This window comes from Verticiella sediminum (genome assembly GCF_007558815.1).
Classification (GTDB): Bacteria; Pseudomonadota; Gammaproteobacteria; order Burkholderiales; family Burkholderiaceae_B; genus Verticiella; species Verticiella sediminum.
Window position 1 is genome coordinate 1 of the sequence record NZ_VLTJ01000031.1, and the last position, 45,343, is coordinate 45,343.

Sequence of the window (45,343 nt, forward strand, 5' to 3'; positions counted from 1 at the left end):
CACGGCGCGCCGGAACCAGGCGGCCTACGCCTATCGCGCCGCCGCACTGAGCGCCTTCAAGGAAGTCGAAGCGGCGCTGCTGGGCATCCAGCGCTACGACGCCGAGATCGCGCGGGCAAGCGAACGCCGCGAGGTGCTGGCGCGTTCGCTGGAGATCGCACGCGACCGCTATCGCGCAGGGTACTCTTCCTATCTCGCCGAACTGGACGCCCAGCGCACGCTCTTCGATGTCGAACTCGCGCTGGTGCGGCTGCGGGCGGCCCGCCACCAGGCCCTGATCGATCTCTACCAGGCGCTGGGCGGCGGCTGGTCCGCGACCGCGGCGTCCGCGCACGACCACGGGCAAAGCGCAAGCCTCGCCGTTTACGGCGAGAAAGCTCCCGACGTCAGGCGGGAGTGACTCATTCTGGAGGTAGTGTTTGCGCCGCATCGTCCACCGCATGCTGATCGCCCTGGTCCTGCTCGTCCTGGCGGCCTTCCTCGCGCTCGTCGCCTATGGCCGCTTTGCCGAGCGCGCCGTCGGGCCGCCCTCGAGCGCGCTGCCGGCGCAGCCCGCACAGACCCGGCTCGACCGTACGATCGAGCCGCTGCAGGCGGCCCATCCCGGGCAGAGCGGCTTGTTTCTGGTCAGCGACAACGCCGACGCCTTCGCCGTGCGCGCGCTCAGCGCCCGCGCCGCCGAGCGCAGCCTGGACGTGCAGTACTACATCTGGCACGCCGATCTCACCGGGCGGCTGCTCGCCCGGGAACTGCTGGAGGCGGCCGAGCGCGGCGTGCGCGTGCGCATCCTGATCGACGACATCAACGCGCATGGGGCCGACCTGGGCTTGCGCTCGCTCGCGCAGCACCCGAACATCGAGGTGCGGCTCTTCAATCCCTCGCGCAACCGCGGCGGCACGCTGGGCCGCGGCGTGGAGATGCTGCTGCGCGCGGTCAGCCTGAACCGGCGCATGCACAACAAGGCCTGGATCGCGGATGGGCGGCTGGCGGTGGTGGGCGGGCGCAACGTCGGCAACGAATACTTCGACGCCGATCAGCAGACCAACTTCCTCGATGCCGACGTGGCCGTCGTCGGCCCGCCCGTCGAGCAGACGGCCGCGATCTTCGACGCGTTCTGGAACAGTCGCGGTGCCTTGCCGGTCGAGGCGCTGGCCAAGGACGACGCGGTGCCGCTGCCGGAGCTTTCGCGCTGGCTGGCAGCCGACCTCGAAGGGCAGTCCGCACGGCCCTACCTGGAGCACGTGGCGCAGTCGGCCACCGTGCGCCGCCTGATCGATGGCCAGGCGCGGCTGCACTGGACCGAGGAGGCAGAGGTGATCTCGGATCCGCCCGAAAAAGCCTTCGGCGACGGCGAGGACGGATGGCTGGTCGCGCACATCGCCGAGCAGGCCGGCCAGGCGACCCGCGCCTTCACCATGATCTCGCCGTATTTCGTGCCAGGCTCGCAGGGCGAACGTGCCCTGGTCCAGGCCGTGCAGCGCGGCATCCGGGTGGAGATCCTCACCAATTCCCTGGCGTCGAACGATGTGATGGCCGTGCACAGCGGCTACGCGCGCTATCGCAAGCCGCTGCTCGAGGCCGGGGTGGCGCTGCGCGAACTGATGCCGTTCGGGCCGTCCGAATCCAGCCTGTTCGGCTCGAGCGGCGCCAGCCTGCACACCAAGGCCTACGTGGTGGACGACGATTCCGCCTTCGTAGGCTCGTTCAACTTCGACCCGCGCTCGGTGCGCCTGAACACCGAGATGGGGGTGCGCTTTCGCCATCCCGAGCTGGCGCGCGAGGTGATGGCGCTCTACGCCGCCTACGCCAGTGCGCAGAAGAGCTACGGCCTGGCGGTGGAGGACGGCCGCGTCGTCTGGCTGGACGAACGCACCGACCCGCCGCGCCGGCTTCGGCACGAACCCGAGACGCGCTGGTGGCAGCGCGCCATCGTTGCCGTCTTGCGCTGGCTGCCGATCGAAAGCCAGTTGTAGAGCGCGCTCTGCCCGCGCTGCGGCTTGCGGCTTACAGCAGGCCGTCGATCAGCTTGACGGTCACGACATAGTCTGCGGCTTCGTCCGAACCGATGATGTTGGCCGCCACCGCGCCGCGGGTGTGCCCCGCCGCCAGGTCGCCCGCCCAGTAGTCGATGTCGGATTCGATGGCCTCGCGACCCAGCGCATGGGTGTAGAGGTTGGCCACGAAGTCGCGCTCGTCCATGTCCAGCCAGTACTGGCCTTCGGCCGTGCCGAGGAAGGCGTCGGCCACGTCCGCCACGCGATCCGGCAGGCCGATCGTGCCGGCGTCATCGCGCAGCCAGTAGACCGCGCCCGTCGGGTCGGCCGGGCGGCCGAAGAGGCCTTCGTACAGGCGCAGGATGGCGGTTTCCTGCTCGGTTGCTCCCAAGGCGAGCGCCGTGCCGTCGGAGAATTCGAAGAAGTTCACGTCGGTGGCGGTGATCGAATCCACGGCTTCGCCCTCGGCCATGCGGCGCACCAGCACGATGACGCCTTCCTCGACCGTGAGTTCGAAGTCGTCGAAGCCGCCCTGGACCTGCACGACGTCGAAGCCCGTGCCGCCGTCCAGGGTGTCGTGGCCCACCCCCGACACGATGGTGTCGTCGCCCGCGCCGGTGCTGATGACATCGTTGCCCTGGCCGCCGGTGACGGAATCGAACCCGCCCGACGTGACGATGGTGTCGTTGCCGAACGCCGCCTCGATGGTGGTGTTGCCGTTGTCCAGGATGCGGATGTCGTCGTCGCCCTGGCCGGAGACGATGATGCGGTCGATGCCGTGCGCGGGCACCGTGTCGTCGCCGTCCGCGCGCAGCAGCACGGCGTCGCGGCCGTAGCCGGCGCTGACCGTGTCGTCGCCGGGAACGAGGAAGGTGACGGGATTGCCGGTATCGAACACCACCACCGGGATCTGGGCCAGGAGGGGGAGTTCGGCGCTGTTCAGGAAGAGGGGGGCGGGCCCGCTGCCATTGACGACGAGCATCGCCGGTGCCGATTCGCTCGGCAGCGTGAACTGGGGCGCGCCTTCGCCGACGAGCGCGCTGCCGACTTCGACTCTGGGCGACGGCTCCCCGGGAAGCGCCGACAACTGCAGCAGTTGTTCGATGGCGCTCAGCGTGGTGGCGGAAAGACGCTGGCTGTCGTCCAGCGCGCCCAGGACGTCGTCGATGGCGACGGGCGTATCGTATTGCATGGCGGGGTCTCGGTGAGGCGCGCGCTGCCCGGCCTGTCGGGAGCAGCATGCTCAGAAGGCACGCCCCGGAAAGCAGACGTAACCATATCCGCCAAATTATGTTTCAAGTTACAAATCTTGTATAGGACGAAGGCTTGCGCGCGGCGCCGTCGATTCGCGCGCGACTTGCGCGCAACGCCGTGCGGTTCAGTGCTTGCCCAGGCCCGAGAGCAAGGAAAGCAGCTTGCCGGCGTCCAGCCCGCCGGCCTGGCCGGCATCTCCGTTCGGCGTGGCTCGATCGACGATCTGCGGCAGGAATTGCGCCAGCGCGTCCAGCACCGTGTTGCGCGGCTGTCCGCTCTCGGTGGCGATGGCGTCCACTGTCTGCGCGGGCAGGGCGGCGTCGAGCTGCGAGGGCGTCACGCTGCGGTTGGCGTCGCCGCTCACCCACGATTGCACGACCTCGGCCAGGCCGCCTTTCTGCAGCGTGTCGATGAGGCCGGCGATGCCGCCCGGATAGTTGGCAAGCTGTTTGACGATGATGGGCAGCAGGCCCGATGCGGCGTTGCCGCCGGCCAGACCGGTGAGGGTGTCGAGCAGACCCATGATGACCTCCGTGCGTGAGAGCAATGATGCGGGTCATGTTGACGAGCGGTGGCTTGCGCGTCAATCGCCGCTGCGCTTTGTTCACGAAGTGCTTTGCCAGCCATGGCGGCATCTGCAAAGTCAATAGGGTTTTACCCGCTGGGGCGTACAATACGGGCCCGGGCGCGGTCGCGCCCGTGTTCTTTTCGACGTCCTCCCATGAACCCCGTGCATTCCTCCGATTCCCATTCAGTGCCGCGGCCGCTGGGCCGCGAGGACTACAAGACCCTCGGCCTGTCCGCGCTCGGCGGCACGCTGGAGTTCTATGACTTCGTGATCTTCGTCTTCTTCGCGGTCACGATCAGCCATCTCTTCTTCCCGCCCGACATGCCCGACTGGCTGTCCCAGTTGCAGACGCTGGGCATCTTCGCCGCCGGCTACCTGGCCAGGCCGATCGGCGGCATCGTCATCGCCCACTTCGGCGACCGGTTCGGCCGCAAGCGCATGTTCACGCTGTCGATCTTCCTGATGTCGCTGCCCACGTTCGTGATCGGCCTCATGCCCACTTACGAGGCGATCGGCGTGGCCGCGCCCCTGCTGTTGCTGTTGATGCGCGTGCTGCAGGGCGCGGCCATCGGCGGCGAGATGCCGGGCGCCTGGGTGTTCGTGGCCGAGCACGTGCCGCGCAACCGCTACGGCTTCGGCATCGGCGTGCTCACGGCCGGCATCACCGGCGGCATCCTGCTCGGCTCGATCATGGCCATCGTGATCAACCGCGCGTACACCCCGTCCGAGGTCCAGGGCTTCGCCTGGCGCATCCCCTTCATCGTCGGCGGCGTGTTCGGCTTCGTCTCCGTCTACCTGCGCCGCTACCTGGGCGAAACGCCGATCTTCAAGGAGCTTGCCGCCAAGCGCGAACTCGCGCGCGAGCTGCCGGTGAAGACGGTGATCCGCGAGCACCGCGGGGCCTGCATGATCACCGCGGGCCTGACCTGGTCGCTGTCGACCGCCGTCGTGGTGCTGATCCTGATGACGCCCACCTTGCTGCAGAAGATGCACCACATCGACGCGCCCGCGGCGCTGGAGGCGAATTGCGTGGCCACGCTCACGCTGACGCTGGGCTGCGTGCTGTGGGGCTGGCTGACCGATCGCATCGGCACGCGCACCACCATGATGATTGCCTGGGGCGGCCTGGCGATCAGCGCCTACTGGTTCTATCTCGGCCTGCCGGGCATCACGCCGCAGGCGCTCATGCTGCGCTACGGCGTGCTCGGATTGTTCTGCGGCGCGATCGCCACCATGCCCATCGTCGCCACGCGCGCCTTTCCGCCGGCCATCCGCTTCTCCGGCCTGAGCTTCGCCTACAACGTGGCCTACGCGATCTTCGGCGGCCTTACGCCGGTGCTCACGCAGCTCTGGCTGCAGCAGGATGCGCTCGCGCCCGCCCACTACGTGGCGGCGACGGCGATCCTGGCCATGGTGCTGGCGATGCTGCCGCTGTCGGCGCGCGGCTGGCTGCCGCAGCGCACGTTCGCGGCCCAGGCGGGCCACTGAGCCCGCGGTGCCTGGCGTAGGCCTTTCGCCTTCAGGCGGGCCACTGGCCCCGATAGCCCAGAATGCGTGAGATGTCGATTGCGCTTGCGCGCACGGCGTCCTCGACCGCTTCGAGCGACTTGTTGACTCGGCTGGTGGGCCCGCCCACGGTAACGGCCGCCATGACGGCCCCGTCGGCACTGAAAATGGGGGCGGCGACCGACGTCACTCCGGCCACCGTACCGCTGTCCACCGTGCTCACGTGACGTTTGCGCACTTGTTGGAGGCGTAGCGTCAGGTCGGCGGTGCAAGCGACCGTCTTGGGCGTGAGCGCAGCGAACTCGAGATCGGCCAATAGCTTCTGCAGCCTGGCGTCCGGAATGTATGCCAGCATGGCCTGGCCGCTGCCGGTCGCGTAGGACGGCTTCTGCGAGCCGACCTTGACGCTGAAGCGCAGCCAGTTATCCGTCTCTACTGCAGCCACGTAGGTGCAGTAACGGTCGTCCGGTGTCAGGATGGCGAGGAATCCCGTTTCGCCGGTGCTTTCCGACAAGGCCTGCAGCGCATCTTTGGCACAGTGAGGAAAGCTCCGCTGCGGGCTCTCGGCCATGATCTTGCCGAGAGCCACGGCCTGCGGCCCCAGCCGGTACACGCCGTCCGTGTTCGTGAGATAGTCGGCATGCTCCAGAACCTTGAGCATCGTGAACAGCGTCGTCTTGGGCAGGGCCAGACTCTGGCAGAGCTGGGCCAGGGTCTGGCCTTCCGAGTGCGTCCCGAGCCGGGCAAAGACCTGTACCAACCGCAGAATCGAGCGTGGACCGGACAGCGAAGGGGACGATGGGCTCGAAACGTCGGACATGGCTAGGATTGCGGTCGCGCTCAGATAGGGGTGAAGGTATCGCCTGTCATCGTGATACTCACGCCGCAATGTTCCATCGTGCGCATTCGATCGATCGTTGCCGCGTCGGCGTTCCAGGCCAAAACCCTGTCACCACCGGGTGTGTCGGCGAGTACCAGGGCACGCGGCGGTGCATGCGACTCATGGATGATCGTGTACCCGGCGATGCGTCCCGTGCCTTCGTACGTCGAGAGCACCGTCTTGTCGGGGCCCGCTTTCGCCGTTTGCGCCGACACGTCGTGCCGGCTGAACCCTTGCAGCGCAGGCCGGCTTGCCCACAGTCCGAATGCGTGTTTGGTGAGTATGCCGGATACGGATGATACCAGCCCGGTCCGGCCGGCTCCCTGGCGCAGCAATTCGGCCATGCGGCAGGTGGCCTGCAACACGTAGTTGTTGAACGGCCCACCGGCGAACGGCATGCCGCCGGTCACGGTGAGGTCCCGCCCATGGGTGATGCCCAACGCCTCGGCGTGTGCCTGGACGGCAATGGGAAAGCAGCTATACAGATCCAGCAGGTCCACCTCGCTGGCGGCAAGGCCCGCCGACCTCAGCAAGACCTGCGCTGCCGAGCGGGCGCCCGGATTCGCGCTCAGGTCGCTTCGAGCGCTCACGGGCACCATATGGTTGCATTCCGCCGCCGCCCACGGATGGATCCAGCGGTGGGCCGGGATGCCGAGCGCGCGCGCTTTGGCCGCGGAGCAAAGCAGAAGCGCGCCGGCCTGGTCCACATTCCAGGAAGAGCAGTGCCGGCGGGTGTATGGAAACGCCTGCATCGGATTGGCATCCGAAGCGTCGCGGATGGCGGCGGCCTCGACGCGTGCCCGCCGCCAGGCAGCGGGGTTGGCGGCGGCAATTTCGCTGAAGCGTGCGTAGCGGTCGGCAAGCCGTTGCCGGTGTTCGCGCAGGCCGACATGGTCGCGCGCGCGGCAAGCCGACTCGATGAGGGCATACAAGGCGACCGGAAGCCGGATGCCCGCGCGCAGCTCGGCGGGATGCAACAAGGGCTCTTCCGGCCGCAGGTGTTCGTGCGGGTCGTCCTCCTGCTGACGCTCGGGCGCGCGCAGGCCTTGGCGCTTCGCCGTCAGGATCCGATGCCCCGCATCGGCCCCGGCGATGAGCGCGGCATCGATCTCGCCTGCCGCGATGCGTTGGCACGCATCGCTGATGAGGGACTGCTGCAGTACCCCGACACCCGCCAGGATCGACGTGGCATCGACGCATCCCAGGTTGCGCGCGATCTCTCCGGCGGGATTGCGGTACCGCCAGCGTCCTTGGGGCACGGCGATACGCTGCACCTGCGCCAGCAAGGCCGGCGCGCCGCTGTCCGAGCCGGCCCGCCGCACGGCTTGCAGCATGAGATCGAGCGGTTCGGCCGACTGTTCCAGCACGGCCGCACGTTGTGTGGCGGTCCCGACACCGACCAGCACGGGCTGCTGGTCGGTGTGCTCCGCCGCCGTGCGCTGTGTGGTCGCCGTCTTCATTGCGGTTCGATGCCTGCGGCGTGGACTTTGTCGCCCCAGATCTTGAGTTGCCGTTCGACGAGCACGGCAAAGTCCTGCCGGCCGGATGGGGTCGGCTCGGCCCCTGCCGTCAATAGCTGATCGCGCAGCTCGGGCTTCGCCAGGATGCGCAGCAGTGCGTCGGACAGCCGCTGCGCGATGTCCTCGGGCAGGTTGGCCGGACCGAAGAGGCCGGTCCAGGCAGCGAGGTCGAAATCGGATATCCCGAGTGTCTCCTCGATCGTCGGCAGTTCGGGGGCGAGGCTGCTCCGCTGGGCCGTGGTCGCCGCCAGTGCCCGCAGGCGGCCGGACTGCAGATGGGGCCGCGCTGAGGCCAGATCGACGACGAGAAAATCGGCGCGCCCACCCACCACGTCGTTCATGGCTTCGGGACTGCTTTTGTAGGGAATGCCAGTAGCCTGCAGATCGAGCAGCCGATTCAACGCTTCGGCGGGGATCTGAACGGCAGGCGTGCCATACGCGTAGTTGAGCTTGCCCTTGTGGGCATGGGCGTACTGCACGAGTTCCTCGGCAGTATTCACGGGCAGACTGGCATTGACGGCAAGAATGAAGGGAAAGTATGCAATGCCTCCCAGCGGTGTGAAGTCGCCGATCGGGTCGTAGGGCAGGCTCTTGAATATGTACGGGTTGACCGAATGCGAAGAGTTGGAGGTCAGCAGCAAGGTATATCCATCGGGCGCTGCCTTCGACACGGCACTGGCGGCTATCTGTGCCGACGCTCCGGGCTTGTTCTCGACGACGAAAGGCTGGCCCAGCTCGATACGCAGTTGTTCGGCAAGCAGGCGGGCGAGAATGTCTGTCCCGCTGCCGGGGCCGAAGCCGATCACGATGCTCACGGGTCTGTCGGGATAGGACGCCGGCGCACTCGCTGCGCTGAGATGGGCGGCGAGGCCAAGAACGGCCGTCAGGGATACGACCAACCGGATAAGCCTGTTTTTCATGTCTTCCTCTCGTTCGGTGGATGAGACTTGGTATGGCCTCCGGCGTGGGGCCGTCCTAGTCCGGATTCGTGGTGTTCGCCGCTACGTCCGCGACGATGGCGCCGCTCTCCAGCAGGCTGCCGATGTCGGCCGGTCCGTAGCCGAGTTCGCGCAATATCTCGACGCTGTGTTCGCCGAGGCGGGGCGCCCGACTGCGCCAAGGCAGCGTTGCGCCGTCGACTCGCCACGGCAGGCGTACCAGCGGAACCCCGGCCGCCTCGGCGAAGGTGCCCCTCTCGGCGACGATGTCGCTGGTCACGGCCTGCTCGAGGCCTTGGACTCGTGCGACGGGCACCCCCTCCGCCTGGAATCGCGAGATCCAGTCGTCGACGTCGCGCGCGGCAAGCAATGCATTGATCTGCGATTCCAGCGCCTTGCGGTTGTCGCTGCGAGCAGCGACCGTGCAGAAGCGAGGGTCGGTGGCCAATGCGGGTGCTGCGATGGCGCGCACGACGGCCAGCCATAGTCGCTGGCTCGGAGCGGCCACGAGCAGATCGGCATCGCGTGCCCGGTAGCATTGATAGGGCGCTGCGATCGGATTGCCCGAGCCTGCGCGCGGAGGGCGTTGGCCGGAGACCCGCGCGGCGGTGGCCTGATAGGCGACGATGCTGAAGGCCGTATCGACCAGCGCCGTATCGAGATGGCCGACGGATTGCCCCCGCCCACGCGCCAGCATGGCGGCTAGAACGCCCATGGCGATCCATTGGCCCGTGCCGAGGTCGATGAGCGAAGGCGCGCACCGTGTCGGAGGCGATCCTTCATGGCCGGTCATTTCCATGATCCCGGTGAATGCCTGGACCAGCGGATCGTAGCCCGGCATCGACTGGCCCAGCGGCCCGGAGCCGAAGGCGCTCAAGTCGTAATACAGAATGTCCGGGTTTGCCGCGCGGGCCTGCGCAACGCCGATGCCGAGCCGGTCGGCGACGCCCGGGCGCATGCTTTGCAGCACCACATCGCTGCGGGCGACGAGGGCTTGTGCCACGGCGATGCCGTCCTGTGTCTTCAGGTCGAGCGCGATGGCTCGCTTGCCCGAGCCGAAGTGGTGATGAGCGACGCTCATGCCGTCGATGAAAGGCGGCCAGGAGCGCGCATCGTCGCCCTTGGGTGGCTCGACCTTGATGACGTCGGCACCCAGATGCGCCAGGATCATGGTGGCATAGGGCCCTGCCATGTTGGACGAGAAGTCCGCGATCCTGATGCCGTCCAGGGGCTGCATGGGCGCTGGTGCGGCGTTGTGTTCGAGGCGGGCTACCATGGCGGCTACTCGTCGAGAGAGGGCAGAACGCCCGCATCGCGCAGGCGGGCGATGTCGGCGGCGTTCAGTCCGAGTCGCGACAGAACGTCGTCGGTATGCGCGCCGACCGCCGGCGGCGGCCCGGCGGGGCCGGTCTGCGCGGCGCCGAAGTCGACCGGCGTCGCGACACCGTTGAGATCTTCATCGTTGAAGCCGCCGGCGACGCCCGGCACCCTCACGAACGCGCCGCAGGCCAAGGCCTGCGGGTCTTCGAGCAACTCGTCCACGGAGTTGATCGGTGCCCACCAGACATCATGCCGCGCAAAGATGGCGGCCCATTCGGCACGCGGACGATGCGCCGTGATGGCGTCGATCGCCGCGACCAGCTCGGTGGCGTGACGCCGACGCTCCCGCGGCGAGGCGTAGCGTTCGTCATGCCGCAGCTCCGGGGCGCCCAGGGCTTCGACCACCCGCGGCCAGTGCCGCTCGGATTCGGCGCCGACGAGCCAGAACCATTTGCCGTCGCCGGCGCAATACAGGTTCATCAACGGGTTGACCGGCTTCGTACGGGCCGGTGGGGCGGCGATGCGTCCCAGCCCGATGCGCGTGGCGACGTCCATGCCGATGCTGTAGACGCCCGCACGCAGCAGAGAAGTCGACACCAGTTGGCCCTGGCCCGTGCGCTCGCGATGAAACAGGGCGGCCATGATGCCGGCGGTGAGCGTGATGGCCGTGATGTTGTCTCCCATCCCGCCCGGAAGCGTCGGCGGCGTGCCGCCCGTCGGCGTGGCACGCTCGGCGATCCCGCTGCGCCCGGAGAACGCGGCCATGTCAAAGCCGGGTGCGTCCCGGTCCGGGCCCGTCAGCCCGTAGGCGGTCAGACTTGCATAGACAAGACGGGGATGCCGGGACAGCAGCGTGGCGGGGTCCAGGCCCACGCGTTGAAGGAACTGGGGCCGCATGTTGGAGACGAAGACGTCCGCGTCGGCGATGAGCTTTCGGGCGAGTTCGGCGCCCTCGGGATGATTGACGTCCAGCGCGATGCTTTTCTTGCCGCGGTTGTAGAGATCGAAAGGGGGGCAGCGGGATTCTTTGGAGCCTGACAATGCGCCGAACAGTCTGCGCATCGGGTCGCCGCCGGGCATCTCCAGCTTGAGCACGTCGGCCCCCCAGTCGGCGAGAATGCCGCCCGTCGCCGGGCCGGCGACCCATAGCCCCATGTCGACCACCCGGATACCTTCGAGCGGCTTCATCGCGCTGCCCTCCCACGAAAGACGGGGGGCCTTTTTTCCATGAACGCACGCGGCCCCTCCTTCGCGTCCTCCGTGGCGGCGTTCTCCTTGGTGCAGCGGGTCTCGATGGCAAACGCTTCCTCCAGCGGGCGTCCGCTCGAGAGCACGACGACTTCCTTGGTCTTCTCCAGAGCGACCGGAGCGCCCAGGCTCACGCGGCGGGCGAGATCCAATGCGGTAGGCAGGACCTCTTCCGGTGGTACGACGCGATTGACCAGGCCCATGGCGAGGGCGCGTTCCGCGCCAACGGGTTCGCCCAGCAGCAGCAGCTCCATCGCGTGAGCCCACGGCACCTGCCGGGCCATGCGCACCAGAGAGCCGCCGCTGGCGATCAACCCGCGTCGAACCTCCGTGACACCGATCGTCGCCGCATCCGACATCACGCGCAGGTCCGTGCTCATGACGAACTCGGCGCCGCCGGCAAGCGCATTGCCGTTGATCGCAGCGATCACGGGCTTGAAGAAGCTCGCGCTACGCAACAGTGCCGCGTGCAACTGCTTGCGATCCTGGGCGAACTGGATTTCCCATTCGTCCTGAGGCGCCCGGGTCCGCATCATGAGCGGTATGAGCGTGCCGAGGTCGCCGCCTGCGCAAAACGCCTCGTGGCCTGCGCCGGTGACGACGACGGCGCGCACGGAATCGTCGTCGGCCACGCTTTGCCAGAACGCTGCCAGGCGCACCACCATCTCGGGCGACAGGGCATTGCGTTTCTCGGGACGGTTCAGAGTGACGACGGCGACACCGTCGTGTCGTTCGACGAGCAGATGGGGCGTGGGCGTCATGCTGGCATTCCGGGTTGGGGTCGGGTTTCGCGGGACGAGGCCTGAGCTTTCAGCCAGTCGGCGACGCGCTGGCGCAGGGCCGGATAGTCGGCCTTGCCATTGGGGCCACGCCCCAGGCTGGCCACCAGCATCACGTGGCGGGGCGTCTTGTGGCCGGCCAGTCGCTCGCGTACGTGCGCGCTGATCTGCGCTGCCGTCAGATCGCTGGCGGGCGCGCTTTCGACGATGGCCGCGACAACTTCTCCGAAGCGCTCGTCGGGAATGCCGACGACCACCGCGTCCCTGACCGGAGCAAGCTGCTTTATGCATTCTTCGACTTCTTCGGGGAAGACCTTTTCTCCGCCCGTGTTGATACTCACCGAGCCGCGTCCGAGCAGCACGATGCTGCCGTCGGCCTCTACGCGTGCAAAGTCGCCCGGGATGGCGCAACGTTCGCCATCGATCACGGGAAAGGTTTCGGCGGTTTTCTTCGGATCGCCGTAGTAGCCGAGGGGAACGGCGCCACGTACGGCGACGCGTCCCGCGACACCGCTGCCGGGGCGCACCGGGCGTCCGGCGTCGTCGATGACGAATGCGTTGCGGCCCAGGGTGAACCGAGCGGAGGCGGTTCTTTGTCGGCTGGAAGTGATGGCGCGACCCATGCCGCTGGCTTCGCTGCTGTTCAGGAAATCGATGAGCATGACGGCCGGGGCGTGGCGCAGCAGGCGAGCCTTGTTGGTGTCGCTCCACATCATGCCGGAGGACGACACGGCCTTGAGGCCGCTGATGTCCCAGCGTTCAGGCTCGGCGTCCAGCGCCTCGACCATGGGACGGCAGAAGGCGTCCCCCACAATGCAGAGGTCCGTGACGGCCGCGCGCTGGACGGTGGTGAGCAACTCTGCGGCATCGAAGTTCCGGCCGGTCAGTGTGACCAGCGTCCCTCCCCGGGACAGAATCGTGCCGGCGAATACATAAGCGGTGCCATGCATCAATGGCGCCGCCGGCAGGCCGCTCGGCGTCTTGCGCTGTGCCGCGGCATTGGCGACCCTGGAGCGCACGTGCTCGAGCCGGGCCTGCGGCGGGTCGTCGGTGGTGTTCGACGCCATGTACAGATCATGCTGGCGCCACATGACGCCGCGAGGCCGACCCGTCGTGCCGCCTGTATAGATGAGGATGATGTCGTCGCCGGAGCGTCCCCAGGGCGCCCGGGCCCGCTGTACAGCGGCGTGCGCCAGGCTCGCATAGGACTGCGCCCAAGCGGGGCAGGGAAAAGTTCCGTCGTCGACGTGGATCCAGAGCCGGACCTTGCGGCAGCGCGCCCGTATGGCTTCGATGGTCTCGGTGAATTCACCGTGAAAGACCACCGCGACAGCGTCGGCGTTGTCCCACAGATAGTGCAGCTCTTCTTCGCGGTAGCGATAGTTGGTGTTCACGGGGACGAGGCCTGCCTTCATGCAGCCAAATGCACTTTGCAGGTAGGCGGGGCCGTTACGCAGGTACAGGGCGACTTTGTCCTGTCGTTGGACGCCCGCCTCGAGCAAGGCGTGCGCAATGCCGTCGGCTGCGGCGTCGAACTGTTGCCACGTAATCCGCTCCTGGCCATGAACCTGCGCGATGGCTTCGGGCGTCGTGGCGGCTATGGCCTCCCAGACATCCGCGAAATTCCATTCTCCGGGCATGGACGATTCCTCATTCGGATTTTGTTCCGTATTCGGTCATTGTTCTGTTTTTGGAATCGAGCGTCAAATTGGTGTTTTCCCTGGGGTCATGGGTTCGGCGACGCAAAGCTGGGCACCGGCGAGTCTGTCGTGTCGTCCTGTGCACCGTGGACGACGACGGCGCGCCGGCCCGGCCGGGCAGCGCCTCGCAGCCGGCATGTCGCTCGGATTAACCCGGCGTGGAAAAGCCCGGAGACGTTTCGACGTCCGGCCTCATCGTTCAGATGGAAGTGACTCAGCGCCAGGGGGCTGAAGGCCCCTGGGGCGTGGGCGCCAGGCTCACGGGGCCGCCGAGGGCGGGGCAACCAGGCTGGGCGCGGCAGTGCGGATGCGCCGCCCTGCAATGAGCATCAGCAGGGCGAGCTGGCCGTGTTCCCGGCGCATGCAGGGAACAACGCGCTACGCCGGGATGACGATCCGCGAATCATCCCGGTTGCCCCATTCTCCCCAGGAGCCCACGTAGTTCCGAACCCGGGGATACCCCAGGGACTTGAGGGCGAGAAAAGTATTGGCCGAGCGATAGCCGCCATGGCATACGGGGATGATGGTCTTGTCCGGTGTGACGCCCTTCGAGAGATAGAGATCACGAATCTCGTCCGGCGTCCGAAACGCGCCGTCGTCGTTCAGATGTTCGCGCCAGAAGACGTGCACAGCGCCCGGGATCGTGCCGGCCCGGCGGGCCCGTTTTTCGGTCCCCCGATATTCGGATTCGCGTCTGACATCGACGATCACGGATTGGCTGTCATCGATCGCCCGCTCGACATCGAAGCGCGTCGCCAAAAGTTCGAGGTCGGGCGTGGCCTTGAAGGGAGGAGATGTCGGCGGCGCTTTCGCAGGGTCCACGGGCAAAGGGGCTTGCGCCACGCGGGCGAGCCCGTACCCGGCCGATGTCCATGCCCGGGTGCCGCCATCCAGGATCCGGACGTGCGGATGGCCCAGCATCGACAGCAGCCAGACAGCGCGAGAGGCTCGCTCGCCGGTCTCGTGATCGTAGATCACGACCGGCTCGGCCAGGGACACGCCACGGCTACCGAAGAGTGCCTGCACCATGCCGAGAAAACTGTGCAGCGGGGCGTCCGACGTATCGAAGAGGCTCACCCCGTAAAGATCGAGATGCCTGCTGCCTTCGATATGGCCGACGGCGAAGTCCTCCGCGGGCCGCAGGTCGATGAGCAAGGCCGAGCCGAGCATCTCGCGCAGTTCAGGAGCGTCGATCAGATATTTTCTGTCGGGAAAATCGGCAATCGACATGGCGACCTGTTCCTGTCGGAGGGTGCTGGGGGCATCGAACGATCAAAAGGGACCTCACGCCTGCCGCTGCGCTGCGGCGCTGCCTCGCTCGCATCGGGAACCCAAGCATACCGTAGCCCCGTCAACCAGCCGCCTTCTCGATCCCGTCGCCGGCGATGCTCGGCTACACCGCGGCGAGCAGCGCACCGCGCTCCGGTGTCGGGCTGGCATGACCCGCCAGCCTGGCCACATCCCAGAAGCCCGCCGGCGAGCTTGCCACCACGGGCACCCCCAGTTCCCGCTCCACCTGGGGCACGACATCCAGCGTCATCAGGCCGCCGCACGAGAGCAGGATGGCGTCGCTGCCGGGTGCCGCCGCGTGGACTTCCCGGCACAGCCCGACCAGTTCGGGCGTGCCCACCGACTGCATGGCTTCGACGCCTGCCACGCCCAGGCCGCGGCAGACCGTCGCCTCGAAGCCTTCTTCGGCGAGGTAGCGCAGCAGGCACGCGTTCACTTCCTCGACGTAGCCGGTCGCCACGGCCACGCGCCGGGCGCCGAGCGCGCGCAGCCCTGCGACGATGGCATCGCTCATGGTGGTGCAGGGCAGCCCGGTGGCGGCCCGCATCTGCGTGACCAGTTCGCGGTTGAAGGCCGGACCGCGGTAGAAGCTGAGCGACGTTCCCATCAGCGAGATCGCCTGCGCACCGGCGTCGCGCAGCGCCCGGGCGTGATCGAGGACAGTGTCGATCACGCCGTCGTAGCCCGCGGGCGTGACCGAGGTCAGGCCGAGCCCGCGGGCGATGAACCTGAGCTGCGGGAACAGAACCGTACCGTCGGGCGGGACGCGGCCATGCGCGGGCGGCACGATCAGGCCGATCAAAGGGGCGGTGGCGCCGGCGGGCTGGGCGGGTGCGGACATGGCGATCGTCATCAATTGAACGTGAGTTGGGATTTCTGGATGACCTCGACCCAGCGCTGCTCCTCCATGGGCAGCCAGGTCGCGAGTTCGGCGGCCGGCCGGAAGCCGACCTCGGCGCGCTGGCGCTGGTAGGTCTCGGCGAGCTGCGGTGAGGACAGCGCCTGCTGCAGCGCCTGTTCGAGCGCGGCGATGCTGGCCGCCGGCGTACCCGCGGGCGCGAGCAGGAAGAGCGTCGGCAGTGCGGCGAAACCGGGGAGCACCTCGCCGATGGCGGGTACGTCGGGCAGCCCGCTGTAGCGCTGCGGGGCCAGGACGCCGAGAATCCGGGCGCGGCCGGCCTCGGCCTGCGGCACGACGGCCTGCAGCCCGGAAATGCTCACGTCCACGTGCCCGCCCAGCAGCGCCTGCACCGCCGGATTGCCGCCGTTGTAGGGCACGTGCACCAGGTCGATCCGGCTCAGCATCTTCAGCAGCTCGCCGCTCAGGTGGTGCATGGAGCCGATGCCCACCGAAGCGTAGGTATAGCGGCCGGGATCCTTGCGCGCCATGTCCAGCAGCTCCTGCAGCGACTTGGCCGGGCTGTCGGCCGGTACCGCCAGGGCGAGGCCCGCTTCGCCGACCACGGCGACCGGAGCAAAGCTCTTCTGCAAGTCGTAGCTCACTTTGTCGAATACGTGCGGCGCGAGCAGCAGCGAAGAGTCGGCAAAGAGCAGCGTGTTGCCGTCGGGTGCGGCGCGGGCGACCGTGCCTGCGGCGATGGTGCCGCCCGCGCCCGGCCGGTTCTCGACCAGGACCGGACGTCCCAGGGGCTTGGCCAGCGCCTCGCCCAGCGAGCGGGCCAGGGTGTCGACGCCCCCGCCAGGGGCAAAGCCGACGACGATGGTGAGCGGCGGCGTCTGGGCATGGGCGCCCGCAGCCAGGGTGAGCGTGCAGGCCAGGGCGGCGGCCAGCGTGGCGAAATGTCGAAGCATGGAAGACCTCGTGGTCGGTGGACAGGAAGGTGCCGCGCGCGGCGAGCGGCGACGCGCCACCCTGCCGGGCGCAGGGCCGGCAAAACGGAAAGGGGTCGGATCGGGACGGGCTAGACGGCGGGCGTGCGCAGCCTGAGCCCGGGCGGGGCGTGGGGCGGGCGCATCCAGGGCGAGGGCATCACGTAGCGATCGTGGCCCGTGCCGCAGCGCGGCGGCGCGGGCTGGAAGAGGCCCGCCGGAAAGCGCGCAGCAAAGCCCGAGAAGTCGGCGCGCCCCTGCACCACGTGGCGGGTGGCGGCCCGCTGCGCGGCAGCCTCGTCACCGTCGAGGATGGCCTGCACGATGGCGGCATGTTCGCGACAGGAGGCGGCCATGCGATCGGTCTCGCCGAAATGGCGCATGCGATACGGATGGGTGCGCTGGCGCAGCAGCCGAAGCTGGCTGGCCAGGTAATCGTTGCCGGCGCTGCGATAGATGACTTCGTGAAAGGCCGTGTTCGCGTCGTCGTAGCCGTCGGCCCGGCGCCGTGCGCGCTGCGGCTGGGCGGCGCGATGGGCGCGCTGCAGCGCGGCCCTGCCGTCGGCGTCAATGCGGCGGGCGGCCAGGCCAGCGCACAGGCCTTCGAGGTGGGCCAGCGTCTCGAACATGTCGGCCAGCGTGTCGGCGTCGAGTTCGGCGACGAAGATGCCCACGCGGGGAACGATGCGCACGAAGCCCAGGGCGGAAAGTTGCAGCAACGCATCGCGCACGGGGGTGCGCGAGACCCCGTATTGCTCGGCGAGCGCCTTTTCATCGAGGGTCATGCCGGGCCATAGGCGGGCATGGACGATGTCGTCTTTCAGGCGCTCGCGGATCAGGTCCGAAGCGGTGTCGCTGGAGGCGGTAGACATGAGGGGTTCGCAATCGGAAGCGGGCAGTTGCGGACCATTATGGGAAGCCGGAATTGATATATCAAGGCGCAATTCCGGGGTGTGGGAAGATGCCCGAAGACGGTGCGGCCGCTGCTTCGTGAGCGTGCGCGCATGCCCGGTGCTGGTGCCTTCGGCACCGCGGCGACCCTGGGCGCAGGGCCCGCCACGGTGTCGGGAATGACGGCACAATGCGCAGCGTCGGCCGACGCGGTCATTCCAACCGGATGTCGTTCGTCCTGATGACGTCCATCCACTTCTTGCGCTCGGTGTGCACATAGGCGTCCATGTCCGCGGGCGTACCCGGCATGGGTTCCAGGCCGAGCGCGGCCAGGCGCTGCTTGACGGGCGCGGAGGCCAGCGCCTGCTGCAGGGCGTCGCTCACTTGCGCGACGAAGGCATCGGGCGTGCCGGCCGGCACGACCAGGCCCTGCCATGCATAGGCCTCGAACCCGTCCAGCCCTTGCTCCGCGAGGGTGGGCACCTCGGGCGCGCTCGGGATGCGCTCCTTGCTGGCCACGCCGACGGTGCGCAGCTTGCCGTCCTGCAGGTACTGCAGGACGCTGGCGGTGTCGATCACGCCCACCTTGATCTGCCCGCCCAGCAGGTCGATCACGGCCGGCGCCGCGCCGCGATACGGCACGTGGACCAGCTCGAGCCCCGAGCGTTCGCGCAGCAGTTCGCCGGCGAGATGGTGGGGGCTGCCCAGGCCGGCCGAACCGTAGCTCACGTCGCCGTCGTTCGACTTGGCCCAGGCGACGAATTCCTTGAAGTCCTTGGCCGGCACGTCCGGCGACACCGTGACCAGCAGCGGAAAGCGCGCCAGCATGCCGACCGGCTTGAAGTCCTTTTCGACGTCGTAGGGCAGCTTGGCGAACAAGCCCGGGTTGGCCGCCAGTGTGGCGAAGTCGGCGGTGAAGACGATGTTGCCGTAGTCCTTGGAGCGCGCGGTGTATTCGGCGGCGATGTTGGTCGCCGCGCCGGGCTTGTTGCTGACCATGATGGGTCGGCCCAGCGTCTTGCTCATCTGTTCGGCAATCGTGCGGGCCAGCACGTCCGAACCGCCGCCGGCGGCGTAACCGACCACCCATTCGATGGGGCGTTCGTTCGACTGGGCGAGGGCGGGGTTGCCCACGGTCAGGGCGGCCGCGCAAGCCAGCGCGCCGACGAGGCGGCGCCGTGTAATGGAAAACATGTCTCCTCCGTAGGATATTCGGATTGCGTTAGATATTTACAAACGCGTTTGTCGAATCATACGGAAACCCGTGGCCGCCGCCACGGGGTTTTCCCGGTGAGCCGGCGCGCCGACGACCGGGGGGCCGGGGCCGTCGCGCCCACGCCAGGCCGGCCGACTGCGCTAAGCTTGGCCACGGGCCAAAGCGCAGGCCTCGCCGTTTACGGCGAGGTCGAGCCAGGCAAGTCCATCCTGGCGCCGAAGGCGCCCCCGTCCTGTGGCGAGGAAGCTCCCGCCTTCAGGCGGGAGTGACTCACCGCTCAAGACAACGAAACACGAAGGAGAAACGATGCAAGCCCACTCTGCACCCGCGTCGGGCCAGGCGCTGCTGGCCGAGCTGGAAGGGCGCCAGCCCCCGTATCCCGCCTGGTTCGCCTGGGCGCTGGACCAGGAACCCGAGCGCGAGCGCGTCGACGTCGGCGACGACACTACGGTGGAAATGCTCACCTGGGGCGAGCCGGGCAAGCCCGGGCTGCTGCTCCTGCACGGCAACGCGGCGCATGCCGACTGGTGGAGCTTCATCGCACCGTACTTCGCCGAGCACTACCGCGTGGCGGCGTTCTCCTGGTCGGGCATGGGCAATTCCGACTGGCGCAAACAGTATTCGCTGGCTGCCTATGCCGACGAAATCGATGCCGTGGCGCAGGCTGCCGGGCTGTTCGATGCGCCGCAGAAGCCGGTAGCGGTGGCGCACTCCTTCGGCACCTTCCCGGCCCTGGTCTACGGCGCGACCCGCGGCGAGCGGCTCGCGGGCCTGGTGTCCATGGACTCGGCCATCCTGAGCCCGGCCGACCGCGAGCGCCTGGGCCGGCAGAGCCGTCCTACCGAGGACGCCGAGCCGCATCGCGTGCACCCGACGCTGGAATCGCTGGTGCAGCGTTTTCGCTTCATGCCGCCGCAGCCCTGCGAGAACCTCTACGTCGTCGACCACATCGCCCGGCGCTCGGTCTACACCATCATGCCCTGGGAGAAGGACGGCCCGGGCTACACCTGGAGCTTCGACCCGTCGATCCGCCAGACGCTGGAGCGCGGCGACCCCACCGAGCCCCTGCGCGCGCTGCGCTGCCCCGTGGCCTTCATCGATGGCGAGCAGTCCGCGCTCATGGACAAGGACGCCCAGGCGGTGCGCGCGGCCCTGGTGCCCGATGCGCCGGTGATCCGCATCCCCAACGCGCACCATCACCTGATGGCGGACCAGCCGATGGCGGTGGTCGCGGCGCTGCGTGCGCTGCTGGCGGTCTGGCCGGGGGCACGCTGAGTGCCGGCGGAGCCGTCGGTGCGTACCCTTGGCCAGGACGCGCCGGCCGCACCGCGGTCACGTCATCCTGGGTAGGGCCGCTCATGCATGCCCGAGGCGCAGCAGGGTCAACCTCCCAAGCCGTATGTCCCGACAATAGTGCCGTCATCGGCACCTGCGTCGCATTGCGCGGATCGCCGCAGTGCGCATGATCGCCGTGCCGGCCGGCCGGCCTTAGCCGTGCCTGGCCGCCCCCAACTGATCCCGCTTGATCTTCTTTGCCAGCGACCACTTGTGCACCTCGGTGGGGCCGTCATAGATGCGAAAGGCGCGGACCTCGCGCAGCACCTGCTCGACGATGGTGTCGCGCGAGACGCCCAGCCCGCCCATCACCTGAACGCAGCGGTCGGCCACGCGATACAGGGCTTCGGACACCGCCACCTTGGCCATCGAGCTTTCGGTCGTGGCGAGCGAGCCGCCGTCCAGCGCATCGGCGCACCAGTCGATCATCAGGGCGGCCTGCTGCAGGTCGATGAGGTTCTCGGCCAGCATGAAGCCCACGCCTTCGTGGTCGATCAGCAGCTTGCCGAAGGCCTTGCGGGTAGTCGCGTATTCGGTGGCGATCTCGTGCGCGCGCGCCGTCGAGCCGAGCCAGCGCATGCAGTGCGACAGGCGCGCCGGCGAGAGGCGCACTTGGGCATAGCGCAGCCCGGCGTCGACTTCGCCCAGCACCTGCGTCTGCGGCACGCGCAGATTGTCGATCGCGACCAGCGAATGCCCGCCCGGCATGGAGCTGTCGATGGTGTCGAGCACACGTTCGATGCGCACGGCCGGGTTGGGCAGGTCGACCAGGAACATGGTGGCCGCGATGCGGTCCTTGGGGCCGGTGCGGGCCATGATGATGCCGACTTGCGCGCCGTCCGCGCCGGTGATGAAGGCCTTGCGTCCGTTGATGACCCAATCGTCGCCATCAGGCTCGGCCGTGGTCATCAGCATCGACGGGTCGGAGCCGGCACCGCCCTCGGCGGCGGGCTCGGTCATGAAGAAGGCCGAGCGCGCCTGTCCGCTCACCAGCTTGTCGAGGAACGCGGCCTTCTGTGCCGTGGTGCCCACCTTGCCGATCAGGAACATGTTGCCCTCGTCCGGCGCCATGGTATTGACTGCGACCGGGCCGAGCGGCGAGAGGCCCGAGGGCTTGAGGACGGCGGCGGTCTCGCGCTGCGTCAGATGATCGCCGTCGGGCAGGATGTGGGGCGTCATGAGGCCGGCTGCGCGGGCCTTGTCGCGCAGTTCGGCCACCAGCTCGGCGCTGGGGCCGTGGTCAGTGTTGCGCGGATCGCGCTCGTAGGGCACGACGACCTCGCGTACGAAGGCCTCGACGCGCCCGGCGATCGCTACGCTGCGCTCGGTGGGGCAGGGGGTGAACAGCATGGTGATCCTCCTCGGTGATGGGGCGCAGTGGCGGCCACTTATAGGATAAAATTGTAGGATGGTTTTAACGAGCCGTCAGCCATTCCGGGCAGTTGGCGCCGGTCCTGTCTATTTCTATGCCGCGTTCTCTGCCAAGCGCTATGGCCGCCTCCGATCCTGCCGATCCGGTGAACGCTGGCCGATCCGCTGCTGATCAAGTCTTCCACGGCATTCTGGCGGCATTGGAAGCACGCTCGCTCGTGCCGGGCCAGCGTCTGGTCGAGGCGGATCTGGCCACACAGTTTGCCGTCGGCCGCAATTCGGTGCGAGAGGGCCTGCAGCGGCTGGTCGCCGAAGGCCTGGCCGAGCAGCCGCCGCATCGCAGCGCGACGATCCGGCGCCTGTCCGAACAGGAAACGCTGGACGTGCTGGACGTGGCCGAGCGCATGACGGGCCTGCTGGCCCGCTCGGCGGCACGCGGTGCGCGCGATCCCGCGCGCGCTCCGGCGCTGCCCGCAGCCCTGGCCGCGCTGGCGCGGGCACATGAGGCGAACGACGACGCGGCGTTCTCGGACGCTCGCCGCCAGTTCTACCGCGCCCTGCTGCGCATGAGCGCGAACCGCGAACTGGCGCGGCTGTTCCCGTCGATCCAGATGCCCATCGTGCACGCGCAATACCGCATTCCGGGCCTCGCGGCGCTCCGCCTGGCGGACTATGGCCGGATCGCCGACGCGGTGCTGCGCGGCGACGCCGAGGCGGCCGATGCCGCCGGCATGGCGCACGTGGGCCGCGTGCGGGCTGCGTTGCTGGCTCGTCCTGAGACACCGTGAACGCACCCTTCGCCATGCATGCCGAACCGAGCGGGGTGCCGCAGGCGAGCCGCCCGTGCTGGGTCAACGATGGGACAATGCTGCCCCGGCGCGCTCAGCGGCGGGGAAAGGCTGCGGCCGCCACCTCCCGGAAACGCCTGGCTGCGGGACTCTCCATCTCGGCCTTGTACGCAAGGGCCAGGGCGATGGATCCGGGCGCCGGCAGATCCGACAGCCGGCGGATGGCGACCTTGTCGCTTGAGAATCGCTCCATGACGGACGGTACCAGGGCGATGCCCAGGCCGCTCTCGACCAGCGCCAGAAGCGTATGGACTTGCGTTGCTTCCTGCGCGAGCTGCGGAAAGAAACCGGCCGATTGGCAGGCGGACATCGCCGCCGCCCGCAGGCCCGGACTGGTCTCTTCGGAATACATCAGGAAGGGCTCCTCCTGAAGGTCCTGCAGCCGTAGGCGAGGCCGGCCCGCGTGCGGGTGGCCGACCGGCAGGGCGGCAACGAAGTCTTCCCTTTCCAACTGGACCAGCGTGGCTCCTGAGGTGTAGACCACGGGCGTGCGCACGAGCCCGATGTCGAGCGCGTCTTCATCGAGCATGTGCATGATGCGCTCCGAGGTTGCCTGGCTCAACACCAGGCGGACCCTGGGATGGTCGGTACGAAAGCGTGGTACCAGTTTCGGCAGCAGCGCATAGGTGGTCGAGCCGACGAAACCGATGCGCAGGATACCTCCTTCGCCGGAGTTGGCCGCGCGGGCCGCTTCGACGAACTGTTCGCCGTGGAAGATCGCGCGCCGGGCTTCGAGCAAGGCGGCCTGGCCGCTGTGAGTGAGCGCCACGCCGCTGGCCTCGCGGCGGAACAGGGCTACCCCGAGATCGGCCTCGAGCTTCTGTATGGAAACGGAAAGCGCCGGCTGCGTCATGTGCAGCCGCTCGGCCGCACGCCGGAAATTCAGGACCTCGGACAACACGACGAACTGGCGGATGCGGCGCAGATCCATGGGCGCGGCGGGCGGAGAAGGCAATGGGCGCAAGTCTAACCCGAAGCCCCTGATAAACATCGTCTATTGCCAGCCCGCAATAAAGAATTGGACCGGTCCCCGGCGCGCTTTTAGTCTAGCGGCAATCCAGGCGGCCATCCGACGGCGAGGACGGGATCTGGATACAAATCCAATGAGGAGACACGAAATGTCAAGACATCCAACGAAGGTGTTGTTGGTCGTCGCCATGCTGCTGGGCGTCGTCCGGCTGGCGGCCGCGGCAGACTATCCGGAACGCCCCATCAATATCGTCGTCCCTTTCCCGCCCGCGGGAGCTTCGGACGTGCTGGCGCGCCTGATCGGCGAAAAACTCTCCGCCGAGGTGGGCCAGCCGGTAACGGTCGAAAACCGCGCCGGTGCCGGTACCGTCATCGGTACCACCTATGTGGCGCGTGCCGAACCGGACGGCTATACGCTGCTGCTGACCAATAACGGCCTGGCCGTCAATGCGACGCTCAGCAAGGCGCTCACGTATGACACGCGTGCGCTCAGCGCGGTCGCCTATATCGGCGACCAGGCCAACGTACTGGTGGTTAACAACGGGGTTCCCGCCGGCACGCTGGATGAGTTCATTGCATTGGCGCGTGCCAATCCGGGCAAGATCGCCGTGGCTTCGGGCGGCAACGGCGGTTCGTCGCACCTGGCGCTCGAACTGTTCAAGATGCGCGCCGGCGTCAACCTGCTGCATACCCCTTACCGGGGCGGCGCTCCGGCGCTGACCGACGTGATCGGCGGACAGGTGCAGGGCTACTTCGACACCGTGTCGTCGAGCGCACCCTATGTGAAGGACGGAAAGGTGCGCGCTTTGGGCGTGACGACGCGCGAGCGCAGCTTCCTGCTGCCCGATGTGCCCTCGCTGATGGAGGCCGGGGTGCCGGACTATGACGCCAGCAATTGGAACGCCGTCTTTGCCCCGCCCGGCACCCCGGGGCACATCGTCGACCTGCTGAATACCAAGATCAACCGGATTCTTGCGATGCCGGAGATCCAGGAGAGGTTGAAGTCCTACGGGATTACGCCCCGGCCGGAAAAGCCGGAGTACCTGGTGACATTCCTCGATTCCGAAATCAAGCGCTGGGCCGCCGTCATCGAGGCCGGAAAGATCGAGTCGTATTGACGAAGTTCGAGCGCCATTCCTTGCGGCTCAAGCCCGCGCATCTTCAATCCTGGAAAGGAAACCCAAGCATGTCCGAGTACCAAACGATCAAGTATGAGACCCGCGGATTGTCGGCACGTATCACGCTGAACCGGCCCGAGGTGCGCAACGCCATCAACGACCAGCTCGAAGCGGAGGTCAAGCACGCCCTGCGGCGGGCCGATGCCGATGACGAGGTGCGTGTCATCGTGCTCACGGGAGCCGCCCCGTCGTTCTGCTCGGGTATCGATCTGAAGCGCCACAAGGGGCGTACCTCGCGCGAGGCCCGGGCGCATTTCGAGTCGTTCTACTGGGGGTTCCATACCACGCACCGCAGCCTGAGCAAGCCGACGCTGGCGGTGGTGAACGGCGCCGCGCGCGAAGCCGGCTGCACCATGGCCTACATGTGCGACATGATCATCGCCGCCGAATCCGCCAGCTTCGGCCTGCCTGCGGTCGATCGCGGGATCGTGCCGGCCTACCACATCGTGCACCTCCCCCGCCTGGTCGGGCGGCTGCGCGCCTTCGAGATCTGCTTTTCGGGCGATCCGATCAGCGCCGCTGAGGCGGCGCAACTGAACATCGTCAATCGCTGCGTGCCGGACGCCGAACTCGAAGCGCAGACCGAGGCGATGATCGAGCGCTTCGCCCACAAGCCGAAGGAAATGCTCAAGGTCGGCAAGGAGCTTTTCTATCGATTGATGGACATGGAGTTCGAGAAGGGCATACGCACGGCAGCCGACATCGTCGCCCTGCTGGCGAGCTATCCGGAGTCGAGGGAGGGCTTCAGCGCCTATGTCGAAAAGCGCGAGGCCGACTGGGGCACCGTGCAATGAGCGAGCCGACTGCAGCCGGCTTGCGCCCATTGAGCGGGCTGCGGGTCCTGGACCTGAGCCGCGTGCTGGCCGGCCCTTATTGCTGCGCGATGCTGGCCGAGCAGGGCGCCGAAGTGATCAAGGTCGAACGGCCGGGCCAGGGCGACGAGAACAGGCTCTGGGGACATCTGCTGCAGGGGGTGGGCGTGGACTATCTCAACGTCAACCGCGGCAAGCGGGGCATCACCGTCAATCTGCAGCATCGCCAGGGGCAGGAAGTCATCCGGCGGCTGGCGGCGGATACCGACGTGCTGGTGGAGAATTTCGTCGCCGATGCCACCCTGCGCTATGGCCTGACGTACGAGGATCTCTCGGAAATCAACCCGCGTCTCATCTATTGCTCGATCTCGGCCTACGGGGATCGGGGCCCGATGCGGGGGCAGCGCGGCTATGACGGGGCCATGCAGGCATTCACCGGCCATATGTCGATAACCGGAGAACCCGGCGGCGCTCCGGTGCGCTCGGGCGCCTCCGTCCTGGACATGAGCACCGGCATCGCCACCTACGGTGCCGTCCTGACGGCGCTGCTGGCGCGTGCGAGCACCGGCCGCGGGCAGAGGATATGCACCTCGCTCCTGAAGACGGCCCTCGCATTGATGGGCACGCACGGGGCCGCGTATCTCAATGCCGGCGTGCTGCCGCAACGCGCCGGCTCCGGCGTGAGCCATCTGGCGCCATACGGAGCCTACCGCACGCTGGACGGATACGTGGTGATCGGCGTGCTCAACGACGCGAGCTGGAGGCGTCTTTGCAGGCAATTGGGGCTGGCGCAACTGCCCGCCGATCCCCGGTTCTCGGACATGCAAGCGAGAGTCCTCCATCGCCGTGAGCTGGATGCGGTCATCGAGGACGTGGTGTCGACGCAGGCGACGGCGTATTGGTGCGCCTTGCTGGAGAAGGCGGGCATCGTCGTGGCTCCGGTGAATACCCTGGAGCAGGCGATGCAGCACGCGCAGGTGGCGCAGAACGCCATGGTGGGGTCCGTAGGCGAAGGAGAGCGCCGGTTGCGGCTGGTGTCCGGCCCCATGGACTTCGGGCAGTGGCAGCCGGCGATGGACCTTCCGCCGCCGCTGCTGGGCGAGCATACCGATCAGGTGCTCGGCGAAATCGGCTACTCGAATGCCGAGATCGCCGGGCTGAGAGCCTCTGGCGCGATATGAATTTTCAGGGAATGAGCATGTCGACCGAAGACGTACAACCCTATGTGTCGTATCGGGAGGAGGACGCGATCGCGATTCTCACGCTGAACCGGCCGGCCCGGCGCAACCCCATCACCGACCCCGGCATGATCGACGGCTTGCTCGCGGCGCTGGCCCGCGTCAATGCCGACCGTGGCGTTCGCGCTGTGGTACTGACGGGTGCGGGTAGCGCATTCTCGGCTGGCGGAAACGTCAGACGGATGGCGGCCGATCTGGACGAGCGGGCGCGATCCCCCGTGCGCACGCCCGCCTACTACATCGAAGGGATACAGCGCGTGCCGCTCGCCTTCCAGCAGTTGGAGGTACCTGTCATCGCCGCGGTCAATGGCCCGGCGATCGGCGCCGGCTGCGACCTGACCTGCATGTGCGATCTGCGCATCGCTTCGGACCGGGCCAGCTTTGCGGAGAGCTTCGTCAAGCTGGGCCTGGTGGCCGGGGACGGAGGGGCCTGGCTGCTGCAAAGAGCGATCGGGCCGGCCCGGGCCTGCGAGATGGCATTCACCGGCGACGCGATCGACGCCGCCACGGCGCTGGCCATCGGCCTGGTGTCCCAGGTGGTTCCGGCCGACGATCTGTTGCCCGCGGCGTTGCGGCTGGCCGGGCGCATCGCGGCCAATCCGCCCGATGCGGTCAGGATGACCAAGCGGCTCATGCTGCAGGCGCGGGAACAGACCTTGCCCGCCGCGCTCGAATCGGCGCGGGCACTGCAGGCCCTGGCGCAGACCACGCCGGAGCACCGGACAGCCGTCATGGCCTTCATGAGCCGCTGATACGCCGGCCGACTGGGACTGGCGCGCCGTGCTGCGCTGGCATGCCCTGGCGCTCAACCTGATGCGCATGCCGAGCCTGGGCAACGGGGGCGCAGCCTCAATCCGCCGTGATGTTGCCGGTCCTGACCACCTCGGCCCAGCGGTCGGCGTCGGTGGCGACGCGTTCGGCGAACGCGGCCGGCGTGCTGGTGGCGGGCACCATGCCCTGCGCCTCGAAGGCCTTGGCGATCTCGGGGCTTTCCAGGGCTTCGTTGATACTGGCGTTGAGCCGCTCGACGATCTCCGCGGGCGTGCCCTGGGGCGCCAATACGCCGTACCACATGTCGATGTTGCCCGTGTCGACGCCGGCCTCGGCCAGCGTGGGAACGTCAGGCAACTGCGGCAGGCGTTCGTCGCTGCCCGTCGCCAGGGCCTTGAGCCGGCCGGACTGGATGTGCGGCAGGGCCACGTGCACCGGCAGGAACATGTAGTCCAGGCGCCCGCCGAGCAGGTCCGTGACGGCGCCCGAGGTGCCCTTGAAGGGTACGTGCAGCAGTTCGACACCGGTCTTCTGCTGCAGCAGCGCCATCGCCAGGTGGTGCGGCGTGCCGACGCCGGGCGTGGCGTAGGTCAGCGCGCCGGGCTGGGCCTTGGCGTCGTCGAGCATCTGCTGCAGCGTTTCGGCCTGCTGTACCTTGGGGTTGGTGACCAGCAGCAGCGTGCCGAAAGACGTCAGTGCGACCGGGGTGAAGTCCTTGACCGGGTCGTAGGGCAGCGTCTTGTACAGGCTGCGGTTCATCACCAGCGTGTTCACCTGGACCAGCAGGGTGTAGCCGTCCGGATCGGCGCGCGCCACGCGTTCGCTGCCGATGTTGCCGCTCGCGCCGGCCACGTTCTCCACGATCACCGCCTGGCCGAGCCGCTCCGGCAGGCGTACCGACAGTTGGCGGGCCACCTGGTCGATACCGGTGCCGGGGGTGTAGGGCACGATCAGCGTGATCGGCCGTTCGGGCCAGGCCGCCCGTGCGGGATTGGCCGCGATCAGCGCGGCGGCGAACAGGGCCAGGCAGCCCATCCATCGTTTCTTCATGTCGTCTCCTGGTCTTCCACGCGGGCGCGTGTGCATGACTGGCCCGGGCGCCGTTGTGCGCCCGGATGTGAGGATCGATTAGGCCACCGCAGCCATGTGTAAGGGAAATTCAGAAATCACATGGATTGATAAGAACTGCATATGGATAGCCGGGATGCACGTCGGTCGAGACGGCCGGTCAGGACGACATCGACGGCAGATGTTCCGCCAGCGCGGCGTCGAAGGCGCGCATCTCATCCGTCTCGATCGCGCCGCGCCGGGAGATGCGGTAGAAGCCCAGCGGCAGCCGCGGCGGACCCAGCACGTCCATGCGCACGCGGTGGCGCCGGCAGGCCGAGACCGCGAAGGTGGGCACGACCGCCTCGCCGAAGCCGGCCTCGACCATGGAAATCATGGTGGCGAGAAAGCTCACCGGCACCACCTCGCCGGGGGTGATCGCGACCTTGTGCAGGTGAGCATCGATGGCCCGCTGGATCGGGTTGTCGGTGGGCAGGCTGATGAGGGTGGCGCCGCGCAGCGAATTCCAGCTCGCGCGGCCGAGCCGGGTCGGCATGTCCTGGGCCGGGGCGACGCGCATCAGGGGAAACTCGGCGATGCGCCGGCGCACCAGACCCGAGGCCACCTTGAAGAAGAAGCCCATGCCGAGGTCGGCGCTGCCCGACTCGACCATCTCCTGCACCGCGGGCAGGCTGCCGTCGAGCAACTGGATGCGCAGGTGGGGATGCGACTGGCGGAATCGCGCGAGCAACTGGGGCAGCAGGTGGGCCGAGACCAGCGGCGTGGCGGCCACGCGCAGTTGCTCGCGCGCCGCGCGGCCGAGTTCGCCCACCTCGGCGCCGGCGTCGTCGAGCTGGCGCAGCACGCCCTCGGCAACCACCGCGAAGCGCCGCCCGGCGTCGGTGAGCTGGACCGCGCGCGTGGTGCGGTCGAACAGGCGCGCGCCCAGTTGCCGCTCCACCTCGCGCACCAGAATGCTCAAGCCCGCCTGTGTCATGTGCGCCCGCTCGGCCGCCCGCGTAAAGTTGCCCGCCTGCGCGACGTACAGGAATGCACGGATCTGCCGCATCGACAAGTTCATTTGCGTTGCTCCATCGCGGCTGGCGTGCCCCGCGACGCATGAGACCGCGGGGGTGCGATCCAGGGCACAGCCGACCCGGCTCTGCCGGTCCGCCAGTGTCGCCTCCTCGAGGGGGCACGCGTCAGCGCGTAGGGGATGGGTCTCATTTCATTCCTTTATGAATCCATGTGATACCTAAACTTCTCTAATTCATCCTGTCAAGGCCTAATGCGATGCATCCGGTGCTGCGCGGCTAGCGGCACGTTCTGGAACACGATTGCACAGGTGAAGACATGGCAGAACAGATGACGATGGATGCGGACGTGGTGATCGTCGGCGGCGGCCCGGTGGGCGTGGGCCTGGCGATCGAGCTGGGGCAGCGCGGCGTGCGCTGCGTGCTGGTGGAGCGCTACCCGGAGCCGCAGCCGATACCCAAAGGCCAGAACCTGACCCAGCGCACCATGGAGCATTTCCACTTCTGGGGTGCCGAGCCGCAACTGCGCGCCGCGCGCACCATCCCGCCCGAGTACGGCATCGGCGGCCTGACCGCCTACGGCACCCTGCTGGGCGGCTACAGCTACGACTGGCTGCAGCGCGATCTGGTGCAGCCCTTCTATTTCCAGCGCAACGAGCGACTGCCCCAGTACGCCACCGAGGCCGTGCTGCGCGCCCGCCTGGCGCAACTGCCGAGCGTGCAGACCCTGTACGGCTGGCAGGCCGAACAGGTGGGCCAGGACGCCGAAGGCTGCACCGTGACCGTGGCCGAACGCAACGGCGGTGCGCAACGCACCTTGCGCGCCCGCTACGTCGTGGGCTGCGACGGCAGCCGCTCGCTGGTGCGCGAACAGGCCGGCATCGCCCAGAACCTCTCCGATCACGACCGCCTGATGGCCCTGGTCGTGTTCCGTTCGCACCGTTTGCACGAACTGCTCGCGCGCTTTCCGGGCAAGTCCTACTACAACGTGCTGCAGCCCGAGCTGGACGGCTACTGGAAGTTCTTCGGCCGCGTGGACCTGGGCAGCACCTGGTTCTTCCACGCCCCCGTGCCGGTCGGCACCACGCGGGAGAACTTCAACTTCACCACCTACCTGCAGCAGGCCGTCGGCGCCGAGTTCGACGTCGAGTTCCAGCACATCGGCTTCTGGGACTTGCGCTTTGCCGTTGCGCGCAACTACCGCGCCGGCCGCATCTTCGTCGCCGGCGACGCCGCGCACAGCCACCCGCCGTACGGCGGCTACGGCGTGAACACCGGCTTCGAGGACGCGCGCAACCTCGGCTGGAAACTCGCCGCCGCGCTGCAGGGCTGGGGCGGCGAAGCGCTGCTCGACTCCTACGACCAGGAACGACGTCCGGTATTCGAGTCGACCGCGCGCGACTTCATCGCCCGCTCGATCGAGACCGATCGGGAGTTTCTGCACACTTACGACCCCGCACGCGATCGCGCCGCCTTCGAGGCCGCGTGGAACGCGCGCAGCCAGGGCGCGGTGGGCGAAGTGCATGCCTTCGAACCGCATTACGAAGGTTCGGGCGTGGTCGTCGGTTCGCCGGCCGGCGCCCAGGGCGGCAGCGCGGTCGGCAAGCACGCCTTTCCCGCACGACCCGGCCATCACCTCGCCCCGGCCACGCTGGCCGATGGACGCAGCGTGTACGAAGCGTTCGGCGACGGCTACACCTTGCTGGCACTGGATGCGCCGGCCGAGGCCGTGGCGGCATGGTCCGATGCCGCGCGCACGCTGGGCCTGCCCATGACGGTGGTCGAGGACCGCGGTGGCCAGGCGCGCGAGCGGTACGAGGCGCAACTGGTGCTGGTGCGGCCCGACCAGTTCGTGGCGTGGGCGGGGGACGAGGCTGCGGCCGGCGAGGCGTGCACGGTTCTGCAGGCTGCGGCCGGGCTGAACTGAGCAGCCAGCGGCGGCGCGGCAGGTCGGGGCGTTGTCCTGAGGCAAGGCCCGCAGCCGGCGGTCCAGGTCGATGCACAACGGTGCCGGCGTACGGTCCCGCCAGGGAGCTAGGCGCGGAACCACCCCGGAATCTCGCCGCGCCCGGAGGGAATACGCAGCGCTTTCACATAGCTGTACTCGTGCAAGGTCGCTGCGCAGTGCTCCCGCCCGTAGCCGCTCGCCTTCGTGCCGCCGAAAGGCGTGCCCATCATGCCTCTGCGATAGTTGTTCAGGAACACGATGCCGGCCTCGATCTGCCGGGACACGCGCAGGCCTCTGCCGGCATCGGCCGTGTAGACGGCGGCCACCAGGCCGAACTCGGTGCCGTTGGCAAGCGCCACGGCCTCGTGTTCGTCGCCGAAGGGCGTCACGCACACGACCGGCCCGAAGATCTCTTCAGTGAAAGCCGCCATGTGAGGCGTGACGCCGGTCAGCACGGTCGGCGCCACGAAGAACCCGTCCGCGAGGGCCGGATCGGTGGGCAGGTCCGCCTGGGCAGCGATCGCCGCGCCCTCGGCGACGGCCTGCCGGATGTGAGCTAGCACTTTCTGTTGCTGAGGCCGGCTGACCAGCGGGCCGACCTCCGTCTCGGCGTGCAGGCCGTCGCCGACCCGCAGGCCGCGCACGTGCGAGCAGAGTCTGTCCACGAAGCGCGCCATGCAGGTTTCGTGCACGAGGATGCGGGAGGCCGCCGTGCACGCTTCCCCCTTGTTGAAGAAAGCGGCTTCGGCGCAGTCGGCGGCCGCCTGCTCCAGGTCGGCGTCTTCGAATATCACGACGGGGTTCTTGCCGCCCAGTTCGAGCAGGACGGGTACGTGGCGTCCGGCTGCTGCGGCGAGCACCTGCGCGCCGGCGCCGGGCGAGCCCGTGAAGGAGATCTTTCGCACCAGCGGATGGTGCGTCAAGGCGATGCCCGCGGCGGGCCCCGCGCCTGGAACGACGTGCAGCACGTCATCGGGCAGGACGTCGTTGAGCAGTTCGACGATGCGGATCGCGGTCAGCGGCGCCTGTTCGCCCGGTTTCAGCACGACCGTGTTGCCGGCTGCGAGCGCCGGCGCGATCTTGGCGCCGGCATGGATCGGAGGCCAATTGAAGGGAAGGATCGCGGCGACCACGCCGAAGGGTTCGCGCACCGTCGCCGTGTAGAGATTGCCATAGTCGACGAACTCGCCGCCGGGCCGCTCGGCCAGCGCGGCGAAGAACTCGAACGAGGCCACGAGGCTCGTCAGATCCATCCGGAGCGCGTCCTTCATCGGTTTGCCGTTCTCCCGGCACAGCAGTCGTGCCAGCTCTTCCTTGTGTGCGGCCAGCCGTTGCGCTGCGCGCCGCAGGAACTGGGCGCGATCCGCTCCCGTGCGCAGACGCCAGTCCTGGCGGAACGCGGCATCGGCGACGCGCACGGCGCGATCGACTTCGGCTTCGCCGCACCCCTGGACGAGCGCCATCTGTCGTCCCGTCGCCGCTTCTTCCACCGTGAACCGGTCGGCTGTCGATCCGGACGACCATCGGACTCGCACCGGCTCATTTGCACTATCGATCATTTTCCTGCTCCTTGGTTTGGGTTAAACATGTGTTTGGAACTGTTGTATTATCGAATTGTTCCCCCTGGGCTTCAACCGCAAGGAGCATCATGAGCGAGCAGCTCGGCATCGACGACACGCATGATCCAGCCAGGACGAGTTGGGTGGAGGGTAGCGAGCCCGGAGGTGCATTTCCCATTCAGAATCTGCCCTTCTGCACGTTCCTGCTCGAGGGGCGGCCGAGGATGGGGGTCGGGATCGGCGCGGCGGTTCTTGACCTGCAGGCGTTGAACCGAACCGGGCTGCTGGGCTCTGGCGTGGGTGACGCACTGGGCGGGCAGCCGGGCGACCTGCGCCGATTGATGGCGCTGCCGGCCGGCACACGCAGGGAACTGCGGCGACGCTTGTCCGGCGTGCTCTCGATGGGCGCGGACGCCCGCTCGACCGTCCAGGCCTGTCTGCATGAGCCGTCGTCCCTGACGTTCGCGCTCCCCGCGCAGCCCGGCAATTTCACCGACTTCTTTTCGTCGATCCATCACGCGCGCAACGCGGGCGAACTGCGTCGGCCGGGCAACCCGCTGCTGCCCAACTTCCACCATCTGCCGGTGGCCTACCAGGGGCGCGCCTCGACGGTCCGCGTGAGCGACACCGACGTCATCCGGCCCAGCGGCCAAGTGCTTCCGGAAGGCGGAACCGAGCCGGCCTTCGCGCCGACGGCGATGCTGGATTTCGAATGCGAACTCGCGGTCTGGCTGGGCGGCCCGACGCCGCTGGGGCAGCCGGTCCCGCTGTCCGACGCGTGGGCCCATGTCTTCGGCATCGGCCTGCTGAACGACTGGTCGGCGCGGGATATCCAGCTCTGGGAGTCGCAGCCGCTGGGGCCGCTTCTGTCGAAGAGCTTCCTGACGAGTGCTTCGCCCTGGGTGGTGACGGCGTGCGCGCTCGCACCGTTCCGAGTACCCGCCGCGCCGAGGCATCGCGACGCCCCGAGGTTGCTTGCCTACCTGGACGCGCCCGAGGATCGTGCCGCCGGTGGGCTGTCGGTAGACCTGCGGGTAGCGCTCCGGACCCCCGCGATGCGCGCGCGCGGCTTGCCTGCGCAGACGATCGCCACACCGCGCTTCAAGGATCACTACTGGACCATTGCGCAGATGCTGGCGCACCTGACGAGCAATGGTTGCCCGCTGATGCCGGGGGACGTGCTGGGCACCGGCACGGTGTCAGGGCCCGGGCGCGGCGAGCTGGGCTGCCTGCTTGAAATCAACCGGCTGGGCCGCGAATCGCTGCACTTGCCCAGCGGCGAAACCCGCACGTGGCTCGAAGACGGCGACGAGGTGGTGATCGCCGGGGCCTGCAGCGCGGCGGGCTACGTGCCCATTGGCCTGGGCGACGTTCGGGGCCGCGTCGTGCCGCCGCACCACCAACCCCACCCCTGGAGAGACTGGACATCATGACAGCATTCATTCGGCGTATCGTCACCGGCATCGACCGGGAAGGCAGATCCTGCATCGTCGAGGACGGCCGCTCGCCTGCGGAAAGGACCGTCGAGGCACGGCCCGGCTATCGGGTCACCAACCTGTGGTGTACCGCGCGAGGCGCGGCGCTCGACGCGGACGACGCCATCGCCGGCCACCAGGGCGTGCAGCCGCCTGCGGGCGGGACAATCCTGCGGGTGATCGACGTGCCGCCCGAGGCTGCGGATGAGCAGGCGCGACGTGCGGCTGTCGAGGCGACCTTCCGCAGCATGTTTCCCGATGCCCACCGCGACGGTACGGTGAACGCCGCCGCCCATCCGGGCATGCACCAGACTCCCACGGTCGACTATGCGATCGTTCTGGAAGGCGAACTCACGGCGATTCTCGAGGCGGACGAAACCGTGATGCACGCGGGGGACGTCCTCATTCAGCGGGGCACCCAGCACGCCTGGGCCAATCGCTCCGGCCGTCCGGCCAGGATCGCCTTCATCCTCGTCGACCCCTCCTGACCCGTACACGCCGCCGCGTTGCCGTCGCGCGGCGGTGGCGTGCGCTTTTTTTCCGCGCGTACGCTCGCCAAACCGCGCCTAGCGTCAGTACAATCGTTTCCAACGGCTGTTGGGCAACCGGCAGCTTCACGTCTTCGGAAACTGCTCGACAAGGCCGCAGGATGCCCAGGGTACCAGCCAGTTCGGACGGGGCCTCCAGGCTTCGCATCATCGAATCCGCGCTCTCTCTCTTTGCCAGCAAGGGCGTCGACAATGTCTCCTTGCGGGAACTGACCGCGCATGCCGGCGTCAATCTCGCCGCAGTCAACTACCACTTCGGCAGCAAGGAAGGGTTGGCGCAGACCGTTTATGAAGAACTCGCCAAGCGCGTCAACCGCCGCCGGCTCGACGAGCTCGAACGCATCATGGGCGCCGCGGCCGCACAGAAGGCGAGGCCTGTGCTGGAGGATGTCGTGATGAGCTTCGTGCGCCCCTACCTCGCGCCCGACGGCACCGAGGGCGCCTTGCTCGCGCACCTGATCCTGCAGCATCGCCTGTCGCCCACCGACATGACGGCCAAGCTGATGCGCAAGCATTTCGACCCGATGGCCAAGAAGTACATCGCCGCGCTCGCCGCGGCTTGTCCGGAGGTGGAGACGGCCGAGTTCTATTGGCGGTACATGTTCATGGTGAGCACCGTCGTGCTGACCATGACCGACCGGTCGAAGGGAAACCGGCTGGTCAAGCTCTCGGCGGGCTCGGCCGATCCGGCGGATGCCGTCGCGCTCGGCGAGGCCCTGGTGCGATATCTCTGCGGCGCCATGCGCGCACCCGGCTAGGCCACCGGCTGGCGGGATACAGGCAGGTTCCGGCCGATCAGGCGCTGCGCGTTCGCGTGGCAGAGCTGTGCCGTCTCGGCGGCCGTGATGCCCGGCACCGCGGCAAGAAAGCCGTGGATGTCGTACATCCCCATGTCGTACGGGTAATCCGAACCGACGGCGATGCGGTCCGCGCCGACTGTGTCGATGAGATGCCGCAATTGCAGCGGCTCATGGACCACCGAATCGAACCAGAGCCGCTTGAGATAGTCGGAAGGGCGATGCCCGGCGCGGCGGGCATCGGGCCGCACGCAGTAGGCGTGGTCGGTCCGGCCGACATAGCTGGGCAGGTAGCCGCCGCCATGCGCCGCGAGAATGCGCACGTCTGGATACCTGTCCAGCACGCCCGCGAAGATCAGCCGCGATAGCGCGACCGTCGTTTCGAAAGGCTGGCCGACGGCATTGGTCAGGTACGCCGAGTCCAGGCGCGGCCAGGCCGATGTGCCCAGCGGATGGATGAACACCACGCACTGGAGTTCGTTCGCCGCCGCCCAGAAGCTTTCATGGCTGGGGTCGCTGAGCTCGCGTCCCTCGATCGCGGAGGAAACTTCCACCCCCACCAGCCCATGCTCGACAACCGCGCGCCGCAGTTGCGAGACGGCCAGCGCGGGATGCTGGAGCGCAATGTTGCCCAGGGCCATGAAGCGCGTCGGATGCTCGCTGCAGAGAGCTGCCAGCGCCCCGTTCTGCTGTTCGACGATGCGCTGGGCCAGCGGTTCGTCGGCCCAGTAGCAATACTGCCCGGGCGCGGGGCTGAGCAGTTGCATGTCCACACCCATCTCACCCATGTCGGCGAGCCGGCGGCCGGTATCGGTCAGCGGCTCGAGGACCGCGGGGGCCAGTGTGCGTGCGTTGTATGCCGCCGAGTCGGCGCCGAGGGAGCGCGCAGTCTGCGCACGCTCCTCGGCCCGCAGCGGGTGGTCCGCCACCATCCGCTCGACGGCGAGATCCATGACATGCGCGTGTACGTCGACGGTGTAGGCGCGGCTCTGGTTCGGGCGCGGACGCGGGAGGAGGCGACGGAACCCGCCGCCGCAACCGCAGGAGCAGAAGTCGATCAATGGCATGTGGCGCCGGACGCTACTGGGTGAGGTTGATATTCCGGTCCTGGACGAGCTTGGCCCATCCTCCGGCTTCGGCCGTCATGCGGTTCACGATGGCGTCCGGTTCGCTGGTGAGCGGATCGTAGCCGAGATCCTGCAGCCGCTGCTGTACCTGGGGCGTCGCCGCCGCCTTGCGCAGCTCCGCGGCGAGTCGCTCGGCGATGGCGGGCGGCGTGTCGGCACGTACCCAGATCGCGTGCCAGCCGAATACCGGCTCGCCGCTCCCGAGCTCGCCGAGCGTGGGCACGTCGGGCAGTGACCGATGCCGCTGCGTGCCCGTATAGGCAAGCGCCTTCACGGCGCCCGCCTGGATATGGGGAAGCGCCGTGCCCACAGGCTCGATGAGCAGAGAGATATGGCCGGCGATGAGGTCGGTCAGCGCACCGCCCTTGTAGGGAATGTGGGCCATGTCGAGGCCGTTGCGCTCGGCGACCATCTCCATGGCCAGGTGGGGCAGGCTGCCGGCGCCGTATGACCCGTAGTTGACCTGGCCGGGATGGCCCTTCACGTGGGCTACGAGCGCGGCGAAATCCTCTGCAGGAAAGCCCTTGGTCGCGATCAGCACCAGGCCCTGCTGCAAGGTCGTGCCCACCGGTTTGAACGCGTCCAGGGGCTGGCGCACGAAGTCCGGCCGTGCATCCGGCGTGCCCATCGACACGAGCGGGTTGACCGAGAAGACGTTGTTCACCGCATAGAGCAGCGTGTGGCCGTCCGCGGGCGACCGATGCACTTCGGCCATCGCGATGACCGAGCCGATGCCCGTCTTGTTCTCCACCACGACCGGGGTTCCCAGCGAATCGCCGAGTGCCGAGGCAAACAATCGCCCGACGACGTCGGGAGGCGTGCCGGGCGCGCCCGACATCACCAGGCGGATCGGCTGCGAAGGCCATGAGGTCTGCGCAGCAGCGAGCGCCGCCGTGCTGAGCAGGCACAGGAAGAGGAGGGGGCGTAGCAGTCTGCGCATGGTGTAAAACATCCAATTGGAACGGTTGTTTGATTTTTACTCCAAGTGCGTCGAAGCGACATAGGGGTTTGTACGGTTCTGCGCTGTCGCGCGATCTGCGCTTTTCGGACGAAGCCTACGACGATCATGGCCGCGGCATGGCAACGACGAAGACCATGTGGCGTTGCAAATGCCCGATCCGCACGACGGGGACATCGTGGCGGGCCGCCTATGGCGCATGGTATCGGCGCCATCGCTCAACCGCGTGCGGTGTACAAACCCCGCCGACGATCCTACAATCCGCACCCATGAACTCCCACTGGACTCTTCTGCAGCCACGCAAGAGCGCACCTCCCTCGAGGAGGGCGGCGCGTGCGCCGCAGAAGTGCAGTCCCGCCGCCGTCAGGCCTGCCGTCCGGCGGGCGGCAGGCGCTCGCCGGGTTGCGGTACTTGCCGCACATGATTGAGCCCGGCGACCTTCTCCTTCTTCCCAAGCGCAATTCCCTGGTCGCCGGGCATCCACCCGCGTGATTCGTGGCGTCCGTACGCAACGGCGCCGCGCTCGCGCCCGCCCAGCACCGCTGCCGGCGGGCGAGCAAGGACTCGCATGGACATCACCAAGGCCTTCATCAAGGCCAAACAACCCTGCACGGACGGTTTTCGTTGGTACGTCCGCAACGCCCGGCAGGATAGTACCTACCAGGAGCTGCTCGACGCGCTGGTGCAGGCCGGGCGCGTCCAGGATGCCTGCTGGCTGCTGGAGCAGTTCGGTCCCACCGACGCGGTGCTGGCGCTCGACACCCTGGAAGCCGGCGACTTCGTCTTTGCCGGTACATTGCAGGTGCGTCGCGGCATCGACGTCGACGGTGTGCTGATGACTGGCCGCGGTATTCGTGCCGGCGGCGGCGTGCGTGTCGGCGAGAACCTCGGCGCCGGCGGCGACGTGGTGTGCGACGGTGCGCTGATCTGCGGCGGCGCGCTCAAGGCCGAAGGGCGGCTGCAGGCCGCGTGGAGCATCCAGGTCGGCGGCGAGCTCGACTGCGAGGACCTGCGCGTGGGGTGGGACCTTGAATGCGAGAAGTCCGCGACCGTGCGCGGTCATGCCCGCATCGGCCAGGTGGTGCGGGCGGGCGGCGGCCTGCATTGCGCGAAGAATCTGCAGGCCGGCGGCGGCATCGAGTGCGTCGGCGATCTCAGCGCCGGCCAGGGCATCGAGGCCGGCGACCTGCTGCAAGGGGGCGGGCACGTACGCGCCGGCTGGGGCATCAAGGTCCGCGGCGACCTGCTGGCCGCGGGCGCCATCCGCGCAGGCGAAAGCCTGTGTGCCGAAGGCGAGATCCGCGCCGGGGAAGGCTACGGCGTGTACGCCGGTCTGGACGTGCGCGTCCAGGTCTGGGAAGACAGCGCCCGCGTGCATGCCAGTCGTCTGCCCGAGGCGCTGCGCAGCGGCTGCTGGGCAGGGCCATTGTATTGACCGCAAGCCTGGGGGACGAGCCGTCCTCGACGGTAGGGCGTTCCGGCCACGGCGCTCGTCCGAGCCTCACGACGCCTCCAGCGCGCCTATCTGCCTGGCAGCCAGGCGGCATTGCTTTACGAGCATTCCGATTCGGTCCTCCTGCATGCGCGAACTGATGGCGGCGATGCTGATCGCAAGATAGGGGTAACCAGCGGCAGAAGGAATGGCAAATCCGATGCCCGTCACGCCCGGTGTGATGAGCCCATTGCTTACGGCGTATCCATCGACGCGGGCTTGCTCGGCACGTCTTTCGATGATCGAGCCGTCGAGGCCTGAGCGGGTCAACGCGGCTTCGTTGCGTTCCAGGACCTCGCTCAGCTCGGCACGAGGTAGTGCGGCCAGAAGAGCAAGCCCTGCAGCGCCGATGCCCAAGGGCCGCCGAGCGCCGAGTTCGAAGGTGCGTGCGCGGATGGGGAAGGCGCCCTCTTCGATGGCGACACATACCACCTCGTCCCCGCTGCGCATCGTGAGATAGGCGGTGTCGTCGGTCGCATCGGCCAGGCGCTTGAGGACCGGGCGCAGGCGGTCGATGCGTTTCACGGGGCTCGGCGTCGCCAAGCCGAACTCGTAGAGCAGAGGCCCGAGGAAGTAGCGCTTCGTGGAAGGCTCCTGTGCGAGTGCGCGCTCGGCGCACAGCCGCTTGAGAATTCGGTGCACCGTCGGGCGAGCCACGCCGGACCGACTTGCCAGATCGAGCAGCCGCGCCCCTGTGTGGCCATGCATGGCCACCAGGCGCAGCAGTTCCATTGCTCGCTCCACGCTTTGTGCGCCGGCGCTCGCCTCGGTAGGTTCACCCGCGTGGTCCATTATATGGACTCCTGAAAAAGAAACTGTTCGAGATCGATCATGAACCGTATCTTATCGGCTCAAGCCACTCAACGTCCATATAACGGACTTAGGAAATGGACTACCAGCACATTCTCGTCGAGCATCCGGCGGACGGCGTGCGGCGCATCTCTCTGAACCGCCCGCAACTGCGCAATGCCCAGAGCAAAGATCTGCTCATCGAGCTCGACCACGCCCTGCTCGCTGCGGAAAGGGCGCCAGACGTACGCGTGGTCATCCTTGGCGCGACAGGGCCCCATTTTTCGTCCGGCCACGACCTCAAGTCAGCCAAGGTTGAGCGACCCAATCCCACCGTCGAAGAGCGTTGGGAATACGAAGAAGTTCACTTCTACGAATACTGCCTTCGCCTCCACGACCTGAAAAAGCCGACGATCGCCCAAGTACAGGGCGCATGCATCGCGGGCGGCTTCATGATTGCCAACATGTGCGATCTCATCGTCTGCTCGGAAGACGCCTACTTCTGGGACCCGGTAGCCCATTCGATGGGCACCGCCAGCCTGGAGGTGCTGGTGCATCCCTGGATCATGAGCATGCGCAAGGCGAAGGAGCTGCTCTATACCGGTTGCAAGCTGGGTGCGGCGCAAGCCGAGGCGATGGGGATGATCAACAAGGTCGTCCCGCGCGATGAACTCGAGGCCGCCACGCTCGAAATGGCCAAGACCATCGCCTTGGCGCCGCCTTTCGGCATGCGTCTGGTGAAGCGCAGCCTGAACCGCACCTGGGATGCGCAGGGCTTCCGGACCGCGCTGACCGCCCACTTCGACGCGCACCAGTTGTCCCATGTGACCAAGGAGTTCCAGGATCATCTCAAGCGGGGTCTGGACTCGACCATCCAGCGAGCCAAGGAGATGCCGCGGTGAGCACGGAGCGCAGGAACCTGGATGGGCTCGTGAAGCCTCGGTCGCTCGTCGTGATCGGCGCTTCGAACGATGCCACGCGTATTGGCGGCCGGCCGTTGTATCTGGCCCGGGAGTTCGGCTTCGAAGGAAACGTGTGCGGCGTCAATCCGAAATACGCCGAGGTGCTCGGATTTCCCTGCTACCCCGCTCTGGCGTCGGTGCCCTATACGCCGGAGCTGGCCATCGTCGCGCTGGCTGCCAAGGACGTGCTGGGCGCCTTGTCGAGCTGCGTCGACAAGGGGGTCAAGGCTGCTGTGGTCTTTGCCGGTGGATTCGCGGAAACGGGGACGGTTGAAGGCCGCCGGCTCCAGGAAGACATCGCGGAACTATGCAGGAAAACGGGGCTGCTGGTCGCAGGCCCGAACGGGATCGGGTTGATCAACGTTGCCAACAAGAGTTACGCCACCTTCATGAGCGCGGTGCTCGACGCGCGCCCTGTGCTGGGCGGCGTTGCGGTCGTTGCACAGAGCGGCGGCGCCTGCATCGCCGTGCATAACAGTCTGCACGCCCGGTCCGTGGGCGAGAACTACATCCTGAATACAGGCAACGAAGCCTGCGTCGGATTCTCGGAATATGTGGGGTACGTTGCTGCCGACCCGTCGACCAAGGTCGTGGCCGGCTATATCGAAGGGCTGGACGGGTCCGACGGCTTCGTCGAGAAGATGATCGAGCTGCGTGAGCGGAATTTGCCGACGGTGCTCTACAAGGTCGGCGAGACGCCTGCCGGCGCAGAGGCTGCGGCATCGCACACGGCGCGGATGGCCGGCTCCCATGGCGTCTTCAAGGCTGCCCTTCGCCAATTGGGCGCGATGCGTGCGGACGATATGGAGCAACTGGCCGAACTCGCCTATCTGGCCCAGTTCTCTCACCGAACGGCTGGCCTGAAGGTCGGCATCCTCACCACATCGGGCGCTTTTGCAGCCATCCTCACGGACAAGTTCGTGGGCGCCGGCTTGAGCGTGCCCCGGCTGTCCGACGCAGCGCAAGCCGCGCTGCGACCGCATCTTCCCGCCATTGCCACCGTGGTGAACCCCGTGGACATCACCGCCAACGTCGTCAATTCTCCCGACGGCTTCGAGGATGCTCTCGCAACCATGCTCCGCACGGACGAACTCGACGTCGTCGTCTTTTTCTCCACGGCTAACCTGATCGATGGATTGACCCCGCAAATGGTCAGAGCAGCGGGCGCCTCAAGCAAGCTCCTGTGCGTGCTGGTGACCGGGCAGACCAGGCGCGTGGGCGATCTGGAGGCGGCCGGCATTCCCGTCTTCCGGGACACCGGCCGCGGTGCGAGCGCTGTCGCCAGCATGGCGCACTGGAATGTTCAGAAGGAGACGTGGAAGCATTGGCCACGCCCCGTGTCGCCGCAACCAGCGCGCCGCATGAGCGTTGCGGGCGTACTCGACCAGGCGCGAGCCGGCGGACGCACGAGTCTCGACGAAAAAGAGGGCAAGGAGATCCTCGCGCGCTACGGCATCCCAGTCCCTGCCGAAGCGGCGGCGACGCATCCGGACGAAGCGGAGCAACTTGCCGAAGACATCGGCTATCCGGTCGTTCTGAAGGTGCTGTCACCCGATATCGTGCACAAATCCGACGTCGGCGGAGTCAAGCTCTCCCTGGCAAATCGCGCAGAGGTCAGGCAAGCCTACGCGCAGATCATGGCAAGCGTGTCCGCTCGCCTGCCGTCGGCCGATATCCAGGGCGTACTGGTCCAGCAACAGGCGGCCCGGGGCGTCGAGCTGCTCGTGTCTTGCACGGTTGATCCTCTGTTCGGGCCGGTCCTCACGGTTGCCGCGGGCGGCCTGCAGGCAGAACTGATCGCGGACGTGGCGCAGCGCCTGCTTCCCATTTCCAAGGAAGAGGCCGGTGAGCTGCTGGCCGAACTGAAGAGCTATCCCTTGCTGACGGGGTACCGGGGGGCACCCGCCGCCAACCTGGATGCGGTGGCCGAGCTTCTTGCATCCATGTCCGAGATGGCCGTGGAGCTCAAGGACGACATCTCCGAGATTGAAGTCAATCCCGTCATCGTGCAGCCCGGCGCCGCCATGGGTGGTGTTCTTGCCGTGGATTGCGTGGTCAGACTGAGCTAACAGCATGTATATCGATTTCAGCAGCAAGCCGCCGACGCCCGAGTTCCAGGACAAGGGAAGCCACATGGCCAACTACAACCGCGTCTACCAGGCGACCAAGGGAGCGGTCAGCGCCGCTCGCGAGCAGTCCGATGCTTCGGCGTTGGCTCAGTATCTGGATGCGTATGAGCGTACGGGCGCCAAGCACGTCGTCCTCAAAGGGCGCGATCTCGAGAGCACATACGGATTCAAGGTCTCCAACGAAGACGTCGCCGCGTTCTGCACGCGGCACGGGCCGCGGTTCATCGGCTATGCGGGGGTCGACCCGAACAAGGGCATGGCAGCCATTCGAGACCTCGAGCACGCTGTCAGGAATCTTGGCATGAGGGGATGCAATCTTCCCTGCTTCGAACTGAAGCTGGCCATCAACGACCCCAGGATGTACCCGGTGTACGCCAAGTGCATCGAGCTCGATGTCCCCGTGGTGCTGCATTGCGGCGTCAATTTCTCCGTGTCCTCGCCCATCAGGAACAGCCATCCTCAGTTGCTGGATGATGTGATGGTGCACTTCCCGGAACTGCGCGTCATTGCGGCGCCACCCGGGTGGCCCTGGGTGCAGGAGCTCATCGCCGTGGCCTGGCGCCATAAGAACGTCTTCATTGCGCTCGCGGCTGTGCGCCCCAAGTACCTGGCAACCGCGAACAGCGGATACGAGCCCCTTCTTCAATACGGCACCTCCATTCTCAAAGACCGGATCATTTTCGGCTCCGCATTTCCGCTCATGCCTGTGGAGCAGGCTCTGGATGATCTGGACAGCCTGCCCATCAGCGACGACGTGAAGCGCAAATGGCTGCATGACAACGCAGCCAGGGCCCTGGGTCTGGCCTAGAGCCGGCTAACGCTAAGGCCCCTGGTGCGTTCGGCCCTGGCGCTTCCTCTTCCCGTCGACACCAAAACCTCCCTTGGAGACATTAAGTGAACCTGGCGTCATTGCGCAGCGTGATCGCTCGCGCCCTCATCCTCGTAGCGGGCGTTTCCAGCTCGGCCGCTCATGTCGTCGCCTCCGCCGACGAGGCGTATCCCGCGCGGCCTGTGAAGGTCGTCGTGGGCTATACGCCGGGCGGCTCCACCGACACCGTTGCCCGTCTGCTTGCGACGAGTCTGCAGCAACAGCACAACCAAGCGTTCATCGTGGACAACCGGCCTGGCGCGGGAGGCTTGCTGGGCGCGCAGGCGGTGGTAAATGCCGCTCCCGATGGCTACACGCTGCTGATGGCCATCAGCAGTCATACCATCCTGCCGTCCGTACAGAAGAAGATGCCCTACGACACCGCGACTGACTTCGCGCCCATCGCGACGCTCGGGACATCGCCCAACATGCTGGTGGTCCCCGCCGATTCCGAATGGAAGTCCCTGGCGGATTTCATCGCGGCAGCAAAGGCGTCCCCGGGAACCATCAGCTACGCGACGCCAGGCATCGGGACGACGACCCACGTGACGGCAGCCATGCTCGAGCACGCCTCGGGTATTGAACTCAATCACATCCCGTACAAGGGCTCCAGCGAGGTGATGCAGGCTGTGCTGTCCAAGCAGGTCCCGATCGCGGTGGCTTCCATCATCACGGCCGGCCACGCCATCCGTGATGGCCGCCTGCGTGCATTGGCGGTCGTCGGCAGCCAGCGCTCGCCACTATTGCCCGATGTCCCGACGTTCGAGGAACAGGGTGTCGAGGGCGTGCTTGGCGACAACTGGCTCGGCCTGCTGGCCCCCGCGCATACACCGCAGCCCATCGTCGCCGAGTTGGAAGACACCATCGAAAGCCTGCTGGCAAAGCCCGAGATCCAGGACAGCCTGCGCTTGCAGGGAGTCGCGCCCCAGTTCGGGACGAGCGAAGATTTCGGCAACGTTATTGCGAACGAACTGAAGGCTTATGCAGAGCTTGCCAAGACAACAACGCTCACGATGGATTGAGCGGTTCCCACCAGCAACGACGGCGCTCGCCGATTGCCCGACCTGAAGTTGACGTTTTTGGCCGAGCAGGGCCGGCTTTGAGGGCGATCTCGAGTCTGGCACTCGGATCGCCGGAACCGGCGTCGCCGCGCG

40 protein-coding genes are annotated in these 45,343 nt (G+C 67.5%); 18 read left to right on the forward strand and 22 right to left on the reverse strand.

Going from position 1 to position 45,343, the window contains the following annotated elements; genetic code table 11:
* Both FOZ76_RS17425 and FOZ76_RS17430 read left to right on the forward strand, forming a co-directional pair.
* A partial coding sequence (locus tag FOZ76_RS17425; protein ID WP_170235512.1) for a TolC family protein occupies nucleotides 1–400 on the forward strand: 400 nt, incomplete at its 5' end.
* A gap of 19 nt (nucleotides 401–419) precedes the next feature.
* The gene (locus FOZ76_RS17430) at nucleotides 420–1,973 is read left to right on the forward strand and encodes a phospholipase D family protein (protein WP_211366306.1); all 1,554 of its coding nucleotides are present in this window, start codon (nucleotides 420–422) and stop codon (nucleotides 1,971–1,973) included.
* A gap of 31 nt (nucleotides 1,974–2,004) precedes the next feature.
* On the opposite strand, the gene FOZ76_RS17435 is transcribed toward FOZ76_RS17430, so the two are convergent.
* Together FOZ76_RS17435 and FOZ76_RS17440 are read right to left on the reverse strand one after the other, a co-directional pair.
* Nucleotides 2,005–3,186, reverse strand: a complete 1,182-nt coding sequence (locus tag FOZ76_RS17435; protein WP_143949568.1) for a DUF4214 domain-containing protein — start codon at nucleotides 3,184–3,186, stop codon at nucleotides 2,005–2,007.
* Nucleotides 3,187–3,372: 186 nt separating this feature from the next.
* The gene (locus FOZ76_RS17440) at nucleotides 3,373–3,771 is read right to left on the reverse strand and encodes a YidB family protein (RefSeq protein WP_143949569.1); all 399 of its coding nucleotides are present in this window, start codon (nucleotides 3,769–3,771) and stop codon (nucleotides 3,373–3,375) included.
* Nucleotides 3,772–3,969: 198 nt separating this feature from the next.
* Here FOZ76_RS17440 and FOZ76_RS17445 point away from each other — a divergent pair, with 198 nt between their 5' ends.
* On the forward strand, nucleotides 3,970–5,304 hold the full coding sequence (locus FOZ76_RS17445) for an MFS transporter (RefSeq protein ID WP_143949570.1): 1,335 nt from the start codon (nucleotides 3,970–3,972) through the stop codon (nucleotides 5,302–5,304).
* A 31-nt stretch (nucleotides 5,305–5,335) separates the two neighbouring features.
* On the opposite strand, the gene FOZ76_RS17450 is transcribed toward FOZ76_RS17445, so the two are convergent.
* The 12 genes from FOZ76_RS17450 to FOZ76_RS17505 form a co-directional block, all read right to left on the reverse strand.
* On the reverse strand, nucleotides 5,336–6,142 hold the full coding sequence (locus FOZ76_RS17450) for an IclR family transcriptional regulator (RefSeq protein WP_143949571.1): 807 nt from the start codon (nucleotides 6,140–6,142) through the stop codon (nucleotides 5,336–5,338).
* Nucleotides 6,143–6,162: 20 nt separating this feature from the next.
* Entirely contained in the window at nucleotides 6,163–7,662 is a 1,500-nt protein-coding gene (locus FOZ76_RS17455) for an acetyl-CoA acetyltransferase (RefSeq protein WP_143949572.1), read from the reverse strand.
* Nucleotides 7,659–8,642, reverse strand: a complete 984-nt coding sequence (locus FOZ76_RS17460; protein ID WP_143949573.1) for a Bug family tripartite tricarboxylate transporter substrate binding protein — start codon at nucleotides 8,640–8,642, stop codon at nucleotides 7,659–7,661. The genes FOZ76_RS17455 and FOZ76_RS17460 overlap by 4 nt, the downstream gene beginning before the upstream one ends.
* Nucleotides 8,643–8,697: 55 nt before the next feature.
* Nucleotides 8,698–9,936: a CaiB/BaiF CoA transferase family protein gene (locus FOZ76_RS17465; RefSeq protein ID WP_143949574.1), complete on the reverse strand. Its 1,239-nt coding sequence runs from the start codon at nucleotides 9,934–9,936 to the stop codon at nucleotides 8,698–8,700.
* A 5-nt stretch (nucleotides 9,937–9,941) separates the two neighbouring features.
* Nucleotides 9,942–11,168, reverse strand: a complete 1,227-nt coding sequence (locus FOZ76_RS17470) for a CaiB/BaiF CoA transferase family protein (protein WP_143949575.1) — start codon at nucleotides 11,166–11,168, stop codon at nucleotides 9,942–9,944.
* Nucleotides 11,165–11,989, reverse strand: coding sequence for an enoyl-CoA hydratase/isomerase family protein (locus FOZ76_RS17475; RefSeq protein ID WP_143949576.1), 825 nt, complete (start codon nucleotides 11,987–11,989; stop codon nucleotides 11,165–11,167). The genes FOZ76_RS17470 and FOZ76_RS17475 overlap by 4 nt, the downstream gene beginning before the upstream one ends.
* A complete protein-coding gene (locus tag FOZ76_RS17480; protein ID WP_143949577.1) occupies nucleotides 11,986–13,647 on the reverse strand; it encodes an AMP-binding protein in 1,662 nt (553 codons plus the stop codon). The genes FOZ76_RS17475 and FOZ76_RS17480 overlap by 4 nt, the downstream gene beginning before the upstream one ends.
* A gap of 438 nt (nucleotides 13,648–14,085) precedes the next feature.
* Nucleotides 14,086–14,937, reverse strand: a complete 852-nt coding sequence (locus FOZ76_RS17485; RefSeq protein WP_143949578.1) for a sulfurtransferase — start codon at nucleotides 14,935–14,937, stop codon at nucleotides 14,086–14,088.
* Nucleotides 14,938–15,100: 163 nt separating this feature from the next.
* Nucleotides 15,101–15,838, reverse strand: coding sequence for an arylmalonate decarboxylase (locus FOZ76_RS17490; RefSeq protein WP_143949579.1), 738 nt, complete (start codon nucleotides 15,836–15,838; stop codon nucleotides 15,101–15,103).
* Nucleotides 15,839–15,849: 11 nt separating this feature from the next.
* Nucleotides 15,850–16,809, reverse strand: coding sequence for a tripartite tricarboxylate transporter substrate binding protein (locus FOZ76_RS17495; RefSeq protein ID WP_143949580.1), 960 nt, complete (start codon nucleotides 16,807–16,809; stop codon nucleotides 15,850–15,852).
* 110 nt (nucleotides 16,810–16,919) lie between these two features.
* Entirely contained in the window at nucleotides 16,920–17,699 is a 780-nt protein-coding gene (locus FOZ76_RS17500; protein WP_170235513.1) for a GntR family transcriptional regulator, read from the reverse strand.
* A gap of 232 nt (nucleotides 17,700–17,931) precedes the next feature.
* On the reverse strand, nucleotides 17,932–18,912 hold the full coding sequence (locus FOZ76_RS17505; protein ID WP_211366309.1) for a Bug family tripartite tricarboxylate transporter substrate binding protein: 981 nt from the start codon (nucleotides 18,910–18,912) through the stop codon (nucleotides 17,932–17,934).
* A gap of 328 nt (nucleotides 18,913–19,240) precedes the next feature.
* Here FOZ76_RS17505 and FOZ76_RS17510 point away from each other — a divergent pair, with 328 nt between their 5' ends.
* Nucleotides 19,241–20,209 (forward strand): alpha/beta fold hydrolase, encoded by a 969-nt coding sequence (locus FOZ76_RS17510; RefSeq protein ID WP_143949582.1) that lies wholly within the window; start codon nucleotides 19,241–19,243, stop codon nucleotides 20,207–20,209.
* 213 nt (nucleotides 20,210–20,422) lie between these two features.
* On the opposite strand, the gene FOZ76_RS17515 is transcribed toward FOZ76_RS17510, so the two are convergent.
* Complete coding sequence (locus FOZ76_RS17515) at nucleotides 20,423–21,616, reverse strand: acyl-CoA dehydrogenase family protein (RefSeq protein ID WP_143949605.1); 1,194 nt, start codon at nucleotides 21,614–21,616, stop codon at nucleotides 20,423–20,425.
* 143 nt (nucleotides 21,617–21,759) lie between these two features.
* Between FOZ76_RS17515 and FOZ76_RS17520 the strand changes: the two genes are divergently transcribed.
* Nucleotides 21,760–22,428, forward strand: coding sequence for a GntR family transcriptional regulator (locus FOZ76_RS17520; RefSeq protein WP_211366312.1), 669 nt, complete (start codon nucleotides 21,760–21,762; stop codon nucleotides 22,426–22,428).
* A gap of 94 nt (nucleotides 22,429–22,522) precedes the next feature.
* Here the strand turns inward: FOZ76_RS17520 and FOZ76_RS17525 are convergent, their stop codons facing one another.
* Complete coding sequence (locus FOZ76_RS17525) at nucleotides 22,523–23,419, reverse strand: LysR family transcriptional regulator (protein WP_143949583.1); 897 nt, start codon at nucleotides 23,417–23,419, stop codon at nucleotides 22,523–22,525.
* Between the two features lie 187 nt (nucleotides 23,420–23,606).
* On the opposite strand from FOZ76_RS17525, the gene FOZ76_RS17530 reads away from it, so the two are divergent.
* The 4 genes from FOZ76_RS17530 (at nucleotide 23,607) to FOZ76_RS17545 (ending at nucleotide 27,437) form a co-directional block, all read left to right on the forward strand.
* The gene (locus FOZ76_RS17530) at nucleotides 23,607–24,575 is read left to right on the forward strand and encodes a Bug family tripartite tricarboxylate transporter substrate binding protein (protein WP_170235514.1); all 969 of its coding nucleotides are present in this window, start codon (nucleotides 23,607–23,609) and stop codon (nucleotides 24,573–24,575) included.
* 68 nt (nucleotides 24,576–24,643) lie between these two features.
* On the forward strand, nucleotides 24,644–25,429 hold the full coding sequence (locus FOZ76_RS17535; RefSeq protein ID WP_143949585.1) for an enoyl-CoA hydratase/isomerase family protein: 786 nt from the start codon (nucleotides 24,644–24,646) through the stop codon (nucleotides 25,427–25,429).
* Complete coding sequence (locus FOZ76_RS17540) at nucleotides 25,426–26,628, forward strand: CaiB/BaiF CoA transferase family protein (protein ID WP_143949586.1); 1,203 nt, start codon at nucleotides 25,426–25,428, stop codon at nucleotides 26,626–26,628. Before FOZ76_RS17535 ends, FOZ76_RS17540 begins: the two co-directional genes overlap by 4 nt.
* A gap of 17 nt (nucleotides 26,629–26,645) precedes the next feature.
* The gene (locus tag FOZ76_RS17545) at nucleotides 26,646–27,437 is read left to right on the forward strand and encodes a crotonase/enoyl-CoA hydratase family protein (RefSeq protein WP_143949587.1); all 792 of its coding nucleotides are present in this window, start codon (nucleotides 26,646–26,648) and stop codon (nucleotides 27,435–27,437) included.
* Between the two features lie 97 nt (nucleotides 27,438–27,534).
* Here the strand turns inward: FOZ76_RS17545 and FOZ76_RS17550 are convergent, their stop codons facing one another.
* Together FOZ76_RS17550 and FOZ76_RS17555 are read right to left on the reverse strand one after the other, a co-directional pair.
* Nucleotides 27,535–28,506, reverse strand: a complete 972-nt coding sequence (locus FOZ76_RS17550; protein ID WP_143949588.1) for a tripartite tricarboxylate transporter substrate binding protein — start codon at nucleotides 28,504–28,506, stop codon at nucleotides 27,535–27,537.
* Between the two features lie 178 nt (nucleotides 28,507–28,684).
* The gene (locus FOZ76_RS17555) at nucleotides 28,685–29,584 is read right to left on the reverse strand and encodes a LysR family transcriptional regulator (protein ID WP_143949589.1); all 900 of its coding nucleotides are present in this window, start codon (nucleotides 29,582–29,584) and stop codon (nucleotides 28,685–28,687) included.
* A gap of 272 nt (nucleotides 29,585–29,856) precedes the next feature.
* Here FOZ76_RS17555 and FOZ76_RS17560 point away from each other — a divergent pair, with 272 nt between their 5' ends.
* Nucleotides 29,857–31,464 carry an FAD-dependent oxidoreductase gene (locus tag FOZ76_RS17560; RefSeq protein WP_143949590.1) on the forward strand — a complete coding sequence of 536 codons (1,608 nt, stop codon included), beginning with the start codon at nucleotides 29,857–29,859 and terminating at the stop codon, nucleotides 31,462–31,464.
* 107 nt (nucleotides 31,465–31,571) lie between these two features.
* Here FOZ76_RS17560 and FOZ76_RS17565 read toward each other — a convergent pair whose 3' ends face one another.
* Nucleotides 31,572–33,044: an aldehyde dehydrogenase family protein gene (locus tag FOZ76_RS17565; protein ID WP_143949591.1), complete on the reverse strand. Its 1,473-nt coding sequence runs from the start codon at nucleotides 33,042–33,044 to the stop codon at nucleotides 31,572–31,574.
* Nucleotides 33,045–33,133: 89 nt separating this feature from the next.
* On the opposite strand from FOZ76_RS17565, the gene fahA reads away from it, so the two are divergent.
* The 3 genes from fahA (at nucleotide 33,134) to FOZ76_RS17580 (ending at nucleotide 35,825) form a co-directional block, all read left to right on the forward strand.
* On the forward strand, nucleotides 33,134–34,477 hold the full coding sequence (gene fahA / locus FOZ76_RS17570; RefSeq protein ID WP_143949592.1) for a fumarylacetoacetase: 1,344 nt from the start codon (nucleotides 33,134–33,136) through the stop codon (nucleotides 34,475–34,477).
* Complete coding sequence (locus FOZ76_RS17575; protein WP_143949593.1) at nucleotides 34,474–35,007, forward strand: cupin domain-containing protein; 534 nt, start codon at nucleotides 34,474–34,476, stop codon at nucleotides 35,005–35,007. The genes fahA and FOZ76_RS17575 overlap by 4 nt, the downstream gene beginning before the upstream one ends.
* A 161-nt stretch (nucleotides 35,008–35,168) precedes the next feature.
* Nucleotides 35,169–35,825: a TetR/AcrR family transcriptional regulator gene (locus FOZ76_RS17580; protein ID WP_143949594.1), complete on the forward strand. Its 657-nt coding sequence runs from the start codon at nucleotides 35,169–35,171 to the stop codon at nucleotides 35,823–35,825.
* Here FOZ76_RS17580 and FOZ76_RS17585 read toward each other — a convergent pair.
* Nucleotides 35,822–36,931 carry an amidohydrolase family protein gene (locus FOZ76_RS17585; RefSeq protein ID WP_143949595.1) on the reverse strand — a complete coding sequence of 370 codons (1,110 nt, stop codon included), beginning with the start codon at nucleotides 36,929–36,931 and terminating at the stop codon, nucleotides 35,822–35,824. The genes FOZ76_RS17580 and FOZ76_RS17585 overlap by 4 nt on opposite strands.
* A gap of 13 nt (nucleotides 36,932–36,944) precedes the next feature.
* Nucleotides 36,945–37,931: a Bug family tripartite tricarboxylate transporter substrate binding protein gene (locus tag FOZ76_RS17590; protein WP_170235516.1), complete on the reverse strand. Its 987-nt coding sequence runs from the start codon at nucleotides 37,929–37,931 to the stop codon at nucleotides 36,945–36,947.
* Between the two features lie 586 nt (nucleotides 37,932–38,517).
* Here FOZ76_RS17590 and FOZ76_RS17595 point away from each other — a divergent pair.
* A complete protein-coding gene (locus FOZ76_RS17595) occupies nucleotides 38,518–39,384 on the forward strand; it encodes a hypothetical protein (protein WP_143949597.1) in 867 nt (288 codons plus the stop codon).
* Nucleotides 39,385–39,450: 66 nt separating this feature from the next.
* Here FOZ76_RS17595 and FOZ76_RS17600 read toward each other — a convergent pair whose 3' ends face one another.
* Nucleotides 39,451–40,233 (reverse strand): IclR family transcriptional regulator, encoded by a 783-nt coding sequence (locus FOZ76_RS17600; RefSeq protein ID WP_143949598.1) that lies wholly within the window; start codon nucleotides 40,231–40,233, stop codon nucleotides 39,451–39,453.
* A gap of 95 nt (nucleotides 40,234–40,328) precedes the next feature.
* On the opposite strand from FOZ76_RS17600, the gene FOZ76_RS17605 reads away from it, so the two are divergent.
* The 4 genes from FOZ76_RS17605 to FOZ76_RS17620 all read left to right on the forward strand — a co-directional run bounded on the left by FOZ76_RS17605 (nucleotide 40,329) and on the right by FOZ76_RS17620 (nucleotide 45,211).
* Nucleotides 40,329–41,132 (forward strand): enoyl-CoA hydratase, encoded by an 804-nt coding sequence (locus tag FOZ76_RS17605; RefSeq protein WP_143949599.1) that lies wholly within the window; start codon nucleotides 40,329–40,331, stop codon nucleotides 41,130–41,132.
* Nucleotides 41,129–43,261, forward strand: coding sequence for an acetate--CoA ligase family protein (locus FOZ76_RS17610; RefSeq protein ID WP_143949600.1), 2,133 nt, complete (start codon nucleotides 41,129–41,131; stop codon nucleotides 43,259–43,261). The genes FOZ76_RS17605 and FOZ76_RS17610 overlap by 4 nt, the downstream gene beginning before the upstream one ends.
* Before the next feature lie 4 nt (nucleotides 43,262–43,265).
* Nucleotides 43,266–44,129 (forward strand): amidohydrolase family protein, encoded by an 864-nt coding sequence (locus FOZ76_RS17615; RefSeq protein WP_143949601.1) that lies wholly within the window; start codon nucleotides 43,266–43,268, stop codon nucleotides 44,127–44,129.
* Between the two features lie 86 nt (nucleotides 44,130–44,215).
* Complete coding sequence (locus FOZ76_RS17620; RefSeq protein WP_143949602.1) at nucleotides 44,216–45,211, forward strand: Bug family tripartite tricarboxylate transporter substrate binding protein; 996 nt, start codon at nucleotides 44,216–44,218, stop codon at nucleotides 45,209–45,211.
* Nucleotides 45,212–45,343: the final 132 nt, after the last annotated feature.

Excerpts from the sequence above, each read along its gene's own strand:
- FOZ76_RS17485 (WP_143949578.1), bottom strand. The coding sequence starts at position 14,937 with ATGTCGATTGCCGATTTTCCCGACAGAAAATATCTGATCGACGCTCCT.
- FOZ76_RS17600 (WP_143949598.1), bottom strand. The coding sequence starts at position 40,233 with ATGGACCACGCGGGTGAACCTACCGAGGCGAGCGCCGGCGCACAAAGC.
- FOZ76_RS17440 (WP_143949569.1), bottom strand. The coding sequence starts at position 3,771 with ATGGGTCTGCTCGACACCCTCACCGGTCTGGCCGGCGGCAACGCCGCA.
- FOZ76_RS17495 (WP_143949580.1), bottom strand. The coding sequence starts at position 16,809 with ATGCTTCGACATTTCGCCACGCTGGCCGCCGCCCTGGCCTGCACGCTC.
- FOZ76_RS17460 (WP_143949573.1), bottom strand. The coding sequence starts at position 8,642 with ATGAAAAACAGGCTTATCCGGTTGGTCGTATCCCTGACGGCCGTTCTT.
- fahA (WP_143949592.1), top strand. The coding sequence starts at position 33,134 with ATGAGCGAGCAGCTCGGCATCGACGACACGCATGATCCAGCCAGGACG.
- FOZ76_RS17535 (WP_143949585.1), top strand. The coding sequence starts at position 24,644 with ATGTCCGAGTACCAAACGATCAAGTATGAGACCCGCGGATTGTCGGCA.
- FOZ76_RS17520 (WP_211366312.1), top strand. The coding sequence starts at position 21,760 with ATGGCCGCCTCCGATCCTGCCGATCCGGTGAACGCTGGCCGATCCGCT.
- FOZ76_RS17525 (WP_143949583.1), bottom strand. The coding sequence starts at position 23,419 with ATGGATCTGCGCCGCATCCGCCAGTTCGTCGTGTTGTCCGAGGTCCTG.
- FOZ76_RS17445 (WP_143949570.1), top strand. The coding sequence starts at position 3,970 with ATGAACCCCGTGCATTCCTCCGATTCCCATTCAGTGCCGCGGCCGCTG.
- FOZ76_RS17595 (WP_143949597.1), top strand. The coding sequence starts at position 38,518 with ATGGACATCACCAAGGCCTTCATCAAGGCCAAACAACCCTGCACGGAC.
- FOZ76_RS17465 (WP_143949574.1), bottom strand. The coding sequence starts at position 9,936 with ATGGTAGCCCGCCTCGAACACAACGCCGCACCAGCGCCCATGCAGCCC.
- FOZ76_RS17585 (WP_143949595.1), bottom strand. The coding sequence starts at position 36,931 with ATGCCATTGATCGACTTCTGCTCCTGCGGTTGCGGCGGCGGGTTCCGT.
- FOZ76_RS17490 (WP_143949579.1), bottom strand. The coding sequence starts at position 15,838 with ATGTCCGCACCCGCCCAGCCCGCCGGCGCCACCGCCCCTTTGATCGGC.
- FOZ76_RS17580 (WP_143949594.1), top strand. The coding sequence starts at position 35,169 with ATGCCCAGGGTACCAGCCAGTTCGGACGGGGCCTCCAGGCTTCGCATC.
- FOZ76_RS17560 (WP_143949590.1), top strand. The coding sequence starts at position 29,857 with ATGGCAGAACAGATGACGATGGATGCGGACGTGGTGATCGTCGGCGGC.
- FOZ76_RS17475 (WP_143949576.1), bottom strand. The coding sequence starts at position 11,989 with ATGACGCCCACGCCCCATCTGCTCGTCGAACGACACGACGGTGTCGCC.
- FOZ76_RS17615 (WP_143949601.1), top strand. The coding sequence starts at position 43,266 with ATGTATATCGATTTCAGCAGCAAGCCGCCGACGCCCGAGTTCCAGGAC.
- FOZ76_RS17510 (WP_143949582.1), top strand. The coding sequence starts at position 19,241 with ATGCAAGCCCACTCTGCACCCGCGTCGGGCCAGGCGCTGCTGGCCGAG.
- FOZ76_RS17470 (WP_143949575.1), bottom strand. The coding sequence starts at position 11,168 with ATGAAGCCGCTCGAAGGTATCCGGGTGGTCGACATGGGGCTATGGGTC.
- FOZ76_RS17575 (WP_143949593.1), top strand. The coding sequence starts at position 34,474 with ATGACAGCATTCATTCGGCGTATCGTCACCGGCATCGACCGGGAAGGC.
- FOZ76_RS17505 (WP_211366309.1), bottom strand. The coding sequence starts at position 18,912 with ATGTTTTCCATTACACGGCGCCGCCTCGTCGGCGCGCTGGCTTGCGCG.
- FOZ76_RS17450 (WP_143949571.1), bottom strand. The coding sequence starts at position 6,142 with ATGTCCGACGTTTCGAGCCCATCGTCCCCTTCGCTGTCCGGTCCACGC.
- FOZ76_RS17590 (WP_170235516.1), bottom strand. The coding sequence starts at position 37,931 with ATGCGCAGACTGCTACGCCCCCTCCTCTTCCTGTGCCTGCTCAGCACG.
- FOZ76_RS17605 (WP_143949599.1), top strand. The coding sequence starts at position 40,329 with ATGGACTACCAGCACATTCTCGTCGAGCATCCGGCGGACGGCGTGCGG.
- FOZ76_RS17555 (WP_143949589.1), bottom strand. The coding sequence starts at position 29,584 with ATGAACTTGTCGATGCGGCAGATCCGTGCATTCCTGTACGTCGCGCAG.
- FOZ76_RS17500 (WP_170235513.1), bottom strand. The coding sequence starts at position 17,699 with ATGTCTACCGCCTCCAGCGACACCGCTTCGGACCTGATCCGCGAGCGC.
- FOZ76_RS17540 (WP_143949586.1), top strand. The coding sequence starts at position 25,426 with ATGAGCGAGCCGACTGCAGCCGGCTTGCGCCCATTGAGCGGGCTGCGG.
- FOZ76_RS17545 (WP_143949587.1), top strand. The coding sequence starts at position 26,646 with ATGTCGACCGAAGACGTACAACCCTATGTGTCGTATCGGGAGGAGGAC.
- FOZ76_RS17455 (WP_143949572.1), bottom strand. The coding sequence starts at position 7,662 with ATGAAGACGGCGACCACACAGCGCACGGCGGCGGAGCACACCGACCAG.
- FOZ76_RS17530 (WP_170235514.1), top strand. The coding sequence starts at position 23,607 with ATGTCAAGACATCCAACGAAGGTGTTGTTGGTCGTCGCCATGCTGCTG.
- FOZ76_RS17435 (WP_143949568.1), bottom strand. The coding sequence starts at position 3,186 with ATGCAATACGATACGCCCGTCGCCATCGACGACGTCCTGGGCGCGCTG.
- FOZ76_RS17480 (WP_143949577.1), bottom strand. The coding sequence starts at position 13,647 with ATGCCCGGAGAATGGAATTTCGCGGATGTCTGGGAGGCCATAGCCGCC.
- FOZ76_RS17565 (WP_143949591.1), bottom strand. The coding sequence starts at position 33,044 with ATGATCGATAGTGCAAATGAGCCGGTGCGAGTCCGATGGTCGTCCGGA.
- FOZ76_RS17550 (WP_143949588.1), bottom strand. The coding sequence starts at position 28,506 with ATGAAGAAACGATGGATGGGCTGCCTGGCCCTGTTCGCCGCCGCGCTG.